Below are 56,637 nucleotides of genomic sequence, written 5' to 3' on the forward strand. Positions count from 1 at the left end.
CGCCAAATAGCCGCAGGCGAGACGCAGACCCAGTACAGCGCCAGCGATGAGCGCGAGCTGATCATCGAAGGCTTGCTGACCTTCCTCGACCCGCCCAAGGAAAGCGCCGGCCCGGCCATCGCCGCACTGCGCGACAACGGCGTGACGGTCAAGGTACTCACCGGCGACAACCCCACCGTTACCGCCAAGATCTGCCGGGAAGTGGGCCTGGAGGCAGGCGAGCCGCTGCTGGGCCGCGACATCGAGCACATGGACGATGAGGTGCTCGCGCGCCAGGTGGAAGAGCGCACGGTGTTCGCCAAGCTCACGCCACTGCAGAAGTCCCGTGTGCTCAAGGCCCTTCAAGCCAACGGCCACACCGTCGGTTTTCTGGGTGACGGGATCAACGACGCCCCTGCCCTGCGCGACGCCGACGTCGGCATCTCGGTGGACAGCGGCACCGACATTGCCAAGGAGTCGGCAGACATCATCCTGCTGGAAAAGAGCCTGATGGTACTGGAGGAAGGGGTGATCAAGGGTCGCGAGACCTTCGGCAACATCATGAAGTACCTGAACATGACCGCCAGCTCCAACTTCGGCAACGTGTTCTCGGTGCTGGTCGCCAGTGCCTTCATCCCCTTCCTGCCGATGCTGGCGATTCACCTGTTGCTGCAGAACCTGATGTACGACTTCTCCCAGCTGGCGCTGCCATGGGACAAGATGGACAAGGAGTACCTGGCCAAGCCACGCAAATGGGATGCCCGGAACATCGGGCGGTTCATGCTATGGATAGGGCCAACCTCATCCATTTTCGACATCACCACCTTCGCGCTGATGTGGTACGTGTTCGCCGCCAACAGCGTGGAAATGGCCAGCCTGTTCCAGTCGGGCTGGTTCATCGAAGGGCTGCTGTCCCAGACCCTGGTGGTGCACATGCTGCGCACCCGCAAGATCCCGTTCATCCAGAGCACTGCAGCCTTGCCGGTAATGCTGGCGACGGGGCTGGTGATGGCGCTGGGAATCTACGTGCCCTTCTCGCCGCTGGGCAGCATGGTCGGCCTGGTTCCGCTGCCGTGGGAATACTTCCCTTGGCTGGTGGGCACACTGCTCAGCTACTGCGTGGTCGCCCAGACCATGAAGACCTTGTACATCCGCCGCTTCAAGCAGTGGTTCTGAAGAACGTGGCTCAGGGAGAACGCCTATGCGCGTACTGATTTGCGCCGGCCGCCATTACGCCGACAGCCGGGTGTGCCGGCAGGTTCTGGAAGCTTTCCAGCGCCTGCACCCGGTGCAGGTGGTCATCCACGGTGGCAGTCAGTTCCTCGGTGCACATATCGAGGACTGGGCCCGGGAAAACGCAGCCCACATCGTGCGCTACCCACCCAACTGGCAGCACCACGGCAAACAGGCCGAACGCCTGCGCAACCGCTTCATGCTGGCCGATAGCCGACCGGACATCGTGCTCGCGCTGCCCGGCGGGGCAGACACCGAAGAACTGCTCGAGCAGGCCCGAAGCCAGGGCCTGCAGACACTCTCGGCAGGCAACCCGTAAACCGGTGACCCCCTCCCGCGCCAGCTCGCACCCAGCCGAGCTGGCGCGAACGCAATCTCCAGGTCAACCCGCAGATCACGGTTCAGTTGCTGAACAGGGAGGGAAATTCAACAGACGAAAAAAAACCCGCTTTCTCATGGAAAGCGGGTTTTTCGAAATGGTGGGTCGTGTAGGATTCGAACCTACGACCAATTGGTTAAAAGACAATTGGGATCTAGGCCGAAATTTCCATCTAGGGAGGGGTTTTAAGCACCATTCCAGCGCCTAGGCACGCAGCCTCTAATGAAATCCACATTAGAGGCATGGCAATGACACATCCGAAGAAAGCAAGACGAGCAGGTAAGGTTTCCACCAAAGGCGGCACCGGTAAATCCACCGGGTCCACCAATCTGGGAGCATTCACTGCAGACGCTGGGCTGCGCACCCTCCTCATCGATCTGGACCCCGTCCAGCCTTCCGCATCATCCTATTTCCCCCTGGAGTACACCGCCCCGGGCGGCATTTTCGAGCTGCTGTCGTACAACGAGACCGACCCGGCCAAGATCATCTCCCGCACGTCGATCAAGAATCTCGACGTCATCATCTCGAACGACGCCAACAACCAGCTCAACAACCTCATACTGCAGGCGCCTGATGGCAGACTGCGACTAGCCAACCTGATGTCGGCTTTCGATGCCGATTACGACCTCATCCTCTTTGACACCCAGGGCGCCCGCTCTGCGATGCTGGAGATGGTCGTTCTTGCATCCGACATCGTCCTCTCCCCCCTCCCCCCGAACATGTTGGCCGCGCGCGAATTCAGCCGTGGGACCATCCATATGATGGATGGCCTGCGCAGTTACGCACGCCTCGGCCTCACCATTCCCCACATCAACATCATCATCAACGGCCTGGATGAAACTGCTGACGCGCGCGAGATCCACCGCACCGTCCGTGAAATTTTCGACGGGAACCCTGACTACACCGTCCTGCAATCGATCATTCCAGATGCCGTCATCTTCAAGAAAGCCGCGAGCCAAGGCGTGCCGGCGCATCGGCTTGAATATCGTCAACCGTCGAACCGTAAGTCGCCGTCGGCGCTGAACGTCATCCGCAGCCTGGCTATCGAGGCGTTCCCAGAATGGAAAGACCGCTTCGAGGCAATGACCGAAGAGCGTGTTGCCGAGATCGCCAAGGAGGCCCGCCGCGATGAGTAAGCACGCGATTACCGAGGCTGCCGGGATCACGGCCGATGAAGTCCTCAGGATTGGGAAACTCTACAGCTCCAATGAGTTACGCGGCATCCAGAAAAAGCTGACATCCGCGTCTGGAGACCTGCACAAGCTAGCCAACGGTTGGAAGATGGGTGCCGGATTGCTCGGTTCGCTCGGTGACCTTCTGAGCATTGAACAGCGCGAGCTACTGCGTAGTGCCGCACAACTCGTTGATTCGATCGGTCACAACGTGACCCATGCGAAGGAAAAGCGCGTTCGTTCCGAGAAAGAATCGAAACGCCGGCAAGATGCGCGTGATGCTCAGTCGAAACAACTGGTAGCCCGTACGTTCCCCTTGCCTACCGAGACTCACGAAGAACTGCTGGAGACGATCAAAGCCGCACTCATTCTGAATCGTGCACGGCAGTTAAACACCTCCTACAACCCTTCTGAATTCAACGTTTACATCAGAAACGAGCTGAAGACACCTGCTCGGCTCCATGGGCATTCAGTGGAGCAACACCGAGCCGGGAATGTCAGATCACTCCGCTACTTCATGATCAGCGACCTGACCAGCCACCTTGCTTATGACGATGGTTCATCGGTTGAAGAACGCCTGCGGCTCCTGCAGGAGAAAGTGGCCGAAGCTGTAGGCCTGGCTGCCTTGACAGCAGACGAACGCGAGACCCTTCGCCTCTGGCAAGAGGCCTTGGTGCCTGCAGCGGACAGGCAGGAGGGCCAAGCATGAGCTTTGCCCACATATCTCAATTCGCGGGCTCGCTTTGCCTGTATCTCATGAACTGCTCTGTGGCACTGGCCACTGCCTATGGCTTGGGCTCGATCTTCAAAGCCCCCCATGTCGAGCTCGCGTTGCAGGGAGCGGTCTACTCAGCCTATGCGCTCTGTGTCTTCGGCGTGCTGAACACCCTGGCCTTGGTCGCATCCGCGCTGCGCAGCCGACCTCGCCGCGCAGGGGAGGGTTCATGATGGACAAGCAGAAGATCCTCGACAAGGTCACCAAGCTGATGTCCTTGGCCAATAGCCCGGGGGCAAACACGAACGAGGCCGCAACCGCATTGCGCCAGGCCCGCTCGCTGATGGCCAAGTACAACATCGAGTCCGACGAACTTCGAGCCAGCCAGGTTCTAGAAACAAGCGTCCCCACTGGCACTCGCCGCTCCCCGGCTGATTGGCTGCACTCCCTGGCCGCAACGTGCGCAGCCGCTTTCGACTGCAGCCACCTCTCCTACTACCACCCATTGAAAGGGTACTGCTTCAAGTTCCTGGGCAAGGGTATCGGCCCGGATCTGGCTGCTTATGCCTACAGCAGCCTCGTCCTGCAACTGCAGAAAGCACGTCGCGAGCATGTCTCGCAGCAGAAACGGTGCCAGCTGAAGACCAAACGACGTCGCGGCCAACTCTTTGCTGAGGGCTGGATCGGGGCAGTGGCCTACAAAGTTCGAGAATTCGCTGGTGACCTAGCCCCAGATATCCAGGCTGATATCACTGCCTACTTGACCTTACATCACCCTGAGTTGAAGCGCTTCGACATCACGCCAAGCGAAGCCAAGGGCCACGATCGTAGCTCGCTGTACGCAGGAATTAAGCAGGGTCAGCGTGCTCAGCTCCACCGGGGAGTAGGCCGCAGTGAACAGCCAGGAATTGCCCAGGGAGGTGCCAGATGACCGATCTGATCCTTTCCCCTCCTCATTCAGTCGAGGCTGAACAAGGCGTTCTGGGCGGGCTGATGCTGGACAACGAAGCCTGGGATCTGGTCGGTGATCTACTGCAGGCCGACGACTTTTTTCTATCCCAACACAGGCTGATCTTCACTGCCATCCAGGAGCTGTCAGAAAAAAACAGCCCATTCGATATAGTGACGATTTTTGAGGCGATGGCCATCCCTGAGGAGGTTGGAGGCCTCTCCTACCTGGCAGAGCTGGCCAAGAACACTCCGTCTGTAGCGAATATCCGGTCGTATGCTGAGATAGTGCGCAACCGCGCCCATCTCCGCCGCATCATGTCCCTGTGTTTTCAGGGGACTCGGGACGCTGCTGAACTCGCCGCTGACGCGGCTGAGGTCCAGGACACGCTAGAGCAGAAGCTGTTTAAACTGGGCGAAGGTCGTGTGGTTAGCGAATTCACCGACATGAATGAGGCATTGCTCTCTGTCGTCGACAAGATCGACGCCAATTTCAATGGCCATGTGACGGTGACCGGTGTGCCGACCGGGATAACCGACCTTGACGAGATGACCCGTGGTTTGCAGCCAGCCGATCTGATCATCGTAGGCGCGCGCCCCTCCATGGGCAAAACCTCGTTCTGCTTGAGCACCGTCGATGCTGCGCTGACCAATTCGCCTGACGAGATCGTGCTGGTTTTCAGCATGGAGATGCCTACCGAGGCCCTGATTTATCGAATGCTGGCCATTCTGGGCCACATCGATCTGAGCAGGCTACTTTCGGGTCAGCTGCAGGATGAGGACTGGCCCAAACTATCAGCCGCCGTCCATCGCATGAACGCCTATGGCAACCGACTGGTCATCGATGACAGCGCGAACCTGACCCCTGCCGCTATGCGAGCCAAGGTTCGACGTGCTAGCCGGCGTTTCGGGAAGCCTTGCTTGATCATGGCGGACTACCTGCAGCTCATGCGGAGTCCTGGTCAAGAAAACAGGGTCAACGAAATCAGCGAAATATCCCGATCACTTAAGGGGATCGCCAAGGAATTCAACTGCCCCTTCATGGCCCTCTCCCAGCTCAATCGGGAACTCGAGCGCCGTCCCAATAAGCGCCCCGTGAATGCTGATCTACGGGACAGCGGGGCTCTCGAGCAGGACGCGGACCTCATCCTCTTTGTCTATCGGGACGAGGTGTACAACGAGGACACCGAACTCAAAGGCGTTGCCGAACTGATCATTGGGAAACACCGCAATGGCCCCGTCGGCTATGTCCGTGCAGCCTTCATCGCCAACCAAACCCGATTCGCAAACCTCACTGCCGATCATTGGCAAGGAGCTGCCGCATGACGTCCATGCAACCCCATCCGATTACGCATGCCTGCCATAGCTGTGGCCGGCACTTCGCGCTGCATCAAGTACGGCAGGTGCATCCCGCCGAGCACACCCCTGAAGGTGAGGCAGAGGTCCTGGTATGCCCGGTCTGCGGCAGCTACGACCTCGATCCTCTTTCGGAGGTGCCCAATGCAAGTTGAGCAAATCTACCCTTCGATCCCTGCGATCGCAAACACCGACCAATCGGCCTTAGCCTTTGCGCACCACTCTGGCGTAAACGCGGTTTGGCTGGATGCTCTCGGCCAGGTTATCTCACGGCTCACCCAGTTCGGTGAAACCACGCTGCCTGTTGAGCTGAATGAGGCTATGCAAGAGCTTGCCCGGCTGCAGTACATCGAGCTGGAAAGCGATGATGCTGGAACGCTGACAGCGACCCTTCTTGGCCAACCAGCCCTGCTGACCAACTATTTCTGGTCCGTATGGGTACCAAGACATCTCCTGAGCTGCGGTCTGAAGGTGGCAGTAACCCCCTATCTGACCAGCTCCGAGGACGAGGCTCATCATTGCACCGTGGTCTTCCGCATCCCTGGATCGCGCGAAACTGCACGTGAGTTCCTCACCGACCTTGCCACCCAATACCCCGGCTGCACCCCGGAAATCGTGGCCATCCAAGCCGGTGATGCACTTTGCCAGAAGGAGGCCAGCTCCAATGCGTAACCTCCTTCGCGGCGCGCACGACAGTGTTCGCCGGCTTGCGGAGTTCGCCCTCTCCGAAGGCTGGACTCTCTCCCGCTCCAACAGCGGGCACCTGAAATTCAGCAAGTCGGGCTTTACACCGATTTTCACGTCCTGCACGCCCAGCGACCGCCGTTCCGAGCGTAACACTCGGGCGCTGCTCCGCCGTGCCGAGGCCCAAAACATCACCTCCCGGGGGATTCAATAATGCCGATCCGACACGCAATCGTTCACCAGCTCGATAAGCAGCCCGACGGCAACCCGGCCGTCCTTCACGCACGTGACACAGAGCTCCCGGCCACGGATGCCGTCGAGAGCCTCCAGGCCGACCTGAACGACAGCTATAACGCCAAGCAAGGCAAAGCGTGGGGCTTCTTCCATGGGGAGTCGGGTGCGTACCCATTCAGCGGTTGGCTGAAACAGTACCTGGAGGAGCAGCAAGACTTCACCAGCTTCAGCCGTGTGTCTGTCGAGCACCTGCAGAAACTGATCGAAGAGGTCAACCTGTCCACTGGCGGCCATGTGCTCTTCAGCCACTACCAACAAGGTCTGACTGAATACCTGATGATCGCCGTCCTCCAGCAGGTCGAAACCGTCGGCCTGGACGGTGATCTTAATGTTGTGGTCTCTCGCTACCTGGACACCAGCAACTTCTCCTGCGCGGCCCGGATCAACCTGAGCGAGTGGCGCAACAACCCAAACTCGAAGCAGTACATTTCCTTCGTTAAAGGCAAGAACGGCAGGAAGAGTTCGGACTACTTCCGCGACTTTATCGGGTGCCAGGAAGGCGTCGACGGGCCAGGTGAAACCCGCACGCTTCTCAAGGCATTCACCGAGTACGTCGAGAAAGAAGATCTCCCAGAAGAAAGCGCCCGGGAGAAAACCCACGCGCTACTCGACTATGCCACCACCCAAACGAAGCTGGGGCAGCCCCTCTCTCTTCAAGAGCTGTCTCAGACTCTCGATGAAGACCGCCCTCAGGCGTTTTACGACCACATCCGCAATAGCGACTACGGCCTATCCCCGGAAATCCCGGCCGATAAGCGCACGCTCAACCAGTTCCGCCGTTTCACCGGCCGCGCCGAAGGTCTGTCGATCAGCTTTGAGGCGCACCTGCTCGGTTCCAACGTCACCTACGACGCCGACACCGGCTCGCTGACGATCAAGAACCTGCCCACTCAGCTCACCGACCAACTCAAGCGCCGCCAGTAAGGAGAACACCATGAACGCAACCAATTCCCGCACCGCTGACAAATTTGTGGTCCGCCTGCCTGATGGCATGCGTGAACGTGTCGCTCAAGTCGCCCGCGACAATCATCGCTCCATGAACAGCGAGATCATCGAGCGCCTCGAGCAATCGCTGCTCAATGACCAACACAATACTGCTCAGGTCCAGGCCGGCTCACCAGACGACAATCTCAAGTCAGAGCTGGCTCGCGCTTACAAGATCATCGATCGACTGCTGCAAAACGCCGTTCCTACACAGGACGACATCCAGGAGGTGTTGCACCTGGTCCGCAAGCAAACTCCACTGGCTCTGTCCCACGTTGCTGCGGTAGGAGCTTGATATGGCCGCTACAGACCTCAAATCCAAGCTCCTGGCTCCAGGCTTCAGCCCTACAGGTTCCGCCGCCGCCATGAGTGACCCTATCGCTGATACCCCACTCGTGCTGAGCATCGACGAGGTCCTCCCTTGGGAGGACAACCCTCGTACCACCCGTAACCCTCGGTACGATGAACTCAAGGAGTCGATACGCAACCGCGGCCTCGACACTCCCCCGCCTGTAACTCGTCGGCCAGGGGAAGAGAAGTACCGTATCCGCAACGGTGGCAATACTCGCATTTCGATCTTGAAGGAGCTGTTCCAAGAGACCAACGACCCGCTGTACCAGCGCCTCCACGTGCTGTTCCGCCCTTGGGACCAAGCCCGCGGCGAAATCATCATGCTCACCGGCCACTTGGCTGAGGATCTCAAGGGTGAACTCAAGTTCATCGAGCGCGCCGTGGGTGTGGGGAACGCAAAAGCGCTGTATGAATCCGAGAGTGGGGAGGTGATTGGGATTCGAGAGCTCTCTCGCCGTCTGACGAAGGACGGATACCCAATCTCCCCTTCTCATATCAGCAGGATGCTAGACACGGTTCAGCACCTGCTCCCTGCCGTACCTGCTCTCCTCTACAACGGTCTCGGCAAGCCACAGATCGAGAAAATACTGTCGTTAAGGAAGTCGGCGCTGGCCTGCTGGGAAAAGCACTACAGCAATGAAGGCGTCGACTTCGAAATGTTGTTCCAGGACGTTCTTGCTCAGTTCGAAGGCGAGGCAGAAGAGTTCCTGTTCCAGCGCTTTCAAGACGAGCTCATCGGCACGATGAAAAAATCGCTGCTGTTGGGCTATGAGGACATTCTGCTGGAAATCACTCAACAGCAGGACAAGCTTCGTCGCTCGACGCCGGTGGTTGAATTGCCGATCACCAGTTCGACTTCTACTCTACCTGCGCCTGCGCCAGGCACTGGGGCAGGCTCTACCCTTCCGCCATCGCAACAACCATCTGAGGATACTGGTCTTTCGCAGCGGCCTCTGCAGACACCACCACAGCCAGCAGCTCCAGCGCCGGGAGCTTCGCTCACACCAGAGGAGCAGCAGGAGCGAGTTGCAGGGCACATTGCGTCCCCAGCGAACCTCAGCCAGCGGGTGATCGAGACTAAAGCGAAGGTTGCCGCCCTCAGTGGGGAAACCCTACCCGATTTCAACGCGAACTGTCTGGTCGCCATTCCCGTACAGGCCGGCGGACTGCACCCCATCACAGACCTTTGGTACATCGAGCGGCAGATTGACCAGGCTGCAGAATTGCGCAACCAGGTAGCCCAGCTGGCAGTTGAGATTCTCGAGTCCGTCAACGGCCCAGGCGATATCCAGGCAATCGATGGCGGGATCGGTTTCAAATACAAACAGCCCGACACCGATGTCGAAATCACTGCAACAGCTCAACATACCGTGACGCTGCTTCAGTCATTGAGCGGGGCCATGGCTATCGCTCTGAAGATGCTGAACGAGCAACCAGATCCTACCAGCGCATTAGCTGAGTTTGAATTTGCAGCCGGCTTAGGCCAACTGCTGTTGGGCCAGCCCTTGAGTGCTGAACAGTCTCCAGGAGACGACGGCCGTTTGAGCGACGGCGCGCTGGTCAAACTGTTCCGCATCATTCGACTGGCTCGCCGGTTGATCGACTTGGAAATCGAAGAGTTCAAACGGTCCTCGGAAGCCCAGGGCAACTGAACACTCGATGAGATGAATGGGAGGGAGTCTCAATGTCCAAGTCAACACTTAACGAAGCAGTTCTGTCGCAGCTTCTTGACCTGATGCGCAATGGCCAACTCCAGCGCTGTGTGGAGATGGGAGTTGAACCCGAGGTGCTGGGCCAGATCCAGCATCCCACAGTTCTCAGCTTGCTCCGCAACACACCGGTCAGTTGGGTCAACGTGTCTATCAACAGCTCGATGATCCTCAAGCTTCTGACCGGGGCTGCTCGCTCAGAAGAGGAAACCCGCCTTATTGAGCGGGCAATTCGCTTGGGTGCCACTACCAGCTTGCTCAACAAGTTCTTCGGGCTCACTCCTCAAGAGATCGCCCTTCAGCGTACCGTCATTGGGGTTCGAGCCCCGCGCGGACGCTGGCCCGAGCTTTCCGAGGATCAAGATCATCATATTTGGCACCGCTGGACCAAGTTGATGGATGAAAACCGAGTCGAGCTCGAGGACAGCCTGGCCATGCTCGACGTTGCCATGCTGGTTGCAGAAGAACTGAGCACAGATGGCTTAACGCTTGCGCAGATCTGGTCTCGTATCACTCAGTGGATCGAACAAGGTCTGTATCCCAGCAGCAAGGAAAAGTCCCGAGTAACTGAGCGTCGACAACTCACTCTGCTGGACGAGGGTGGCATACGCCGTGTCGAAGAATGCTGCCCCGCCTCTGCCCACTTTGGAGAAGGCGAACATAGAAAATGAAGCTCGCACGGTTCCCGATTTCCACGCTCCTAGATTCGGCCTCGGGGCAACTCGAGGCCCATGTACAGAAGAAGAGAGCTGAGGACACCGCCCCTACTGCTGCACCTGCTACCCCCTACTCCGGGATCATATTCAGCGGTAATCCGCATGAAACTGTCCCGCGTAAGCTCCTGCTCGACAATCGGCTCACCCCCTTGGAACGCAATTGCTGGCAAGTATTCCGATTACTTGTCAACGAAGATGGCATCACTGCCTTCCCCACCTATGACCAGCTACGGCCATACCTGGGCATGAACCCAGGGAAACATGCCTCTCGAGAAACCGTGGCAAAGGCCCTGACCGTGCTCCGTCTAACTCGTTGGTTGAGCTTGGGTAGGACCGTCCGCAATGAGATCAACGGACAGGTTCAGGGGAATGTCTATCTGCTCCACGACGAGCCAATAACACCGGCAGAGGCCCTGGAGTTCGACAAGGACTACATGACTTTGCTGATGCAATCCATGGAGCATCAGAACAAAGCGATCAAGGACATCGCAGCGATCACCTGGCGCGAATTCACCAGCGATCCCGATGTCGGCCGACGCCTCCCCTCGCGCATTGACACGATTAGCGATCGGCTGAATGCCCAGACCTGGGCTGTAGAGACCAAGCATAACGCGCTGCCCGCACCTGAGTTCGGAATCCGAACTCAGCAAGATTTAGCCCCGGAAGGACTGAGTTCGGAGTCCGAACTCAGTGCGAACTCAGCGAAACAGGGGGATCTTCCCCTCAGTTCGGAATCCGAACTCAGCCTAAAACCACTGAGTACACCCTCAGTTCGGAATCCGAACTCTGACAGTACGTATACAAATACAGACAAGTCTGTATCTAAAAGCTTTGTACAACCGCGCGAGAGTGCAGGTGTGAATTGGTTGCTTGCCCTGGATCTTCTCAAGCCAGAGGACCGTGTGAAGGCAAGAGAGATCATGGGGCCTGTACCGGAGCATGTCCGAGAGGCGGTGATCAACCAGTGGAAACATCGATGCACAACTGGGAGCGTGGCCAAGCCACTTGCATACCTGACGACCCTTGCTGGCAAGGCCATCCGGGGCGACTTCAACGCCGAGTGGAACCCTTCAGCGCCCGCCGCAACTCCGACGCCAACACCTCCACCGGCCCGGACGGTTGCACGCCCTGCCCAGTCCCCCGCTCAGAAGCCGGCACCGACAGCGACCGCGATGCAGACAGCGAACTCCGCCCTGACTTCGCTCCAAGCCCTGCTTGACCCACGTCGCCGCGAGGAGTCCATCGATGAGTGAGTGGATGGGGCTTGAGATCACCCTTGGGCTTGGCTCCATCGTTTTGGGCATGCTGGCCGGTCGCCTCAGTACTTGGGTTGCCTGCTGGCTGCCTGCTCTCCTCGAGCAACAATGGCAGCGGGATGCTCGTGAACTACTCGGGCTGGATCTCGATAAGCCTTGCGAGCTTCAAACGACCGGATCTCCGGTGCGTGGAACTTGGGCCGCGCAAATCGGCTGCGCTGTCTTGTCGTTCGTGGTGACGGTGCATTATGGGCCAACCATGCAGGCATTCTTTGCCCTGGTGTTCACTTGGTGTCTTCTGGCTTTAAGCTTGATCGACAGTGAGCACCATATGCTGCCGGATGCGCTGGTAATACCCATCCTCTGGATCGGTCTCGCACTCAACTCCTTTGGAGTTTTCACGACACTGCACGAGGCACTTTGGGGCTGTGCCATGGGCTATCTGAGCCTTTGGGCAGTTTTCCACCTGGTCAAATACATTACCGGCATAGAAAGCCTGGGCGCTGGCGACTTCAAGATGCTGGCCCTAATTGGGGCGTGGACTGGCTGGCAAGCACTTCCCTGGACAGTAGTTTGTACCTTAGTACTTGCAGCCCTGGCATGTGGATACCTCAAGCTGCAAAAAGCTCTGTCCAGCACCTCAAAAATTCCTTTGGGTCCGTTCCTGGCGATGGCTGGCTGGGCAGGCATGCTGCTGCCACATCAATGGTAGGGCGTGTTGCCACTGGCAACACCATCCACCGATGCCGCCCATCTGAGCGGTGTTCCCGCGGGAAAACGGCCCGCCACTTCATCGGCCCGAACAACTTTTCCACTGTTGCCACTGGCAACACTACGCACAGCCAACCAGACACACGGTCTTCACCCGGGGGCGACGGTGACCGGCTGTTGCCACTGGCAACACAAAGCAGCGCCAACTGCCAGGCGGTCTTCACCGGCGCCGACGGTTTACCCACTGTTGCCACTGGCAACACTATGCACAGCCCAACCAACACACGGTCTTCACCCGGGGGCGACGGTGACCGGCTGTTGCCACTGGCAACACCAAGCAGCGCCGACTGCCAGGCGGTCTTCACCGGCGCCGACGGTTTACCCACTGTTGCCACTGGCAACACTATGCACAGCCCAACCAACACACGGTCTTCACCCGGGGGCGACGGTGACCGGCTGTTGCCACTGGCAACACCAAGCAGCGCCGACTGCCAGGCGGTCTTCACCGGCGCCGACGGTTTACCCACTGTTGCCACTGGCAACACTATGCACAGCCCAACCAACACACGGTCTTCACCCGGGGGCGACGGTGACCGGCTGTTGCCACTGGCAACACCAAGCAGCGCCGACTGCCAGGCGGTCTTCGCCGGCGCCGACGGTTTACCCACTGTTGCCACTGGCAACACTACGCACAGCCCAACCAACACACGGTCTTCACCCGGTGGGCGACGGTGACCGGCTGTTGCCACTGGCAACACCTCACGGTGGGAGGCCACATCACCAAGGCACCGTTGAACCAATGACAAATCCAGCACCCCGGGTTCTTCATTTATTACTGCGCCACAAACGGCCCGACAGCAGCATGGACATCGTTCACCCACCTTATATAAGGAAACCATGTCCATGGCTGACAACTATCAGCTCAACATCGGCTCCCTCAGGAGCCAGGTCCAGCTGACTCTCCACACCCATCATGCTGCTCGAATCTGGCTGGGTCGCCAGAAGACCGATGACAAACACAGCATCCTCGGGCTGGCCGGCTTCTGCCTCAAGATCAACCAGATCGACCGCGCCGCCGCACAGGATGATCCGTACTCCGACTGGTGGATGATCAGGATCGAGGAGAAGATCCAGGAAGTAGATGATGCCCTCAAGGCCATCGACAGCCGCCTTGATGGAGTGATGGCCCAACTCCCCAAAGCACTCGAGATCGGCGAGAACCTCTCCATCCAGCCGCTGAAGCTGCCGCTCTTCATCTCCAACCCGCTGGGCTTCAAGGGCGTCCATCTGCTGACTCAGTACGACGAAGTCGTCCGTCGCATCCTGCTGGCTCAGCACGTCGCCATGATCGGTCGCCGCGATGGCGAGATCTGGATCGATGAAGGTGCTCACCTGCTTCGCAGTCTTTTTGGGCTGGCCCAGCTCCATCGATTCTCCGGCGCATCGCGTGACGACTTCGCTGCCAACAATGCTCGGGCTGAAAATGCGCGCGAAATGTACAAGCGCTACGGCGATATCCCCCAGGACATCCTGGAAGGCACACGCCGCTCGAACTTTGCCCCGCCCATCCGCCGTGGCTCCGCAGGCCCGGTCGAGGATGTGGATGACGAATTCGAAGGCGAGGCATGACGCTCATGCGATCGGACACCCGACCAACGGAGGCACTGCAACACGGTGCCTTCAAACCGCTGCAACAGGGTGCCTATCAGGGGCTACAACAGAGTGCCTCACTAAAAGGCCTTTTAAAGCCCTTTAAAGGTAAGGGGGAGCTGGTTCAGTTGGCGGAGCATTGCGCATCGCTGGAGGCGGGGCTGCGCACCCTTACCCAGGAAGTGCTGGCCCAGGTTCGCCAACATCCATTCGCTCTGCTGCCCGTCAGGCTCATCGAGCAAAACACAGCAGCTGGCACAACCTTTCTTCGCTGGCAAAGCGTGCAAGAGCGGCGCATGGGTGTCGGCGTATGGGCTCAGATGGTCCACGCCCCCAAAACACCAATCCACTTGCTGCAGGACCTGTTTGCCCTGGAGCAACACCGAATCACCCTGAACATGCAGATCAGCCTCATCCACTCCATCGGCAAACAGGCCGCCGAGTGCGCAGAAAAGATGGGGCAGGCCGAGGCCGAATATCAGGCTCGACTGCAGCAGGTCATGAACCCACCTCAACACTGAACGGAGATAGACCATGGGTACACCAGTAGTTTGGGAAGGCAACGTCGGTAACGCAGCTGAGCATCGTTCGTTCGCCAACGGCAACAAAGATCCGCGGCACATGCTGCGACTCAATGTGATGTTCGACAACTCGATCCCTGATGGCCAGGGTGGCTACAAGGATCGTGGGGGGTTCTGGTGCAACGTTGAGTGGTGGCATCAGGATGCCGAGCGCTTTGCTGAACTGTTCCAGAAAGGTATGCGGGTCCTGGTCATTGGCCGGGCGATCATGGACACCTGGAAAGACAAGCAAACGGGTGAAGACGTTTCGGCGCTGAAGGTCGAGGCAAGCCGCATCGCGATCCTCCCGCATCGTATCGAACAGATCACCCTGGCATCGAACGGCAATGGTCAGCGTCCGGCCAATCACCAGCAAGGTCAGGGGCGCAGTCAGACCAGCGGCGGCCACGCTCAAAACGTTCCTCAGCCGAGCCCCGACGACATGCGCCACTACAGCGAAGGCTTTGACGACGACATCCCCCTGTAGCCCCCCCTTAATTTGGCGCGCCACATCGCGAAGCTCCTGGTGACAAGGACGTCACTTCGAGTTTCCCCTCCCTTCGATGGGGCATCTCCACGGCATTCTAGCCACAGCCTGGCAGGCGATTTTTCAGGCGCCTCTCGTGAAGTCACTGGGGGCAAGGACGGATCGTCGCCACCTCATTCCGCTTCGAGGTATCGCCCCATGCACCACGACTACCCGGAATATCCATCCGTCAAAGCGACTGTAGACGCCTCGCGCTACATGGATGCCGTTCGAGCTCTCAATGGCGTCCGCCAGATCTTTTGCGACGGCGAATCCATCATGCTGCCGGAGGCCGAAGTGGAGGCCATCGAAATGCTTCGCCTCCGGTTCAATGCCACCTTTGAGTATGGGCAGGCCCAGGAGTATGAGTTTGCGACCAAGGCCCGGGATGCAGGAGTGAAAGCTGAGCTCCTTCGACTTGGGCAGGCAGTTTGCGACATCACAGGTCAACACACTGAGGTGATGGTTCGTGCCGCACTGGAGGACCCCAGTGCGACGCTGCTGGCATGGTCGGCACTCTACCGCTCAAGCATGATTCCCCACTAGCGGTGGTACACGGGCATTGGCGTGACAGCTATTTTCAGGCGCGCCACTCGTGAAGGTTCCGGAGACAAGGACGAATCGTCGCAGCCCCTTCCTCTGGACCTGCCGTCTGATGCCTCGCATTTCTGGCGACAAGGACCTTCTGTTGCGGCCGCAGCTCGTGAAGCTCCTACGACGAGGACGCGAACTCGTAGCCGAAGGGGCGCTGCAAGCAGCGCTTGCCCAGGTCAGGGGCACATTTGAAATGCCAGCGTTGGCAAATTACCTTTTCCTGAAGGCATCTCCGCTCTACGGCTGCTAACTTGTATCGAAGTGAGCCCCAGGGTCGTAAAAAACGCCCTTGTCGGGGAATTGCTGGTGGCCAGGTCGTTTGAAGCGTGACACGCCCGGCGTGAACAGTGGCGCTGATGAGGAACAATCGATGCAGAACGAAGATGCCCAGGAGCGAAAAGCGGACAGGCGCCAGTTCAATAACCCCCATCCTGCGGTGGAGGCCGCTGGGGTTGAAGCCGCCGAGAAAGGGCTGCCCATATATGCCTGCCCCTACAAGCACCCTGCCATGCTTGCCTCCTGGCTGAAAGGGTACAAGCGCGCCCAGCAGCTCACTCTCAATTTTTGACCCTTCCTCCGTGGGCCTGAGCCCTACCGAATTCCCTCCCTTCCAGTTGACCATTTCGCGTTGTGCCGTCCCCGGTCGGCGGCAAGAGTTCTCCCTGATTTATCTGTGCAGGGGCACCCTATGAAACTCATGATCATCGAGGCACCGGGCAAGCTGAAGAAGCTTGGGCCCATGATGAAGAAGATCCGCCCTGGCGAGCACTGGGTGGTGGTGGCATCTGGTGGCCACATCCGTGATCTCCCCCAGTCGGGTCAGGACGACACGATGATCACAACCGGCGTCTTGAAGACCCTTCGTCCGGTCTACGAGATCCTGCCCAAGAGTGCCCGCAACGTCGGCACCATTCGCAAAGCGCTCAAGGACGCCACGGAGGTGTACATCGCCACCGACCCGGATCGGGAGGGGGAAAGTATCGCCTGGCACATACAGCAGGCGCTGGGGATCCGCGAGTACAAGCGAGTCACGTTCAATGAGATCACCCAAGCCAGAGTACGAGAGGGCCTGGCCAATGCACGGAGAATCGATGGGCAACTCGTTGCCTCACAAGAGTGCCGGCGAGTGCTGGACCGCCTGGTGGGCTACCTGGTCACGCAGGAGCTTCGCAGAGTCCTGGGCCAACCTACCTCCGCTGGTCGAGTTCAATCACCTGCCCTCTACCTGGTGGTGTTGCGCGAGCGAGAAATCAGGAACTTCAAGGTGGTCCACCACTTCGGGGTAGAGCTGACCTTCAAGGACGAAACCACCGGTATAGACTGGACTGCCGTATGGCAACCGATCCCCGACTTCGCGAGCAAAGAAAACCCCTATATTCGGGATGGCACACTCGCGGCAAGGGTTGCCGCAACACGCGCGGTCATTGTCGAGTCATGTGAAGACGGCAAGAAGCGGCGCCCGCCACCCCCACCGTTCATTTCATCCACCCTGCAGCAGGCGGCCAGCGTAGCGCTGAAATGGGACCCGGACAAAACCATGCAGGTAGCGCAGCGCCTGTACGAGCAGGGCGTGATCACCTATCACCGGACGGATAACCCCAACTTGGCCGATGAAGCCATGCCAGATATCCAGGCAGTGGCTCGCAGGCAAGGCCTCGACGTTGTTGACGAGCGCCGGACGTTCAAGGCTGCGGATAGCGCCCAGGAAGGTCACCCCGCAATTGCGCCAACCGCGTGGGAGGATGAAGTCGCAGGCGAGTCTGCTGAAGAGCAAGCGCTGTACAAGCTCATCCGGATCAGGGCGCTGGCCAGCCAGCTCGCAGACGCCATCTACGACGTGCGCATGGCCAAACTGCTGGCCAGGGGGCCGGATCAGAGGCCTCTGCGCTTCGCCGCGACTGGCAGCGCTGTCGCCTATCTCGGCTGGATGAAGCTTTTGCAGAAGGACGAGACGGATGAAGAGTCGACCGACATCCCCAAGAATCCGGTGCCTGTGCTCGAACCCAAACAGATCCTCAGCGTGCTTCAGGGTGAGGTGCTCAACCAGAAGACGAAGGCGCCGGCACGCTTCACCAAGGCAAGCCTGATCAAGGAGCTGGAGCGACTGGGGATCGGACGCCCCAGCACGTTTGCATCGATCATCAAGAACATCACCGGCAAAGGCCTGGTGGTTGAGGAGAAGCGCAAATTGGTCCCTGGCCCGTTGGGGGTGAGCACCATCGACCAGTTGGAGGGCCGCTTCAGCTTCGTCGAGCTGGCGTTCACCAGCACGCTGGAGAAGGACCTGGACCGAATCGCACGGGGGGAGGAGCAGTATGGCTCGGTGGTCGCCAAGTTCTTTCAGCATCTCCAGACGGAGCTCGCAGCCCTCCGCCAGGCGCCCTCGGTGACTATGGTAACGCGTGTATCCGGATCCGGCTCTAGCAACGGGGAAGGCCATGTCTGTGGCAAGTGTGGAATGCCACTCGCACGCAGACAGAAACGCGGTGAAGGCGGGTATGATTTCTGGGGGTGTACGGGGTACAAAGCCAGTGGCTGCAAGGTCAGCTACCCCACAGTGAAAGGCAAGCCAGACATGACTAAGCCTAAGGGCCTTTAACCCCAGCCGGAGAAGACGGAATGTCTGTATACCAACGATTCTATGTTAAGACTGCTAAACCCCAGGAGGTTGAGCAGATGTTAATCGAGGCTCTAGGCGGGCCTGGGCAGTTTTATAAGGATGACAACGGAAGGTATTTGCGCCCAATCAAGGTCACGCTCGTGGATAACAGCTCAATCCAGCCCGAGCGCACCCATTGTGGAACACCCATCGATTCGAACGTTGAGACTGGCTGGTATTGGCTGGAATCCATAATGGACGTTGATAGCATCGAAGCGTCATGGGCGGCTTGGTTCTTTCTCATGTCGCCCCACGTTGAGACCGTCGCCGAGGACAACGAAATCTCGGGAGACGAGGTTGATGCGAAGGCAAATGTCATTGACCTGCATAGCCCTCCCTTCGGACAGACTTCCCCACTCTTCGGTCCTCTGGCAGGTGAAAATCCCCTCCCTGAATCGCCGGGACATCGGGAGGAACCACGACAGGCTCCTTGCTCCAGCCCACAAGGGCTGTTCAGCAGCTTGCTGCAATATGCCCGACGTTTTAGATGACTTAAAGGCCATCAGGCGTTAATTTCCGAGCGTTCGGATAATCATTCCCGCTGTAATCACGGTGAATTGATTGACAACCTGCTCGCTCCTCCAGGAGCGGGCACATGATTGCAACCACCATAGATCAAACCCCCATCATTACAGTTGATATTCCCTCCCGCCCGGTAGGGGGTGGAGACTGATGAAGCGCCCACGCCTGCTGAATAGCCAACCAGTGCTGCTCGAAGCAGCCGTGTTCGACGGCTACGACCTGGGCATTCTCATGTCCTACATCGAAGGCGCGAACAAGGTCATGCTCGCCCGTAGCGGGTTCTTCATCCGCCGCGGCGACCACCCGCTCTGCCGCTATTGGCGCGTGCCCAAGGCCAAGCTCATCGACGAGCTGGACCTCGTGTACCACCAGTTGATCGAGCTGGCCGGTGGCAAGATCACAGAGTCATGGCAGGCATTCCGCCAGAAGATCGAGGCCGCGCTGAGTGCTCCTCAACGTGACGCCTTCTCCTGGGGGATTTTGCTGCGCATCGCGCCGCTGGCCGACGGCGGTGTCCTGCTATCAGGTGACTACCACCCCGGCGTGGTCGCCGTCGCACGCCGGATGCGCGGCGTATTCCTAGGCCGATCAAGCTCCTGGCGCATCAATGCGACCGCAGAGATCCTGCGGAGCAACTTGATCCTGGAACTGGGCCTGATCGAGGAGCAGTTTGAGATTCTGGACGTTGTGCAGGAGCTCCTCGGCGATGGCTCTGTCGTGCCGGCGGCTGAGATTCCCCGCATCAGCCTGGGCGGAGCCCCGCAGGAACCCTCGGCAACCGCTAGTGGCGAGGAGACCTCCAACGACATCTACCTCGCTGCCGTCTCGCCGATCGAGCGCACTGATTTCTCTGATGACGCGATCGCCCAGGCCTTGGTCGGCTACTCCCTGCTGGATCACCAACCTGCAGGAATCGCTCACCTTCTCCAGCGCACCAGCGCACTGCTGGCTGACGATATGGGCCTCGGCAAGACACGCCAGGCCATCATCGCGGCGCATATCAGTGCAGCCGGTCGCCCGATCCTGGTGGTGACCCTTTCCTCGTTGCTGATCAACTGGCAGCGTGAAATCCTGGCGGTCTACCCCGACGCGACAGTCGCTGTGCAGAAGCAAGACCCGCTGGTCCAATGGATGCTGATCAACTACGAGCGCCTCGGCGACTACGTACTGTTGGCTGAGCATTACCACGTTCTAGTGGTCGACGAGGCGCACCAGTTGAAGGAGCCGACTGCCGAGCGTACACGCCATGGCTTCGATATCGCAGCCAAGGTGTCGAATCGCTATCTGCTGACAGGCACGCCTGTCCTCAATCGCGAGACGGAGCTGCACACCCTGCTACGTCTATCGGGGCACCCGGTCGGCCAGTTGCCCCTCAGCGATTTCTGCGAACGCTTCGCCGGCAGCCCAGAGTTCCGGCAAAACCTCCGGGCAGAACTGGGCGACTGGATGCTTCGCAGGCGCAAAGACGTTCTGCCCGGGCTCAAGGGTAAGCACCGGCAGTTGCTGCCCGTGGCGATGGGGGTGGAGGAGCGGAAGAAGTACGACAGCATTCGCCTCGAGGACAGGCCCATCTTTGCCAGGCTCGGCGCGCTTCGCCACTACCTGGAACAGGTGAAGGTCAGAGTCGCTATGGACCTGCTGGGCGAGCTGGACCCCGAAGACAAGGTCATCCTGTTCTGCGAGTTCAAACCCACCGTCGCGCGCCTCAAGGAGCTGTGCGACGCAGCCGGTATCGGGAACGTCACCCTGGTCGGCAGTGACTCACTCACCAAGCGCCAGAAGGCGATCGACAAGTTCCAGGGCGACCCCGACTGCAGGGCTTTCATCTGCACCACCCAAGCCGCCGGTACCGGCAACAACCTCACGGCCGCCAACTACGTCTTCTTCCTGGGCCTGCCCTGGACACCCGGACAACAGGATCAGGCCGAGGACCGGGCGTACCGGAATGGTCAGCTCAGGACGGTGATCGTGAAGATCCCCCTCGTGGAGAACAGCATCGATCAGCAGCTCTGGCAGATGCTCTTAGCGAAACGCCAAGTCAGCTTGGAGCTCATTGAGCCGGAAGAGCAGCAGGACGCCTTGGCCAAGGCTATGCTCGCCGCGACCATCAGCCAGTAGATCCGCGTGGGAGGTCGACCAGCAAGCGTGCGATCTCCCAGGCCCATCCAAACTCAACGTAGATTGGTGAACCATATTTGTCGCCGGTCTTCCGACAAACCCAGCATTCGCCATCAAAACGCACTCCCCTGATGATCTCGGTAACATCATAAACATCATCAGGTACGAGCACCCCTTCCCCGCCCAGAATTCCTTGGGCGATCGAATGGTTACCGCCGTTGACCCAAGCTATGTTCAACGGCTGCATCAGGGTCACACGATGGTTTGGGTCCTGCACGAACGCGCCGAGCTCACGCCCCTCCCCGATCATGCCGAGGCTGTTGAGTATGCTGCTTTCCGACCACAAAGTTGGGATTACCATGTCACTGGCCAACCGGATGCTTGAGCTCTGATCAACTGGCCGACTGCAATTTTTCAGCAGATATGCGGCCCAAGTGCCGTTATCGGCGTAACCATCCCACAGCCCCCCAAGTGAGTTCATCCAGTGCAGCGACTGAGGGCCCGCATGCCGAGGTCGAAGCAGTGCGCCTCGTAAGTGGATGGCCTGAACGGGCCTGAGCACAATTTTTATGAGGTCTTCCAGGCCGCGTCGATTGTGTTCAGCGCTGAGACTGTTCGCCCAGTCCATCAGGTGTTCGAAAGCGGCAATTCGACTGTCGAGCATTATCACCTCCGTTGATCTTTTCCAGTTCGAGGTCAGGCCAACCTCGGCGCCCCAAGCGGTAACTTACTTGCGTTCCATCAAGCGCGCCGGAAATTCTAACTCTGTGTGATATTGATTTCCTGCTGCATGAGAATCTGCTGGCTGTCACCGTGCCCTCAATGACTACAGGGGGCCTCATGATCAGGCAGTTGACCACTCTCTCGCTCGCCGCACTCGTTGCTGGTTGTGCGATTCAGAAGGCTGAGCAGCCGCCGAAGCCGGCGTTCAATAGCAGCCGCAATCCCGAATGGCTGTCTCCGGACATCTACCCGAACGGGGCGACCCCGGAAAAAGAGCCGGTTGTTCGGTATGGCCGCTACACCTTGGTGAGCACCCAGCCCGACGCGAGCCAGCGGGACCTGATGGCACAGATCATCGACGTGACCATCCCGTCCAGCATGAACCCGAGTGTTCGGGACGCCATGCTCTACGTGGTCGACCGGTCAGGCTACGCCCTCTGCCCGCCCAGCTCGCAGCACGTCGACATTCTGTACACCCGCCCCCTGCCCGCGGCTCAGTACAAGCTCGGTCCGATGACGCTGCGTAACACCCTGCAGGTTCTCGCAGGCCCGGCCTGGCAGGTGAAAGTGGATGAAGTGAACCGTCAGGTGTGCTTCGTGCTTCGCCCTGGCTACCAATTGCCAACCCCGTCGGCGCCGACGGGCCAGCTCTACGCCCATAAAGCGCGTGCACCTGCCACCAGTTCCGCCACCCCGGCCACGACGTCAGGCGTTGTTGTCGCCGCTGTACCTGCTCCCACCCCAATCACCACGACTACCACCACTGTCGCAGTTCAAGCACCAGTGGCCCCCGTGCTCCCCCCAGTGGCACCCGCCAAGGATGGCTCTATCCCGGCTGCGATGGTAACCACCGCGGCTAAACCTTTGACACCTGCGTCCCCAGTACCGAAGGCGCCCAACCAACTTGCGGCATCCAAGCCAGCGGCTGCGGTGACCACAACAGCAGGGGCGACCCCGGCCATCGAGGTCAAGCCCGCCCCACCACCCCGGCCGCTGCCCCAGGTATGGACGGCCGAAGTTGGATCAACCTTGCGCGATAGCGTTGAGGAATGGGCCAAAAAAGCCCGGTGGCGCGTGATCTGGGCCCAGGAGGACCTCAACTATCCGATCGAGGCGCCGCTGCACTTCGAGGGCTCGTTCCAGGAAGCCGTCAAGCAGCTGTTCCCGCTCTACGACAATGCCCCGCGATCCTTCGTAGTCGATGGTAGCGAAGGCTCCCAGAGCGTCTTGTACGTCGCTGAGAGGAAGAAGAAATGATCAAGTCTCGTTGGGCCCACTGGGCACTGACTCCAATTGCCCTGGCCCTGCTGAGCAGTTGCGCCGTGCAACGGGTCAATGAGTCGTTCGACCGAGCAGAGTTCCAGGGCCGCACGGCTAGCCAGTACAACAAGTTCCTGCAGAACCAGCAGCCACAGCAGAACCGCGACACGGTCGTATTCAGCAATAAGCCGTGGGTCTCTACGGAGCCGCTGGTGACCAGGCGCGGGCTTCCGTTCAGCCTAGACCGTGACATTGCCTATCGGCCTGCAGGCCCAGTATCGATCACCGACGTCGCTCAGTTGATCACCAAGGAAACCGGTCTGCAGGTCATTGTAGCGCCTGACGCATTGAACCCCGGGATCCTCTCCTCGAAGTCCGCAGGCACTACCGCACGCGGCGCCACTCCGGCTGCACCTGATCCAGACAGCCTAGCTGGCCTTCTGCCAAATGGCTTAGCAGGCGCAATGCCTGGCAGTGCAAGCTCATTCGACCTGGGTCTCAGCAGCGGAGGGCTGATTTCCGGGCTGAACTACAACGGCAGAACCTCCGGGCTGCTGAACCAGGCCACATCACGCCTCGGGCTCTCCTGGCACTTCGATCCGGAGGTTCAGGCCGCGCGCATTACCTACTTCGACACCCGCACCTTCGACGTGTGGACATTCGGTGACGAGCTGGAGATCGAGAGCACTGTCAAGTCTGGTCTGCTCACCTCAACCGGCAACGGCGACTCGGGATCTTCGACCTCTTCAGGCGGAGCCACGGGTGAATCCGGCAGCAACCAGAGCACCAAATCGACCTATAAGACCTCACTGATGAGCGACATCGAGAGCAACGTCAAGTCGATGCTCAGCATGCAGCCGCCAGGGCGTCTGTATCTCTCTCGCTCCACTGGGACACTCACCGTTAGTGACCGCCCGGAGGTGCTGAATCGAATCTCGGCCTACCTGAAAGAGACCAACCGCAGCATCACTCGACAGGTGCTGTTCAACGTCAAGGTCTACGAGGTGAACTTCAGCGATAGCGACCAGACGGCGGTCAACTGGAGCGCCGTCTACAAATCCATCTCTGGAAAATGGGGCTTCGGCCTGAGTAACACCGTCGCCGGCATCAGCTCCGAGGCGATCTCGGCCAGCGGCAGCATTCTCGATACGTCCAGCTCTCCGTGGGCCGGCTCCAAGGCCGTCGTCCAAGCCTTGTCAGAACAAGGGCGCGTCTCCGAAGTGCGTTCACCATCGGTGACCACGCTGAACCTGCAGCCGGCACCGATCCAGATCGGCAACGTCCAAAGCTATGTCGCCTCCAGTTCGACCACCACCACAGCATCAGTCGGTTCCAGCACCGCACTGACGCCGGCGACCATCACCAGTGGCTTCAACATGATGTTACTGCCCAAGCTCCTGGACAAAGAAAACATGCTGCTGATGATCACCCTCAGCATCAGCAGCAAGCCGATCTTCAAGGATTTCGAGAGTAACGACTCCAAGGTCCAGACCACGGACTACGACACCAAGAACGTCGCGCCAAAGGTCCGTCTGCGCAGCGGCGAGACGTTGATTCTCACCGGATTCGACGAGAACGGGGACGACGCGCGTAAATCAGGCGTTGGCAGTCCCAGCTTCTTTGGCCTGGGCGGAGGGCGAACCCGATCGACGTCCCAAAGTGCCCTGGTGGTGCTGGTGACGCCAATTGTCCTCCCGGACAACTTGTAAGTGGCGGCGCTCATGAACACCGACACTTCCAAACCGTCGAGCCGGGTGCAGACCATCCAGCATCGAGGGCGCGTCTTCGTCACTGGCATGCTTTGGACGCCCCTGGGCAACATGACCAGTTACATGAAGGAAGCCCGTCAGTATGGCCATGAGCACGGCCTGGACATCGTGGCTATCCGAAGAACGTCGCTGATGATCCAGGCGGGCTTTGTCTCGCGCTCCTCTGACGTTCACAAAGGCATGTACTCGTTGGCTGCGACCTTGGCTGGCCAGCTCGGTGATTCGTGGATTGCTGCCTGGGCCGTCGACGCCGATCAAGATCGCTATGCCATCGTCGCTGTCCATGAGGGCAGGATCATCCCGGGTTGCGACCTGATTGCCACGGCATCAGAGGTCCGTAAACGGGTGTTGCAGCAACGCAGCCGCGGCATCCAGTTCGAGCGAGAGTTCTTGCCGACCGAGTTTGCCATGGGTGGCGAGCTCATCGACATCGATGAGCTACTCCAACCATCTCGGCTCAAGCGTGAGTATCGGCTACGTCCCCTCGTGTTTGGGATGTCCAAGTCTGAACTGGCCCAGCTGTTCCTGGTGGTCCTCTTGATCGGTGGCGGCCTGCTGGCCTGGTCACAATGGAAATCCCACCAGGCAGAGATTGCGCGCCAGGCTGCCATCGAGGCGGAGAAGAAACGCCTCGAGGAGCTGGCCGAGCTACAGCGGCAAACAGGTACAGAGCAACCTCTCCAGGCGCTGGAACATCCCTGGGCGAAACAACCCTCGGTCACTGACTTCGTAGCGGCATGCAGCCATGTGATGTACCAGTTGCCCTTGAACATTCAGGGCTGGCCCATCAACAAGGCCGAGTGCAACGGTTCTCAAATCGTGGCGACCTACGACCGTGCTGGTAACAGCACTGCTCACAATTTCACGACGGCCGTCAGAGAGCTTTTTTCCATACACCCGGAATTCACCGACCAGGCAAAGTCCGGGATCCTGAGGTTCGACATTGCCATTGACGCTGCGGGTGACGACGCATTGGTCGAGGCCAAGGACGCTCTCGAGAGTTTGACCAGTTGGTTCCACAGTTTCTCTCAGGAGCCACAGTTGCAATCCATGCCGGTGGTTATTCCCCAGGAGCCAGTTCTGCCGGGCCAGCCGGCTCCACCGCCCCCGCCACCACCTCAGTGGAAGCAATACCAGCTTTCCTACACCACCGGCGTTCTGCCTTACGACTCCTTCAATGGCGCGCCGACCCAGGGACTGCGCCTTCAGGAGATCAAGACCGAATACAAGGCTGACCACCTGATCTGGTCGGTCACAGGAGTCCTGTATGCGAAATAACCTCAGCCTTTTGTTACTGGCCTGCTGGCTGCCGATCACCAATGCCCTTGCTGCCGTCCCCGACCTCTCGGGCATCAACGTCGGCGAGCTCGGCAAGGTGCAGAGCGAAACCATCCTGTTTAAGGCTAAGGCCGAGCGCAGCAAGGCCGAACTCGAAGCAAACGGCACACTTCCTAGCGCCACTCAGCCAGTAGCGCAGTTCCCTGCTCCTGGATTCACTCCCACCATGACCCCAACCTCCCCTGCACCACGCCAGTCGTCCTTGCCGGTGGTGAAAGAAATCAGCGGCTCAGGACAGAAACTGCGAGCAAGCCTGATCTACAGCGACGGCAGCGAGGTCGATGCCAAGCCGGGAAACGAGGTACCCAACGGGTTCCGAGTCCAACAGATCACGCTCGATGGGGTGGTGCTGAGCAAGGAGGGCAAGCGGTTCCCCTTGGGGTTCGGAAACCGGGTGGTATCCCAACCACAACAGAGCCTGCCTGGCCTCATGCCCGGCCAACCCTGAGGAGCATTGACCATGACCGAGCTATCCGCAGAGCCCGTCGACCTTGAGCTTGTCGACTTGGCATTGGCACCCTTGCCAGTGGCGGTGCTGACTGCACCGGGAGGCCCTCATCCAATCAAAGACGACCTGCGACAGGTCCTTGCGCTGACCGCCGATGGGAAGTTGTACATCTCCCCTCAGCATGTCCGCGACCCTTACGTCATGTCCTTCATGGACCAGTTGGACCACAAGGGGATCAACTTCGAGGTCATCTCCGCATCGATCACGGAGATCAAAGCGCTGTACCAGGCCTCAGCGTCGACGGGCATGAAGGCACTGGTCGAGACTCAGCGCCAAGCCCAGGTGGTGGAGTTCATGGGGGATGCCCACCGTCGCGGCGCGAGTGATATTCACATTGTCGTTTCGCACGACGTCACTCGGATCAAATACAGGCTCTTCGGCGTCCTGCAGGAGGTCCGTCAGGAAAAAAGCGACGTAGGCCGTGAGTTCTGCGCTGCGCTCTACAACAGTATGTGCGACGTCTCGGGCGATTACTACCAGCCCCACATCGCTCAGGATGCGCGGGTTAGCCGCAAATTCGTCGACCAGTTGGGCCTGTATGGTGCTCGGGTCGCAACTCGGCCACTGGTGGATGGTCCGCTGATGGTGATGCGTTTGCTGTACGACGACACGTCCAAGCAAAGCTTCGAGGAACTAGGCTTTCTGCCTCAGCAGACCGAGCACTTCAGAAGACTGCGACGTCTTCCCTATGGGCTAAACCTGATCACTGGACCAACCGGCTCCGGTAAATCGAAGACCCTGCAGGTCAACCTCAATGAGTTGTACGACGAGACCGACGGCGCCCGGCACATTCTCACGCTCGAGCATCCTCCGGAGTATCCGCTAAAAGCTAACCAGTCCCCCATCTACGCAGGCGAGACTTGGGGTGACGGTATTACTAACGCGGTACGGCTTGACCCCGATGTCCTGATGTACGGCGAGCTGCGCGATTTAGCGTCGGCACAGGCCGCATATACCGGTGCCATGACCGGTCACCAGAGCTGGTCGACCCTACACACCAACAATGCGATCGCCTCCATCCAACGACTGATTGATATGGGTGTAGCTGACTACCTGGTTACCGACCCACTGCTCACCACCGGAATCGTGAACCAGTCTTTGGTGCCGGTTCTCTGCCCCGCTTGCCGAGTTCCGCTGAGCAACCACAAACATGGAATCAGCAGCGATCTTTTCGCCCGACTGGAGCAGTTGCAGATTGTCGACCAGGTCAATCTTGTCGGTGATGGCTGCAGCCAGTGCAGAAACCTCGGCGTTGTCGACCGCACTGTCATCGCCGAAACGTTGCTGACCAGCGTCAAGCTCATGGAAACGTTCACCAAGCGAGGCGCGAGCGCTGCCCGCAGATACTGGGTGAAGGAGATGGGCGGGATCACCAAGATCACCCACGCGATCATGAAGATCTCCGCAGGAATCGTGGATCCACGCGATGCAGAGCTCTTTGCGGGGCCGCTCGATTTCGACAGGCAATTGATGGAGGAATCCGATGCTTGAGGCCCTTCGAGACTTCTGGGCAGGCTTGCGAGAGGCAGCTCAGGGATGGGTAGTCACCTTCTACGCCAAGCAGTTTGGGAAGAACGAGCGAATCCAGTTCTACGAGAGCCTGATGGGTGTGATCGAGGACGGGATTGCGATCGAGGAAGCGCTGGAGACCGTTGCGAAGGCATTTAGCAGCGACGGTCAAACCATGCACCCTGTGTCGGTCATTTGTGGCCAGGTGGCAATGCTAGTGCGTGGTGGTAAATCTCTCGCGGATGCCTGCAGGAGCCACTTGCCGTATGACGAGGCTTCCCTGGTAGAGACTGGTGAGAAGACCGGCAACCTGGTCGGAGCGTTCCGGGATTGCGTACGGCTCATCGAGGCCCGTCAACGCATTGCTCGCTTGGTCATCTCCGTCGTAGCGCTTCCCTCGATCACCTGGAGCCTGATGGGGGCACTGCTGTATGTCATCGCCACCTGGATGGTGCCGTCGATGACTCAGCGCCAAGACCCTGAGCTGTGGACCGGCATTCCCAGTCTACTGTATGCCCTTTCCAATCTGGTCACGCACTATGGTCTGCTGATTGTAGCGGTCGTGTTGACCTTGATCGTCGTCTCCTTCGTCACACTTCCATACTTTTGCGGCTTGCAGGTTCGACCCAACAGCCCGGTATGGAAAACACAGCTTAGCCTGCTACTGCAGACTACCAGGATGCGCCTCGAGAGTATTCCACCCTGGTCGATCTACAAGGTCCTGCATGGCTCGATCTTCCTGCTGAACATGTCGGTAATGCTCCGCGCCGGCGTGGGCCAGCTGAGCGCACTCAGCATCCTCAGCCGCAGCGCTTCACCCTGGCTGCGAGAAAGGATCGACGCCATCAACTACGGCGTCAGCTCGGGTAAAGACTTTGGCACTGCGCTCAAGCTGGCCGGGCACCAGTTCCCTGACCAGATGGCCATCCACTTCCTGCAGGTCTTGGCCACCCGACAAAGCTTTGCCACGTCGATGGAGCGGTTTGCCAATCGTTGGCTCGAGCAAATGCTCAAGCGCGTGGAAACGATCTCAAAGTCCCTTACAGCCATATCCGCCGTAATCATGGGCCTGCTCATGATTTTCGTGATGGTCGGCATCTTCCAGCTCGCCATCGGCCTGATGGACTCAATTCAACACTAAGCACACAGCCCAGAGGCAACCAATGACACTCTCTACCCCTAAAAACCAACGTGGCTTCCTGTCCATCGACGCCGTGATGTGGATCATGCTCGTCACGGTCGCTTTGGGCTTCATCGCCTTCATCGGCTACAAGATGCTCGGCAGCTCTGATGCCGCTGTAGAACAAAGCAACGTCACCACCATCATCACCAACGTCAAGAAGCTCAAGGGGTCGTCTGGATACGGCACCTCCGGGACCAACCTGGTCCCTTCGCTGATCGCCATTGACGGTACCGGTTCAATGGGCGTTTCGGGCACCACCCTGACGAATCAGTGGAATGGCGCCGTCACGCTTGTGAGCAATGGCATGACCTTCACTCTCTCCGAGAGCAACGTCCCCAAAGCGGCATGCATCACACTGACCACCAAAATCGCCAAGGACAAGCAGACCACCACCGCCATCAACGGTGGCTCGGCAACCAGCGGCGAGGTACTTCCCGCCGCCGCTACAACAGGCTGTTCCAACGACATGAACTCGATCTCCTGGACCACTTACTGAAGGCCGACAGAGTGAGCTTGATTGCAGATGCTGATTTCGTGGACCTCTACCTCGGCCACGACTTTGCCGATGTGAAGGGGCTGGCCGGCCAGCCCCGCAAGGCCCCCGTTCCTACGGAATGGTTGACCGAGATTCAGGAGCTTCGCGCACAGTGTCTGCATCAGTACGAGACGACACGCGAGCCTGAGTTCGCCCTCGTGCTCGAGGAGCGAGTGCTCTTGCGGGTGACGTACAACCTGGATGTCTTCACCAAGCCATTTTTTGTACTGAACCGCTCAAGAGCAACCATCATCCCCCTCGAGGATCTTGGACTACCGGATCATATTTACGAGTGCCTGCTCGCAGAGGAAACCAGAGGCCTGGTGTATTTCGCAGGAGAGATGGGGACGGGGAAGACCAGCAGCGCAGCCTCGGCGGTCAAGGCTCGCCTGACGTCCCTCGGAGGCCTTGGCCTGACGGTAGAGGATCCGCCAGAAACTCTCCTGCAGGGAGAGCATGGCCCGGGACGTTGCATCCAGTTGCCAGTCTCCCGCATCCAGGGCGGTTACTCAGAAACGCTGATCCGTGCCCTTCGCACGCGTGCAGACCTCATCCTGGTCGGAGAAGTGCGGGACACAGCTACTGCAGTTGAGGTCATCAAGGCATCCATCAACGGCCACCTCATTTTTTCGACTGGACATGCAGGCAGCATAGGGGGGGCCATCAAGCGTCTGTCTGTGCTCGCCGAGCCAGTGATGCCCAATGCCATGGAGGTGCTCTCCCAGGGGCTGACGGCGGTAATTCACCAAACCCTCCTGCGCCCCGACCACGGACAGCCGAGGCTGAAACTCCAAACCCTGTTGCTCACCCTGGATGACGCACCGTCTATTCGCGAAAAGATCCGCAGCGGGCACCTCCAGATGATCGAGCAAGACATCGTCACACAATCGAACAGGAGTCTCTGGCATGGCCAGTAAACGCGGGCAAGCTGGCTTCTTTACCATCGATGCGCTGTTCGGCCTGATCGTGCTGAGCATCATGCTCTCTCTCGCGGGCTGGTGGATGCTCCGTATGGGGAATCACCAGGACTACAGGATCGCCGCCGAACAGCAGCGGACCGTGGCAGATGCCTTTGCCAAGTACCTGAAAGACAACTACGCCGTGGTGCTCTCCAACGCTGGCCCGACTACGCCCGTCCAGGTCACCGTGGACATGATGCAGAACACCAAATATCTGCCGGCGGGCTTCAGCTCAACCAATAGCTTCGGCCAGACCATCGTTGGTCTGGCCAGGCGCCTGAATGCCAACCAACTGGAGGCCATTGTGGTGACGACCGGTGGCCAGGCAATCCCTGAGCTGGGCATTCGCTCAATAGCTGAGCACCTGGGCGGGCCGGGCGGCTTCATTTCGGCGCTCAAGCCCGGGGTAATCCAGGGTATCCGTGGGGGCTGGGAGCTCGCATTAAGCAACTACGGCATCAATCCAGGGCAGGGCCATACCGCGAGCGCTCTGTTCCTCATGGATGGTGACCTCGCCAACGACTACCTCTACCGAAACGCTGTGCCAGGCCACCCAGAGTACAACCGGATGAACACAGCGATCGATATGGGCGGTAACGACATCAACAATGCCCGTGCTGTCACCGCGACAAACGACATCACCAGTAAGGACGGCTGGTTCAGAAGTCAGAACGATACCGGCTGGGTGAACGAGAAGTGGGGAGGCGGCATCTATCAGTCCGATGCTGACTGGGTCAGGGTCCTGAACGACAAGGGCCTGTTGACTGGAGGGAAGATCCGCGGTGCCACGCTGCAGGCGGACGGACGAGTGACAGTTGGGGAGTACCTGGACATCGAGAGCACCGCAGTCGAAGGACAGGCCTGCCCGAAGATCGGTATCCAGTCGAAAAACAACCTGGGCGCGCCGCTGACCTGCCAGTGCCTCACACCTTCTTGCCAATCCGGTGTGTGGACTGCTAGCAAAGGTAGTCTTGATGGCCCTTACCGCGTGTCTGGATCCTCCCTAGGGGCTTGGACCATGTGTACGCTTAACTACGGCAGCGGGAATTCAAAATCCTTAATCTTCAGCAATGGGAATTGGTTTTACTCCGGGAGTGGAACGCAAGTAGTTTACTGTTACAAATAGGATTGGCAGCGCAGTTTTGCAGATGAAGCTATTTCAGAATTTGGCAAGCCATATGGTAGCTGTCGAGGCTTTTGTCATTAATCAAACCAATTAGAACCGCTCCCTCCGGACAGTATGCAGCACTTGAATTCGACGAGTCGTGATAGGACACGTAACCGCCGACTACCTTTTCTCCGAGCTTTACTGCCGAGGCGGTCGTCCACACCCCGGACTGGCAATCACATCGGCGTCACGCATGAATACAAATAGTTGTTATCAGCCTGGAATACCAAAACTCGATTGTATCCAACAGGGCATGCAAGTCGGGGGTCCAGCCCCTTGCAGGGCAGTATGTTTATATACCCTTTGGAGTGGTCATTTGATGAGAAGCCACAAACATCACCAACTTTTGCCGCCCCTGATTGCCACACCCCGGATTGGCAATAGGATCTCCCTGAGATGCCCAGCCTACCTGGCCAGGGCAATCTCTAGGCATCACCTAATCACCGCAAAAAAGTGTGATTCCCTTTTTGCGCAGCTCGGCCAACACCATGCCGAATGCATGATTGTGCTTTTTCGAAGAGTCTGGTTGTAATTCCAAAAGTCCAACCCGAGATCACGAGATCAAAGGTCAGAATTCTCGGGTTGTTGACTATAATCGTCAGCGGACTATAGTCCACAACGCTCATACCCCAGGATTTCTTCATGTACATCTACTGGATCGCTATGACCCTACTGATCGTTGCAGGAGGCATCTTCAGCCAGGTGCAGCACACCGACGAGGTCACTTCCGACCAGGCTGCAGTCGATGCCCTGAGCCGAAGTATGCTGATCTATCGCTCAGCCGCAGCAGAGTATGCCCGGGCCAATCCTGGGTTCACTGGAGCACCGTCTGACGCATTGTTGAATCTTCCGCCCTGGTACACCAAGCAGAGCGGGATCGCCACTTACGTCGTTGGTGGTGTGTCCTACACTTACATCACCGGAACGGTTCCTGCCGGGCTCCCTTCCGCACTGACCGAACGGACTGAGTCGACATCCGTTGGTGTGAAGAGGTCTGGGCAGCTGTTCTCGCCTAAGGGTGGGAACATGGCGATAGCTGTTCCAGCGCCAGTCCCCGAGGGGGCGGTCGTTGCGGTCTATTGACCGTTGACGCCTTGGGAAAATGCCTACGAGCCTTGCATCTCGGCCATGGTACAACCCATAATGACATCAGTTTTGGTTCAACCCCGCTGGCTACTGACGGTCATCAGTAGCGCCCAGGTGTTGTGGTTCGCCTCGACACCAAACCGTAAGCACGCTATAGCTCCGGGAAGGGCGTGCGGATCTGGTTGAAAGCTCTCCCTGTGTCTCCCTGCTCTCTCTAGTCGCGCAGCCGTCTAACTCGTGATGATTGAGTTCACAGGCACATAGAGTTTCAAGAGGTTCGGTGCTTCTTTGCTCCAAGGGCCACATTGGTAATGTGGCCCCTCCTCTTTTCTTTCCTTTGGGTAGCCTGATGGACTTGTCGAAGGTCCATCAGGCTACCCAAAGGGTACTCTCCCCCCTGCCGGTGGCCCGCCGGCGATAAGCCGGGCTCCTTTTGTGCGCGGATGCGTGCCTCACGTTTGCTGGCCAAAGCCACGAGAATGGCCAGGTGATGAGAATCGAGACGATCAATGCCCAGGGATCGACGATTCCGACACAGGTGGCTCCTTCAACTTTTTTTCAAGTCACGGCTGGGTCACCTTTCAAGGTATGATCCAGCCGGCCTTCTCCCTCCCCTCTCGCCCTTTCCATCCCCTCCCGCTTGACACAACCCCTCCCCACTCCGATTATTAAGCCGTGATCTGCTGACGTCGTCAGCAACATGCCCCATGCAGCTCGGATCCGTAATGCTGCAGCACGTCAATCGTGTGGTCCTCCCCAAGGTCGTTTAGCTTCTGGTAGCACGACCGATCGACATCCGTCGATAGAAGCTCCTTCCGCAAACACAGCGGGGAATTCACTTCCCCGCCAGGGACAGTGTTTCTCCGCATTTCTAAACCGCAGGAGAAACACCATGACCGCAATGTCCGCACCATCGACCGGCTTCCGTTTTGGCTACGCGCTCGGCACCCTCACTCGAGAGTTCCTGCGCTCTATGAAACGGACAGTTCCACGTGTCCAAGCCCAGGCCCAGGTTCAGCCTGCTGCTCATTTTGCGAGCATAACGCCCACCCGAAACGACTGGGATGAGCTTTGCCGCATTCCTACGATCGCACGCCGCGGCGTTGATCTGAACCAGTGGTTCGATGCCAACACCAAACCGGTACCACCGACCAAGCGCCGTAACCGTCCACGCAAGCCGGATCAGCGCAAAACACCAGAGCTCCGTATGGGCTCTCTGGACGATCTCATAGCTCCAGTAGCAACGATCTAACCCTTCTCGCACCCCACCCTGCGCCAGGCACCCTACCTGGCAAGGTGAGGGCCTGGCGATCTAAGGAAAGCCATGGCATCTAAAAAACGCGTCGCCATAGCGGACGACCTTCGCAAGATAGGCACCACAGCGGTCGCCGTCGCCCTCGTGGGTATATTTCTGAGCAATGATCGGTTGCTTACTACTTACGCCCTAGCTGTAGGTGCTGTAATCTGGCTAGCAGGTATTTACCTCACACCGGAGGACTGACATGAGCCAGACCACATTCGGTATTATTTTGCTGACTTCCCTGCTCATACTCTGCTTGGGTATGGCGGTTTGGGCAGATTGGCCCAATGTCAAACGTAAATGCCAGAAGCTTCTGCGAGTGCATTGAACGTCGATTCCCCTTCAAACCCTCCTCTTGGAGGTTTTTTTGTTCAAGGGCTTGACAAAGTATTCCGCCGTTTCCATCCTTGGACCTGTGAGCTGCTGACGTCGTCAGCACCCCAAGCCCGAGTAGTCATGATCTGAAAGACTGCCACGCCCCTTCAGGCGTTGATCAACCCAAAATCGCCAAGCTTCCGGAAGCGCGATTGGTCAATCTCTCGATTGATGGAAGCCCACCCTACTTGCTACATCCCAACCCACGCGGGGAATACTTTCCCCCACGGGCGAAGTGTTTCTCCGCTTTCACCTTTGAAACTGGAGAATCACCATGAGCAACCAATCCAACGAAGCCAAATTCTTCGACCTGCATACCACTGGCATCGGCTACCTCAACCGTATCCGTGAAGTCAGTCCCCGCAAGGGCAAACCCTTCACCTGTGTCACCGTTGCAGCTTTGCACGGTGCAACTGATAAAGCCGAGTACTCCTACATCGACTGCAACATTGTCGGTGCCGAGGCAGAATCGCTGGTTAAACGCTGCCAGCAAGCCGTTGAAGCTAAAAAGAAGGTGCTCGTTTCCTTCCGAATCGGCGACATCTGGGCTGATGCTTTCACTTATGATAAAGGCGAGAAGAAGGGTCAGGCCGGCGCAAGCCTCAAAGGCCGTCTGCTCTTCATCGGCTGGATCAAAGTCGACGGCAAGCTGGTGTACGAAGCGAAGACGAAAAACTCTACCCCGCTCTCTGACCATCAGGCACAACCTGATGCTTATCAAGCGTTGAATCAGGAACAACCTGACCGACCCGTGAGTCAGGGGCAGAGAGTCGCCGACCATTTCGGTGAACAGCTCCAACCTGACTCCGGTATGGATCTTTCCCAGGAAGCCAACCAAGCTGCATGACCCCTACCAAGGCGCTGACTTCAGCGCCTTCACAATCTGCCAAGGAGGCAGTCATGAAAATTCTCTTACTGACTCACTGACTGCATACACCCCAACCAACATGGCACAACCATGCACTTAAAAAAACTGTTGAAGTTCATCTATCACACTGTACTTCATCGCTGGTACAGCCTCATCAATGACGGTGGTTCCGCTTTAGCGCACTCAGTGTCAGCAGACTGCCATTTAATGCATCTGGCCGAAAAGCCCTCTTTCATCACTGACAACATGGTACGTGTATTAGGACATCTCGACGCTTACGCTGAATGGCAAAACTTTCACGCGTCGAACGATAAACAAATGATCTGTAAGATCACTGCATAATTTCGACCTGGCCGTGGGTGAACTCCCCGCCAGGCCACCGAGTTCCTGATTGGTTCACTGTCGTTGACAGTGCCTCCCGGAGCCAGGGTTTAAGGCTCCAGCGCGTTGCGCCAACCCACCCAAGATCGCCTAGCACTCGGCAGCGCGATCACATCACCTAGTGATGGAGTGCCTTCTACATTACCTAGCCGCGAGGATCTCATCCTCGCGGACTGAGGCCTCGCTCATTCTGGAGACCTCTGATGTCCATACCCTCCGCCTCGACCGAGGCATACCTCACCCTTCCGGTTGTCTTGGACAACGCTGCGTGGATGCGTGCGGTCTTTCTCAAAAATCCTGAGCGGGTAGCCGAAATGAGCCAACGCCTCGCCACCGTCGTACAAACGGCGTGGCAAGAACTCAAGCAGCAACCCCTGGCCAAGGCTTTCACCTTCGGCGTGTACACAAAACGCCACACTGGCCGCCAACGTGACTGGGTTGCCCTCGCTTTGCGAGTCGTCACCCCCGAGAACGAGCCTGCCTACATTCAGATCCAGCTGCAGCCCGCTGCAGACCCCGCCTGACACAGCCAGTTAATCACCCAGAGGGGTCGCCCTCTGGGGTGGCTTCCTCTCAACCAGGAGCACGCCACATGGCACAATCACCCAACCCCTTTAACATTGCTACCAGCGATCACTCTCTGGCCCATCCTTGCTGCAGCCCAGCATTCGAAATCGCCTCTGCACACTTGCCCGAGGACGACTGGGCGGACCTACAAGCACTTGCTGAAAGTGCTGATACATCGTTGCTTCAATTCGAGTGCTTCACCCTGCCTGACAGTGACGCCATTGGCTTCAAGATCTTCAGCACGCCCTGGACAGACCAACATCTGGGACAGTGCTAGGGCTACGACCTGTCGACACTTCAAGCTCTGCAAGCTGCCGAGGGCTTCAGCGAGGAGACCATTCGAGTGCTCACCCTTGCCGCTCAGGCTGCAGTGAGGTTCTTGGTCATCGATCCCAACAGCAATGTTCTCAACGGTCTGCCCCTGTTCGACTGCTGACCACCTTCCACCCTCGCGGGGAACGCCCGCCGGGAGTTCCCCATGTTTTACGGGGAGCGCACATGATCTCCATCACTGGCCAGTTGGCCATACGCACCATCTCCGGCAGGCTTGGGCTCTTCAACGTCGGCCGCCTCAGCACCTCGATCGGTGAATTCACGATCAAGGATGCCCTCCTGGACCAGTACCAAGAGGGCAAGTACAACGGTGACTTCGCGATCAAGCAGATTCGCCCCTCGTATTACTCCCATGGCGGCCGACTCGTTGTTGAGATCAGGGCAGAACTCGAAGGCATGACCCTAGAGGATGTCACAGGCCTCAGCCGCGAGGACGAGGAGCACCTGCCGACCAATGTCCCTGACCCTCTGGAGGAAGATGGGCCGGCGCCCCCGCAGGCACCGCCCTTACGCACTCCAGTTAACCCCACCCCACCGCCCCAAACCGATGCTCTGGCCTCGAATGAGCCATTCGGGATGGATCAGCCGGCATCATCAACGGCTGCTGACCCAGACGCCGAGCTATTCGGTACGGTCTGGCCATTGAGCGAAACCGTAAGGCTCGACACCACCGTAGACCGACAACGGCTGCGCGCCCAATGCACGCGACTGGACCAGCTCGGTTTCACCATGGACTTCAAAACTCAAACCTGGACCAGGGCCTCACCTTAGAGCGACCAATCAAGTCACGGCAGTAGTCAACCTGAACCACACACCCTGAGGAGCCTCCTCGGGGGCTCCATTTTTCCACCTGGAGCATGACCATGAACGCCATGTTCAGCAACTTGAGCAAACAAACCCTCGCCAACATTGAGGACCAGCTGTCCAACAACGAAGTGTCGACTGACGAGGAGCTCGTCGACTTCTTCATCGAAGAGTTGGAACTCACACTGGACCAGGCTGAGGCCGCTATACGTCTCCGTGAGCAGTACCGTATCCAAATATTCCTTGAGGGTCACGGACCGCTTCACCAACAAGTCAGCGTGGCTTTCGATCCAGACACCATGACCTTCAACTAAACATCAGACCACCCCGGGGGGCGTTTCCGCCCTCTGGGACGGACGCCTCCACAATGGAGGCCATCATGCACCCATCCCCCCTGTTCCAGATCGAGGAATGCCCAGACCTGTACGTCGACGCCTGCGTGTGCGACGAGCAGCGCAACCTGGTGTTCATTTCGGCCTGGGGTCGTGACACCGCCCTGCAGGAGTTTCTGGCCAGGCTCACGCTTGGCCGGGAAGACAACGGCCTCGAGCAGTTTCACATTCTCGTCGACGGGCGGAGTATCCCCGTCTTCCCCAACCAGGACCAGCTGGAAAAGCGCACCACACAGCAATTCCGCGGGACTTTGTTCGGCAGCATGTTGCACCTCTGGCTGTTCGATCGACGCGCCTCGGTGCCCGACCAAGCCAATCACTTCGCCTTCGCCCTCTTGGAGCGAAATGAAACCCCACACCATCGACTCTGGCCGCTGGTGATCGAGACCTGCCCGCTTCCCCTTCTCTCCCACTGGCGCGAGCCCGTGATGGAAGTCCTCACCCAGCACCAGATGCTGATCGCCCTCCCTGGAGCGGTCGGCAATGTCTGCGCCTGGCGACTCGCCATGAAGCTCGAGGTACTCGAGCCTGCTGTCGGAGAGCTGATTCGCCAGGGCGTACTCACCACTGAAGCTCAGGCGCCTGCCTGAGCTCATTCACCAACTCAAAGGACTCCCTATGGCCCTCATGTTTCCGCGCCTGGCGCACAACTTTGCCCGCAACGGCTACTACCCCAGCGATGAAATCACTCTTGAACGCACCCTGCAGGCACTCACTCCCGCCACTTCGGGCAGGATGAGGATCTGCGACCCTTGTGCCGGTGAGGGTGTTGCCCTTGCTGAAGCGGCTCACTTCCTGGGCCGCGATCAGGTCCAAGCGTTCGCGGTCGAGTACGATCGCGAACGCGCGGATCACGCGCGAGGTCTGCTCGACCGGGTGCTACACAGTGACCTCTTCGACACCTTGATCAGCCGTCAGTCGTTCGGCTTGCTCTGGCTCAACCCACCCTACGGTGACCTGGTCGCAGATCACTCCGGTGCATCACAGTACCAAGGCAGCGGCCGCCGGCGCTTGGAGAAAGCCTTTTATCAACGCTGCCTCCCGCTTCTGCAGTACGGCGGTGTTATGGTGCTCATCGTTCCTCACTACGTGCTGGACGACGAGTTGACAGGATGGCTGAGCAACCACTTCGCCGAACTGCGCGTGTACGGTGCTGCAGACCCCACCTTCAAACAGGTGGTGATCTTCGGCATTCGCGTACGCCGGCAAGACCTGGCTCGGGCCACCACCAACCAGGTGAGGTCCCGCCTGCAGGCGATCGGCGCTGGGCAGCAACCGGCCGAGGAGATCCCTGCCACCTGGCCATGGGAGCCGTATCTCGTTCCGTCAGTTTCCAGCGAGCTGGAGCACTTCTACCGCATTACCCTGGAGCCGGAGCAATTCGCCACCGAGATTCTGCGGCTGCGAGGCCTCTGGCCCGACTTCAACTTGCATTTCGGTCAGGCCGGCCTTCAACCCCGAGCCCCTGTCCGCGAGCTTTCTCGCTGGCACCTCGCTCTGGCCCTGGCCGCCGGCGCAATCTCGGGTGTTGTACGTTCGAAGTCGGGCCGGACCTTGGTCGTGAAGGGTGACACCTACAAGGACAAGGTGCGCAAGACCGAATTCACCGAGGATGAGAAAGGCAACGTCTCAGAAGTCAGGATCCTCACCGACCGGTTTATTCCGATCATCCGCGCTTGGGAGATGACGCCCTCCTCGGAGAACCACGGCCACGTGATGATCATCAGCTCCTCGCCGGCGAGCATCGACGAAGCGCCTGCAGCTGATGAGCCAGTTGCAACGTCACTGTTCAACCCGGGGCAGATCAGGATGAGCCCCGCTGTCAGCCATCTGGTCGAAACCGGGCAGCTCAATCCTACTCCTGCCCTGAAACGCCATCTAGCTGGCGACTGGGGCGAGCTATGCGATGACGATCGAGCCTCCAATCAGCTTGCGCTTACCCACGGAGACCGTTTGTTCTCAGGCTACGACATCGACGCGGGCGACGAGTCCAGGCTCTGGATCATCACCGAAGCCGACCGCAGCTCCACCACCCTGCTGCTTCCCAGCGACTACTGACCCACGCCGCAACGGCGACAACCCCACACCGACCCACAGGGTATGCCCATACCCGCTGGGGTTTGTGCATGCCCTGCCTTCCCTGCAGGAGATGCACATGAACGCACTGACCCAAGCAGCCGCCTCGGCCAACTCCCCACTGAATATCAACCTGACGGATTTCATCGACGAATTCGGCGATGAGCTACTGGAGTCGCTCAACCGCTCCAACCCTCCGGTTTATACCGGCAGCATTAACGAACAGCGCCAGGCCGTGATGGCAAGTCTCAAGCGCACGCCATTCGTGGCGCAAGCTGAGGTTGTCCAAGCCATCACGGCGCTTCTGCTCGATCGCAACGAGCAAGCTGCGATCATCAACGCCGAGATGGGTACCGGGAAGACGATGATGGCCATCGCAGTCGCTGCCGTGCTCCACGCGGCAGGCTACCGTCGAACCCTCGTCATCTCACCACCCCACCTGGTCTACAAGTGGCGGCGCGAGATCCTGGAGACCACGCCAGGCGCCCGCGTCTGGGTGCTCAACGGCCCGGACACCTTGATCAAGCTGCTTAAACTGCGTGACCAGGCGGGGGAAACCTATGACGGCCGGCCGGAGTTCTTCATCCTCGGCCGCGTCAGGATGCGGATGGGTTTCCACTGGCGACTCGCCTGCTGGAAGCGGCGCACTGCAGGTGGCCAGCGGCTGGCGGCATGTCCAGATTGTGGCCGGGGCCTCGAGGACCTGGAAGGCAACCTGGTCACCGTGGATGAATTCGAGCGCGGTGATCGCCGTCGCAACTGCACTGCCTGCAACGCTGCCCTCTGGACGCTTATGCGCCCAGGCAAAGCCGATGGTGGAGACCGACGATCGACAATCCTGAAGTCGATGTGCCGGATACCAACGATCGGCCCGGTCCGGGCGGAACGGCTGCTGAACGACTTCGGCGAGGACTTCCTGGCCTCAATGCTGGTCGACAACGTCTCAGAGTTCATCAACTTGATGGACGCGAAAGGCAACTTCGTCTTCAGCGATCGCCAGGCCAAGCGCATGGAACGGGCGATGGCCAACATCGAGTTCGGGTTCGGCGAAGGCGGCTATCAGCCGACAGAGTTCATCAAGCGCTACCTACCCGATGGCTTCTTCGACCTGCTGGTGGTCGACGAGGGGCATGAGTACAAGAACAGCGGTTCGGCCCAGGGCCAGGCCATGGGGGTGTTGGCCGCGAAGGCGCGTAAAACCGTGCTTCTCACCGGGACCCTGATGGGTGGTTACGCCGACGACCTGTTCTACCTTCTGTTCCGCATACTCACCCTGCGCATGATCGAGGACGGCTACCGACCCAACGCACGCGGCAGTATGGCTCCTGCAGCCATGTCGTTCATGCGCGATCACGGCGTGCTCAAGGACATCTACACCGAGCGCGATGGCGATTCGCACAAGACCGCCAAGGGCAAGAAGCTGTCAGTACGCACCGTGAAAGCCCCAGGCTTCGGCCCTAAAGGCATCCACCGGTTCGTGCTGCCATTCACCGTGTTCCTGAAGCTCAAGGATATCGGTGGCAATGTGCTGCCCAACTACCGGGAGGAGTTCATCGACGTGCCCATGGCGCCGGAGCAGGCCTCGGCCTACCTGCGCTTGGCGGCCACGTTGACAGCTGAACTCCGCCAGGCTCTGGCCCGGAGAGACACCACCCTTCTGGGAGTGGTGCTCAATGTGCTGTTGGCCTGGCCGGATTGCTGCTTCCGATCGGAGATGGTCAAACATCCTCGCACCCGAGACACGCTAGCCTTTGTGCCGGCGCTCTTCGGCGACGATGAACTGATGCCCAAGGAGCAGGCGCTGCTGAACCTGTGCCTCGAGGAGAAAGCGAACGGCCGCAAGGTCCTTGCATACACCGTCTACAGCGGGACGCGCGACACCACGTCCAGGTTGAAGAAGGTCCTCGAGCAAGCCGGTCTGCGCGTTGCGGTACTGAGGTCCACGGTTGAAACGGCTCGGCGCGAGGACTGGATCCTCGACCAGGTCGACCGCGGTGTCGATGTGCTACTCACCAACCCGGATCTGGTCAAGACCGGGCTGGACCTGCTGGACTTCCCGACCATCGCGTTCCTGCAGACGGGGTACAACGTGTACACCTTGCAGCAGGCAGCGCGTCGGTCGTGGCGGATCGGGCAAAAGCACCCAGTGCGCGTGGTCTTCTTCGGCTATGCCGGCAGCTCGCAGATAACCTGTCTGCAGCTGATGGCCAAGAAGATCGCAGTGGCTCAGAGCACTTCGGGAGATGTCCCAGAGTCAGGACTCGACTCATTGAACCAGGATGGGGATTCGGTGGAAATGGCTTTGGCCAGACAACTAATTGCAGCGTAAATTCGGCCACCCATTCGGGTGGCCTCTTCATTGATGGACTTCTGGTTTTGTTCGGATGACTATACTGCGCTTCAAAATTGTCTTTTGGCACTGTTATTGAGGAACTGTAGTCCCTCTGACCATCAATCAGATTCTGCTAAACGAATAAGTGAGCCAAACCCGCAATCCCAAAGATAAAGCCTACGAGCAGCGTCACTCTGAAACGCTTCTGGTAGGGGCGATAATGGGAGCTTTCAATCTGCTTGAACTCTGCTGCTCCGATCTCAACCTCCCTCCTAGCGTGCAAGGCGATTTGCAAACTACGCTTAGATAGTTCTGGATTCCGCTTCGCTTCAACGTAACGTGAATAGTTCCAGTACGAACACCAAAGTGCTCCAGCGCACAGCGTCCATATTACGGACTGGATGATGAAGACTCCCATAAATTTTCCTGCTTGATCCTAGGGTGCGAAAAGCATCCCTCTCTACTGGCTAAGCCCCGGTTTTCAGGCCAGGGCTTAGGTTGCAGCTGAGCAATTTTTTTGCCTACCCGACTCAGTCGACAGTGCGGGTGCGCCACTGCGCCTCTCTGCTCTTTGCAACATTTCCTATACGCCCCACCACGCAGTGATACCTCCGGCCTCAACAAACAGAGCCGCCACCTCTTCCCCACAGATAGGGCAGTCAATATCCTCACGTTCTTTACCGCCTGGATACTCACGGCTAAGGGTGTTTTTTTCAAACACCGTCTGGCATTTAGGGCATTGGTACATTGGCGACAACTCCATTTCCGCTTTGCCACGGGCGCGAAAGCCGCACCCCTCTACGGCCTCGGCCCCACGTTTTGACGGCGGGGCTTTGACGTACCTAGGCGATATCCTCGGTTTTCATTGTGGCTCAGCGTCTCATGGGTTCTAGAACGCAAGGCCATCATCGGGCCGGCCGGTGCGTGCCACCATTCTCAAACCACACGCAACTATTCTGTCCGTTTCGATAACCATCCTAGCGGGTAGTATTGCCGGTACTGACGTCCAGATAGACCTTGTTGCTGTTGGTCATGCCGCCACAGTAAGTGAAGTAGGCATTGGGCCCTTGTCTGGTGGACTTCATCCATCCACCCATCTCTAGGAAGTCACCCTCTGTGCAGGTGCGGGCATCGATCAATTTCCGGGCCGCGGTGGCGAACTCGGCCTGGTGCAGGCGGAAATCGTCAGAATCTTTGACCAGTTCTGCGTCCCCGCTGGCGCCTTCTGACGGATCTGCTGGGCGTTCCGAGCTGAGCTGTTTGGATAACACCCACTCAGCCAAGTCCCCATCTACGATGCCGTTGGCCTGTGTGCAGGCTTTGTTTCCCCGTTTTACGTATTGGCTGTTGCCGAATGAATTGCACGACGCCGAGTAGGGCTTGCTGATGCGACTCCATGTTCCGTTGACCTCGTACACGGTGACACCCTCTCGGAACATCAACTGGCCGACAGCCCCACACTTTTCAGAAGGGCAGGTTCTTCGTTCCAAGCGATCTGAGGTAACCCAGAGTTTGGACTCAGCCGAAACAGAGGTCGCGCCGGCGGCCAGAGCAACCACTACAGCCAGCGCCTGGATTGGAGTTCGAATACTTCCTTTGCTCAGCGACTTGATTATAAGGTTGTCGGTCACGCCTTTACTCATCGGTTCGGATCCTCACAGGGGGATGGTCGGGGGCGCTAACACGCCCCGGTACCGCGAAAGCCCGCGCTGGGCGGGCTGTCGATCTACAACGTTTTCCTCAGTCCTCCGTAGGCCAGCTACAGTCTTGATCCTCAATCAGCATGAAACCAAACCCACTGACCAGTTGACGGACAACGCGCCCGGCGATCACCTTCCCGTCCGGTAACTGAAGCCGGGCCGAGGTCGGCCCTTTGGCGAGATCCAACCGAAGGTCTGAACCAATGCTGACCTCAACCTCTTGACCCAACCCAGGATTGTTGACCTTTAGCTCGACTCCAGGCCGGTCGGCAATGCGGGTCAGGCCTGGCACTTCGCCGTAGCGCAGCATCAGATCAACGGGCCCTTGATACGAAAACAAATTCATACAGTCAGTCCTTTGATGAATTGGACGCCAGTGCGGCATCCTTCTACTGCCGCTGCCCAGCATGAGCTGGGCTTGGGCGTACCTGGGCGACTTCCCAGATTCCTGCTTACTAGGCTCACTCAGCAGCGCGTGTACGCAACTGCGCCTCGGCCTGCTCATAGAGGGCCTCGGTCAGGGCCTCCTCCGCCTCCGCCTTGAGGGGTGTGCAATGCGTCCGTAGATCGCTCACGCCGGTGAAAGCCTGCTTTAACTCCACCGACCAATTATCAGGATTGAGCGCATGTACCGCCTTGCGGTATGCATTGAAATGCTCCAAGTCTCGACCACTCAGGGTCAGCTGAATCGTTAGCGATTCTGTCAGCGGAGTCGGCGCGGGCGTCGGGATGGGCTCTTTGCCAGGGCGGTGCATGTGTTGGGTTCCTTTTTCTTACTCAATCATGAGAGCCGAAAGTGGCCCTACTCCTACGGCATCGGCCCAGCATTGCTTGGCTTGAGCGTACCTTGGCGTTTTCCTATCCTGACGGGATCATGCGGCAAGGATGCGGCGAAGCATTCTTTCGGTCTCAGCATCATCGCTAGATTGACACCTTCCCGGAACTGATACCTGGAGCTGTTCGAGCCGAGAGAAGACACTGACCAGCCGCCTCGTAGCGTCACCTTAAAAAATTAAATTCACGCTGGCCTCTTGAAATCTACAGAAACGACGTCACTTCAGCATCATAAGGCCACTACGATGGAGCGTTCCATGGCGGCACATAGCGGTAGCATAAAAATTCTCAGCCTAAATGGTGGGGGGGCTAGAGGTCTGTTTACCATCAATGTGCTCGCTGAGATTGAGCGAATCATTGAACAACAGCCCGGGCAGTCGAACGTAAAAGCAGGTGAGTACTTCGACCTGATTACTGGCACCTCAATTGGTGGAATTCTGGCGTTAGGGCTCGCAGCCGGAAAAAGTGCAAGGGAGCTAGAGGCGGTCTTCCGTGTCCAGGCCCCCCTAATCTTTCCGCGTATCAGCTCTTGGCGGAAAAAATGGAAGGCTGCTTTTAGTGCTCGATACAGCAGCGAACCACTTTATGACGCCGTCGTAAGCATGATTGGAGCCGAAGCCACATTTGGTGACTTGACACGTCGTGTCATGATTCCCGCTGTGAACCTCTCGACCGGCAAACCCCAATTTTTCAAAACTCCTCACAATCCGGCGTTCAATCGTGACAGCCGCCTCAAGCTGATAGATGCAGCAATGGCTACATCGGCTGCACCTACCTATTTTGCGCCTCATCATTGCGTGGACTTGGATGCGTACTTCGCCGATGGAGGCTTGGTTGCAAACAATCCAAGCTTCATCGGACTACATGAAGTTTTCCGGGACATGACCAGCGACTTTCCGGATGCAACAGTTGCCGATGTCAGGATATTGAATATCGGCACTCTGGGTGAGGAGTATACGGTCAGTCCAGCCGCGCTGGAGTCAAAACGCAACAACGGCTATCTCGGGTTGTGGGGCATTGGTGAGCGGTTGGTGCTGACTACCATGACCGCGAATCAGCAGCTTCATAAAGCAATGTTGGAGCGGGAGCTCAGAACCCATAACGCATCAGAAAATTACGTCTATCTGGACGATATCGTTCCTAACGAGGCAGCATCCGACATCACTCTGGATAACGCCAGTGAAAGTACCTTGCGTAACCTCGCTAGCCGGGGAAAACAGCTGGCTACGAACGAGTTCACCAAGAACCTTTTATTGCAAGCTTTCTTCAAACAACAGGCAGCGCCCTTTACTGTATCTGGCCCCGTTCAGCAGGAGCAAAAGCTATGAGCTGGAATTTCCACCGCTATTACAACGACAGCACTGACGGGCTCATTGGTAAGTTGAGATTAGCAGAGCCTCGTGTCGCGAAGCTTAAAGGGTTGCGTGACCTAGTCCGAAACCGCACAAAAGATGTTTTCAACGAAGCGAAAGAGGTCGTCAAAACATTCAGCGCGAGCACCTCTCTCGAAAGTATTACAGCTCGAGTGGCGAACACTCGACTGAAATATCTTAGCCCTCAAGCTCAGGCTGAAGCGGCAAAGCTTCTCAGAGACATGGATGATGAAGCACGGAAAGCCTTCCTGGCTCTTACACCGCGCTTCTGGACGCAGGGGAGTTTTCAGTACGATACACTAAATTACCCATACGCCACTCCGCCTCAGGAAATGGATATAGATGATGGCACGTACCTCCCAATGACCATCTTTGAAGATCGCCCCATCATTGGGCACCAACTGCTCCTGCTTCTTGTGGACTCATCCCTGAAGTCGTTGGTGCATGAAAACGAAGGCTGGCAATTTGAGGCCAAGCGAACCTGTGCTCGAATCAAAATTCCCGCAGAGCACACACACATTGATGTCCCTATGTATGCAATTCCAAAAGACCAATTTTTGCTCAAGGAAGCAGCCCTGGCGAAAAGTCGGAGTACGGTCTTTGATTCGATAAATGGGTCGCTTTCATTAGAGAGTGCCGACTATGAACTAGATGAGGACTGCGTTAACCTGGCGTTGCGCGAAGGCGATCAAAAGTGGATGAAGAGCGATCCAAAAATTGTCGAAGACTGGTTCAACGATAGCTGTCGGCGTATTGGTCCTCACCTGCGCAATATTTGCCGCTTTATGAAGGCGTGGCGAGATGTTCAATGGGAAAAGGGTGGTGGCCCTTCGTCCATTTCACTAATGGCCGCTACCGTCAGTATTCTCGATCGTATTGCACATGATAAAAATGATCTTGGGGCAACGATGCGAATGCTCGCAAAGTACCTCCCTGACGAGTTCTCAAATGGGGTGGAAAGCCCAGACCACACTGACGAAAAGCCGCTGTTTCCGCCGCGAATCGAGCACGGAGAGCGTGAGTTGGAGATCATGGCGAGACTCTCTGAGCTATACGGTATTTTGATTGATGCTCAGCAGAGCTCATCTAAAGAGCTCGCTCTCAAATCCATTAATCGTGCGTTTGGCCAGCGGGTACTAAAAAGCGACCTTATAGTAAGTGAAAAGTCTGCCCCTGCGTTTGCCAATCAGCCTACACGTGGCTCCCAAGCTACGACCATCAGCACCACCATGGCGAGCGGTTAACACTGGATGCTTAGTGAACTTCATCAGGTATTGCTGGGATGCGGGTATCAATACACCAAAGCCCAGCACATCCCTGAAGGCACGCCTCTGCGTCTCCTCAACCCCGCCAAAGGCTTTTACGTCAAATCTTATGGAACTATGGGGGGCGAATTCAGCATTGCTTTGAGTCTCCCTATAGATCCCTATATCACTTTACCTAATGCGTACATTCTCAAAAAGCCTGACCGGTACAAGAGTCGATTGCTGCCACATGTCAATCTTGGGTGGTACCTGTGCTATGCCCGAGAGATGGAAGCTGACTGGGATGCGAATAATCTGCGGGAGCTCTATCTGCAGGTCGATTACCAAATCCAAACAACGCTAGATGCCGCAGTCAACTCAGCGGATCAAGGTTCACCCGATGACCGGGAATTGGAGGGCGAGTTCTCATCCTATTGGCTGCCCAGAAAGAAGCTATATCTTCTCTCAGATGCATCAGAAAAATTAGAAATGCAATGCTATGTGACTCTCAATGAGAATGGATTAGCAAGCCCAGAAAAGGCCTCAGGTGAGGAGTGGGTTGCCTATGAGAAAGAGGACGAAAGCGAATTCAATGAGTGGTTACGGCAGAGACGCCTTACGAAGCAAGACGGAAGGACGATTCTCACAAGCTATTTCAAAATCAACCCTTCCCGCCTAGCTGGTGTGAAATGGCCGCCAGAAAATCTCGGGGAGCTCCTGCAGTGGCTTACCGAGGTAGATTTGAGTGCTCGTAGCCGCTTGCTGGATCACTTTGTGAATAATCCGGTGAAACGACATGTGCTTCTTTTCGATGTTCGTCACCAGGACTTAGTAGGGCTCTTTATTGAACTCGATATCGCTGCGACGGGATTGAATGCCTATCCCCAGAAAAACAACCGGAAGAAGTACACGGGGCGGGTAGTCAAATCGAAGACGCTGATCACATGTCTTTCCGCAAAGCGCTCAGTTCATAAATTCTTTCGACTTGGGGTAACCAGAGCAGACAGAAAGACGATTTTGGGCCGCAACCGCCGTCGATCAGCGACCGGCGACTTGAGTACTAAACGCATTGCGCTCCTAGGCTGTGGAACCATAGGTGGGTATCTATGTGGGTTGCTGCTTCGCTCTGGCGCAGGTTGCGGAAACGCTCGATTTGATCTCTACGACGACGACTCATTCGGCCCTCAAAACTTTGGACGCCATCCACTCTCAACCGTGAACTTTGGGCAGAACAAAGCAGAAGCTTTAGCTGCAACGCTCAAATCCTCTACACATTTGAATTGTAAGGTAGAGGGAAAACCCTCTCACTTTTCAATTACCCCTGAGCTGCTGAAACAGTATGACATCGTCATTGATGCAACTGGCCGGCCTCCAGTCGCTAAACGCTTGGCTCACGTAGTTCGCACAATACCAAACGACAAGCGCCCCAAAATTGTTCACGGATTCAATGACGGTAACGGTCGCTCATCGAAAGTGATGATTGACGACGGTAGTTGCTGCTATGGGTGCATGGTTACCGACCCCGCCTTTTACAATAATGGCTTGGACCTACGGTTCAGCAAAATCAATACGGACAAGGAACGCTTCGTCAGTTGCGGGAATACCTTCACACCCTATGACGCAGCGGTCAGCGTTATCTCTGCGGCGATGATGCAGGAAGCTGTACTTTCAATTTTGGAGCCAAACCTTAGTTGGACGTACAGCGAGCACATGCTAGACGGCAGTCGTTCCAAGCAAACTCGACTCTTACCTCGACAACGCAACTGTCCCATTTGCCATGATTGACATTGAACTTACATTTACAGATAAACATGGTGGGTTGCTTGTGATCATGCCCACTCCTCTAAAGAAAATGCTGGCCTACCGCCAATTAGGTCGGTTTAGCACCGAAGCTGCCGGTGTACTCATCGGAGAGCGTCGAGGACCTCACTTGGTGGTGCATGAGATATCCGAGCCTGGACCTGGCGATATCAGGCGCCGATGCTTTGTGGACAGAAGAGGGGCGCATCATCAGATTGCTGTAGATGAAGCCTTCATTAGCTCGTCAGGGATGCTTCAATATCTTGGAGAATGGCATACCCACCCGGAGGACTCCCCCTCTCCTTCATCTACAGATTTAGGCTCATGGCAGCGGCATCTGATTGGCGGCCATGAAAAAATGGTCTTATTGATAATAGGTCGTAAGGAAATCTGGGCAGCCAAAAAGGACGCTCGAATAATTACTCCTCTTTATGTGGCTTAACAAAGGCTCTTCACTTTAAGTTTTCGAAAAGGCGCAGCAATTGCAAAGAAAAAAGATCATTGTTCGGACGATACTAAGTGGCGGACCGCTCATGGCCGCTCTCTGCCGATAATGGTTACAAAGCGCACTGGTCAAATCCAATGCAATCGGTGATCAGAGCGGATGCAAACGAGAATTCAAGCGGAGGTAATTTAGCAAAGAGCTCTAATTAACTCACTTAAATTTCGTACTTTTCTCAATAAACCTGTAAACCTCAGCATTCTTTCGTGACCACTATCAGCGATTGAGTCGAGCTGCCAGGGATTTGTTATCGAGCACCGTCTGCTCCAATTCTCGTACACGCTCCCACAACTGAAGATTCTGTGTAAGAACTCGGTTACTTTGCTTCTGACTCATTGCAAGTTCAGTGGGCGAGGCGTTGGGCTGGCGAGTCACCTTCCTCAGCATTGGCGCAGTGGCGCTGGCCACCATGCTGTGCTAGATGAGTTCGTTGCCGCTCCTGCCGAGTCAGAACTCGGGGTCCTTGCATAGCCTGCCCGTGTTGTTCAAGCGGCCGGCGCTGGTGTAGGCTCTCAAAATAGATGACTCAGGTTTGTTACTGAACTGGCTTTCGCTGGGCGATTCGGCGATGGAAGAAGATTTGTACGAGGTCAACTCAATGTGCCAGTTTGCTCAGCTGACGCTCAGCGCTCAGGGGCCTCGAAGACACGACGATCATGATTTTCCGGCAATTGCTGGAGAAGCATCAACTGGCGGCAGGCATCCTAGAAACCATCAATGCCTACCTGCACTTGCTGCACCAGGGCATTGAGGCAAAGTCTAACCAAGTGTTGTAGAGTATCTAGACACTTATTGCAAACTCAACCTAGCATAGCCAGCCGGCCTAAAATGCAAAAAAATAGACTTGAGAAGCCATTTAACAATTTTACAAAGGAGCAGTCGTAGTGGCAACAAAAAAAGGAATAAGAAAGAGCTCGTCAACCATTGATCCTACAATTTACTTTGCGAGCCACAAATCTAATCCGGCCATTAAGATTCTGCGCAAACTTTCCGAATTGAATGCTGCAAGTCGTCCAGATCTCATATTTAGCCTTTCGGCTAATCGACTGCTGCCTAAAACATTACTGCCGATTTATAACGAAAGCAATTACTACAACGCCTACTCGATCACCAGACATGTCAGCAAAGAGAATAGCGTTTTCTGGATTCTTGGCCTATTCAAAAACTCATCAAAAATACTGAAAAAATTTGTACGTTTAAGAGAGCAGTTTAACAGTCATCTTCTGGCAAGTGATATTGAAAGCTCTAAAGCTGTCCTGGACTCTTTAGATTCCGTTTCTCTTAGTTGGTGGTCGATGGAAAATCGAGCACACTTAATTAAAGAAATAGACAAGCAGGACACCAAAGAATACCTAAAAGACTTGGAGCGTTTTTTTCCAGGCTCAGACGTCAAGAACAAGCTTAATGACTTGATCCTTCTTTCAGAAAGTAGTTCTGTCGGTTTTTTCATTGAAAGTATTACTGAAAGACTATCGGAGTTCCGAAACTCAGGAGACGGCGTAGCTAGTGATTGGGCGTCCAGTGTATCAACAATGATGCTTCCAATCATGTACGATGTTGAACGAGAGCTGGACCCATCAATCTTATACCAATATAGAAATGAATCTATATTTGATCAGTATGTGCTTTTCAAAAATATAATCATTGAAATGCATGCAAAAGGGAAGGTGCTACCAGATAGAATTTTCAAAATCGCGCACCAACTTGTTTATGATATCGGTGATAAGGAGCTAGTTCATCTAATGAATAAGCTGCCAAATTGCCAAGAGAGCGACCTGGTCAACTCAGTAGTCACAGAGTACACAAAAGGTGAATACAACACGGCTATTGGCCAAATTTCAAATGCTCTCAGCCTTCGATCCCCGGAAGTCTTTGGCCTGCTAGAAATTTATGCTAGAGCCAAAAAATATACCGCTACCGAATTTGGCTCAACCCTTTTTGATCAAATTGCAAGTGCCCTTGCGGATATAGTATCTGTTGATTCTACTAGTAGAGAAAAAATCGAATACTTAACGAGGCTGCTCGTTAAATTTAGAAATGAGTCGTGGTGTAAGTCGTTAAGCTTTCACTTACTTTCAATTCTATCCGAGATACACGGATCTGCAAAAATTGAGCTTAGTCGAAGAATAATTGGTGGTTTAAGAGAGATCAATACCCCTAAAGCTAGCAACCAGAATTTCACACTAACCTTAAATAACAATATTGCATTGCAAGAAGTCCCATATCATCGAGCAGTGAAATATGATCTTAAGAAACAGTTATCTATGGAATTGGAACGCAGTCAGTTTCCGATGCTATCCGACTATCTTCAGCAACAATCAAAACTGTATATCACTAACAAAGAGTGGAGTAAATTAATTGATTTCTCTATTCGCGAGTACCTATCTAACAAAATTGCATTTTTCTACATACCTATCAGCCGACTCTGCAGTGAGATTGTAACCCTTTCTCCAAAAGGTATAAATGCCTCTACTATCGCATCAATCGTAGTCCTGGATATTTATGGCCGAGAATTCAATAGTGCATACGACGACTACAAAACTGAACTTTTTGAAGAGTGGTTAGAAGGGCATAACACGCACCGTCCATCAAAAATATTTGATAGCGTTGAGCTGAGTGATGTAGATGAGTACTTTCTTACGAACATATGCACGCCCAACCAACTAGACAACATAGCCCTGTATAGCAGCAATCTTGAAGTAATCCATGAGAGGGTCACAATTCTTAACATACTGATCTCTAAAAGTAATCGCTCAAACACAAATCTTGTGAAAGAGAAGATCCGGATTATTGAAAACTTATTTGCAGATCAGTTTAGAACAAAAATCGAAACAGGCAAATTATTTGTCGATGTGCAAGCATTAGAAACACACCGCAAAAATATATATACCTCAATGTTTGAACAGGTAAAATCGATTGAGGGCGGAGTTATTTTGGATGAACTGGAGGATGATATAGCTACCAGTGCGTCCAAAGACATATTTAACCTAGAGAAAAAGACCGAAGGTGGCATTCAGCTGGTAGCGCCGACAAGCGAAAAAACAGATGCATTAGCGAAAATTTTTATACAGATCTCAAAAGACTTTTCGTCTAATGAGAACTATGGACTTGATAAGTATCTTAGTGCGGAAATTCGGCATGTAGTTTTTGAAGAACAGCTTAGGTCGTGTTTTGAAAAAACCAAACTCATAACCATGATGGAAGGAGGAGTTTACTCGTCCAATTTATTTTGGCACGCACGCTACAGCTATGTTCAATCAAATATACTAGACAAATTGGATGATGCCTTCAGGGATTTTTCGTCTGAGGTCGACAGTACCCTTAAGCAAATTAATAATAGGTTTAGAGTTGGTGCAGACTTTAAAAAATCAGGGGATTACATTTTTGACTATTCTCCTTATTATTCTTACTTGGTTGAAGTTTCCAGGATAGTTGATAGCAGCGGTGCGTATGATGATTTCTTCGCTAGTTTAATAGGCTTTATGTGGGAGCTGACAAACGAAAGCGCTCGGGAGGCCCAAGCATTAATTAACGACACCCTCAAGGTAAAGATTTTAAGTGAAATTGACACCTTGGAGCAGAAAATAATTCTGGCCAAAGGTAATGTCCCCATGAACGAATTAATGCAAGAGATTAGAGAGGCACGATCTCTATTTAGTAAGGCTATTGAAGTAGTTCTCAATTGGTTTAGATTCGTTGGAGCTGAGGATAGCACTAATTTTGAGCCTCTAGAAGTTGTGGTAGAGGCCGCCGTACGATCGGTAGACTCATTCTATAAACATAAAAATGTAAGCTTATCCTTAAATCAGGCGGGGTCTCGATTAGAACTAAGCTATAGGGAGGCTAGAGCTTTATTTGTTGCGCTTTTCACAGCTCTTGAAAATGCATTCCGCTATAACTTTGAGTCAAGACAGATCAGTGTATCTTTGGTTAAAAATAACAAAGCAGATATCATCGAAGTGCTAAATCACACCGAACCATCTCGCTTCATAAATCCAGAAGAATTTATTCAGGAGCAAAGAAGAAAGTGGAACGATCGAAACTCAAATCTAAGCAGGAAAGAAGGTGGCTCCGGACTATATAAAATTCACAATCTGCTATTAAACTCATCGAGTGGTTTTGAGTTTGATATTGCTTATGATCAGGGTGTTTTTTCAGCCATCATTAGGTTAAATCATGAACATTTTATTAGTGGAAGATAATCACTTTAAGCGCGACAAGGTAGTTGAATTCATCCTTCAATTTCCTGGCGTACGCGTTTCTGAAGCGGCCTCGTATAATAGGGGCCTAGCTGTAGCATCACAAGAAAAATTCGACCTGATCATTCTCGATATGAGTATGCCTACGTTTGATAGAACGGAAGCTGAAAGCGGCGGGAGATTTAGAGTTCTAGGCGGCAAGGAAATAGCGTCACGACTGAAAAAGCAAAATAAACTCTCTCCTTTTGTTGTTCTCACTGGCTACTCCAACTTTAGCGAGGGCAGTGACAAACTAAGTCTAGAGCAGATAAATGACTTACTAGCTATGTTTGAAGAAGACTATAAAGGCACTATATTTTTCGACTCTGCAAGCTCTGTTTGGAAAGACGAGTTGACTGCCACAATTGAGAGCTTATCGAATGATTAAAATTCTTATTGTTGACGACAACATTAAACGAACAGATCTGATATTGAGCGAAGTAAAAAGTCATGGTCTTTTAGACCGTGTGTCTATCACTGTATGCAACTCCGCGGACGCCGCAAGGCTTGAGTTGCTTTCGCTGTTTGATTTAATGTTTCTTGACGTCCTTCTTCCTAAGAAAAGCGATGGTATTCCTCAAGCAACTCATAGTCTAAACCTCCTTGAAGACATCTATAATCCAGCAAAAAAGTACTTGAAACCAAACTTAACTGTTGGTTTGACCGCAGAACTTCAGGATATAGGGGAGTACAAAGAGAAATTTGAAGAAAGATTTGCGATTGTAATTCCTGCATCCATGAACAGCACAGACTGGCTAAAAAAAATAGTCTACTCTATTGAAGGTGTTCTTGGTCACGAGCAAAAAGTAATTAGCCACAATATAGATAAGCTTTTGGTAACCGTTCATGGGATCCGTACCTATGGAAAATGGCAGAAATCACTTCAAGAATCGATCCACAAGTATTCTAGAGACTTCGAGCCAGTGGAGATGAAATACGGCTTCTTTGACCTGATCTCATTTTCCGTTCCTTATTTGAGGGATCGCAAAGCAGATAAAATAGCGACAAGACTTGTTAGCATCTTGAATGGCAACAAGGACAAGAATATATATATAGTCGCACATAGCTACGGGACCTATATATTGTCTCGTGCGCTATCTAGAAAGGAATTTTCTGGAAAAATAAAATTAACAATTTTATGTGGCAGTCCAATCCGTCATGGAGATAACATAGACCACATAGTTAATTCTTCTGAATTAACTATTAATGAATGCGGTGTGTCTGACTATGTACTTATGATGGCCCGCGCCTTGGTGATCGGCATGGGAGATGCGGGGAGAATTGGGTTCTCCAGAGAAAACAGCCGAAAGTTCATAAATAGATTTCATGCCGGAGGCCACTCACTTTATTTTGTTGAATCGGAGAAGCCAACCTTTTACGAAAAACACTGGATTCCCTTATTTACTACAGACTCACCCCCTACATATATCGACAATCGCACTGGCTTTATAGGCGAGGACTTTGTCGACCTTACAATTAAATTGTTCGGATTTGTAAAGCCTATTATTTACTTGGCGCCTATTTATTTTGGGGTTAACTATCTGATCGGATGAAGCCCCTGGGTCACGGTGGGTAGCAGTCACGAGGACAACATGACCGGTGCAACTGAGCAGATATGATCTGATCCGGTCAAAATTAAGATCCCTGTAAACCACTCTTTCGAGTTGTTAACCACTGTGGTTTACAGTTTAAAAAGTGGTTTATATGACGTCATAAATTTCAATTTTTGTCTTGGCTCCTGAGGCTCGTTCCGAAACGCCCAGCTGCCTTGAGATAGTAAGAAACAATACGTTCTGAGGTCAGCTACACTACCCATGAACCATGTCCAAGGCCTTGATCGCTACTTGGAATAAGGCTTGGATCATTCCCCCACTCACGAAGGCGCTGTCACCAAAATGACTCAAAAAACGCCAGTGCTATACCCAGATCATCCCATGTACACCGACGCTGTGGACGCAATGAGGCGGTACCACGAGGCACAGGCTTCTGGCAGGCCCGCGGAAGAACTCGAGCGGTTGCGTCAAATTGCAGAGTCGCAATTCCGAGCGGTGAACGAGTTCCAACTTAGATCTATATGTCACCCAGGCCAGGTTCATTGATAAACGCGAATCACTGTCAGTGCGCTGCAATCACCAGCCTTCACACCTACGCTTTAGACTTTGCTGCTATCCGTTAAAATCTACAAAGCAGCCGATTCTCTCGTGTCCAAGTTCGACCAGATGGGCGACTGCGGCACTGATCCCTTCGCGGTTATCTGCCCCGACATAGTGATCCTGATGCTTCGAGCTGCGGCGCTGTAGCAGTACGAACGGCGGTCCCTCGCAGAGCAATTTGCGTACCTCCGGCTCTTCACAGAATTGCGAC

The 56,637-nt window shown here is 56.0% G+C and carries 55 protein-coding genes and 2 pseudogenes (2 of these 57 cut by a window edge); 52 read left to right on the forward strand and 5 right to left on the reverse strand.

Annotation, left to right across the window (positions count from 1 at the left end):
- The 24 genes from mgtA to ACPRTJ_RS03295 all read left to right on the forward strand — a co-directional run.
- Positions 1–1,155, forward strand: partial view of a magnesium-translocating P-type ATPase gene (mgtA, locus tag ACPRTJ_RS03180; RefSeq protein ID WP_426428031.1) — the final stretch only. 1,557 nt of this gene lie to the left of the window's left edge; only the last 1,155 of its 2,712 coding nucleotides appear in the window; its start codon lies beyond the left edge, outside the window; its stop codon occupies positions 1,153–1,155.
- 25 nt (positions 1,156–1,180) lie between these two features.
- Complete coding sequence (locus ACPRTJ_RS03185) at positions 1,181–1,531, forward strand: DUF2493 domain-containing protein (RefSeq protein WP_043864234.1); 351 nt, start codon at positions 1,181–1,183, stop codon at positions 1,529–1,531.
- A 308-nt stretch (positions 1,532–1,839) separates the two neighbouring features.
- The gene (locus ACPRTJ_RS03190; protein WP_426428033.1) at positions 1,840–2,727 is read left to right on the forward strand and encodes a ParA family protein; all 888 of its coding nucleotides are present in this window, start codon (positions 1,840–1,842) and stop codon (positions 2,725–2,727) included.
- Positions 2,720–3,472, forward strand: a complete 753-nt coding sequence (locus ACPRTJ_RS03195) for a hypothetical protein (protein ID WP_426428035.1) — start codon at positions 2,720–2,722, stop codon at positions 3,470–3,472. Before ACPRTJ_RS03190 ends, ACPRTJ_RS03195 begins: the two co-directional genes overlap by 8 nt.
- Positions 3,469–3,711, forward strand: coding sequence for a hypothetical protein (locus ACPRTJ_RS03200; RefSeq protein WP_426428037.1), 243 nt, complete (start codon positions 3,469–3,471; stop codon positions 3,709–3,711). Before ACPRTJ_RS03195 ends, ACPRTJ_RS03200 begins: the two co-directional genes overlap by 4 nt.
- Positions 3,711–4,409, forward strand: coding sequence for a DUF2786 domain-containing protein (locus tag ACPRTJ_RS03205; protein WP_103518246.1), 699 nt, complete (start codon positions 3,711–3,713; stop codon positions 4,407–4,409). Before ACPRTJ_RS03200 ends, ACPRTJ_RS03205 begins: the two co-directional genes overlap by 1 nt.
- Positions 4,406–5,752, forward strand: a complete 1,347-nt coding sequence (gene dnaB / locus ACPRTJ_RS03210) for a replicative DNA helicase (RefSeq protein ID WP_426428039.1) — start codon at positions 4,406–4,408, stop codon at positions 5,750–5,752. The genes ACPRTJ_RS03205 and dnaB overlap by 4 nt, the downstream gene beginning before the upstream one ends.
- Positions 5,749–5,937 carry a hypothetical protein gene (locus ACPRTJ_RS03215; protein ID WP_330077077.1) on the forward strand — a complete coding sequence of 63 codons (189 nt, stop codon included), beginning with the start codon at positions 5,749–5,751 and terminating at the stop codon, positions 5,935–5,937. The genes dnaB and ACPRTJ_RS03215 overlap by 4 nt, the downstream gene beginning before the upstream one ends.
- A complete protein-coding gene (locus tag ACPRTJ_RS03220; RefSeq protein WP_426428042.1) occupies positions 5,927–6,454 on the forward strand; it encodes a hypothetical protein in 528 nt (175 codons plus the stop codon). The genes ACPRTJ_RS03215 and ACPRTJ_RS03220 overlap by 11 nt, the downstream gene beginning before the upstream one ends.
- On the forward strand, positions 6,447–6,680 hold the full coding sequence (locus ACPRTJ_RS03225; RefSeq protein ID WP_103469987.1) for a hypothetical protein: 234 nt from the start codon (positions 6,447–6,449) through the stop codon (positions 6,678–6,680). Before ACPRTJ_RS03220 ends, ACPRTJ_RS03225 begins: the two co-directional genes overlap by 8 nt.
- Entirely contained in the window at positions 6,680–7,684 is a 1,005-nt protein-coding gene (gene yejK, locus ACPRTJ_RS03230; protein ID WP_426428044.1) for a nucleoid-associated protein YejK, read from the forward strand. The genes ACPRTJ_RS03225 and yejK overlap by 1 nt, the downstream gene beginning before the upstream one ends.
- A gap of 10 nt (positions 7,685–7,694) precedes the next feature.
- Positions 7,695–8,039 carry an Arc family DNA-binding protein gene (locus ACPRTJ_RS03235; protein ID WP_426428046.1) on the forward strand — a complete coding sequence of 115 codons (345 nt, stop codon included), beginning with the start codon at positions 7,695–7,697 and terminating at the stop codon, positions 8,037–8,039.
- 1 nt (position 8,040) lies between these two features.
- Positions 8,041–9,747, forward strand: coding sequence for a ParB family protein (locus tag ACPRTJ_RS03240; RefSeq protein WP_426428048.1), 1,707 nt, complete (start codon positions 8,041–8,043; stop codon positions 9,745–9,747).
- A 32-nt stretch (positions 9,748–9,779) separates the two neighbouring features.
- Entirely contained in the window at positions 9,780–10,475 is a 696-nt protein-coding gene (locus tag ACPRTJ_RS03245) for a DUF2857 domain-containing protein (protein WP_426428050.1), read from the forward strand.
- Positions 10,472–11,773, forward strand: coding sequence for an STY4528 family pathogenicity island replication protein (locus ACPRTJ_RS03250; RefSeq protein WP_426428052.1), 1,302 nt, complete (start codon positions 10,472–10,474; stop codon positions 11,771–11,773). The genes ACPRTJ_RS03245 and ACPRTJ_RS03250 overlap by 4 nt, the downstream gene beginning before the upstream one ends.
- The gene (locus ACPRTJ_RS03255) at positions 11,766–12,488 is read left to right on the forward strand and encodes a prepilin peptidase (protein WP_426428054.1); all 723 of its coding nucleotides are present in this window, start codon (positions 11,766–11,768) and stop codon (positions 12,486–12,488) included. The genes ACPRTJ_RS03250 and ACPRTJ_RS03255 overlap by 8 nt, the downstream gene beginning before the upstream one ends.
- A 902-nt stretch (positions 12,489–13,390) precedes the next feature.
- Positions 13,391–14,116 carry a PFL_4669 family integrating conjugative element protein gene (locus tag ACPRTJ_RS03260; protein ID WP_023660701.1) on the forward strand — a complete coding sequence of 242 codons (726 nt, stop codon included), beginning with the start codon at positions 13,391–13,393 and terminating at the stop codon, positions 14,114–14,116.
- On the forward strand, positions 14,113–14,658 hold the full coding sequence (locus tag ACPRTJ_RS03265) for a DUF3158 family protein (protein WP_426428056.1): 546 nt from the start codon (positions 14,113–14,115) through the stop codon (positions 14,656–14,658). The genes ACPRTJ_RS03260 and ACPRTJ_RS03265 overlap by 4 nt, the downstream gene beginning before the upstream one ends.
- 13 nt (positions 14,659–14,671) lie before the next feature.
- The gene (locus ACPRTJ_RS03270) at positions 14,672–15,184 is read left to right on the forward strand and encodes a single-stranded DNA-binding protein (protein WP_028700191.1); all 513 of its coding nucleotides are present in this window, start codon (positions 14,672–14,674) and stop codon (positions 15,182–15,184) included.
- 198 nt (positions 15,185–15,382) lie between these two features.
- A complete protein-coding gene (locus tag ACPRTJ_RS03275; RefSeq protein WP_426428058.1) occupies positions 15,383–15,769 on the forward strand; it encodes a hypothetical protein in 387 nt (128 codons plus the stop codon).
- Between the two features lie 418 nt (positions 15,770–16,187).
- The gene (locus tag ACPRTJ_RS03280; RefSeq protein WP_023660706.1) at positions 16,188–16,385 is read left to right on the forward strand and encodes a CrpP family ICE-associated protein; all 198 of its coding nucleotides are present in this window, start codon (positions 16,188–16,190) and stop codon (positions 16,383–16,385) included.
- A 120-nt stretch (positions 16,386–16,505) separates the two neighbouring features.
- Complete coding sequence (locus ACPRTJ_RS03285) at positions 16,506–18,416, forward strand: DNA topoisomerase (RefSeq protein WP_426428061.1); 1,911 nt, start codon at positions 16,506–16,508, stop codon at positions 18,414–18,416.
- A 20-nt stretch (positions 18,417–18,436) separates the two neighbouring features.
- The gene (locus ACPRTJ_RS03290; RefSeq protein ID WP_426428063.1) at positions 18,437–18,967 is read left to right on the forward strand and encodes a hypothetical protein; all 531 of its coding nucleotides are present in this window, start codon (positions 18,437–18,439) and stop codon (positions 18,965–18,967) included.
- A gap of 181 nt (positions 18,968–19,148) precedes the next feature.
- Positions 19,149–21,116 carry a DEAD/DEAH box helicase gene (locus ACPRTJ_RS03295; RefSeq protein WP_426428065.1) on the forward strand — a complete coding sequence of 656 codons (1,968 nt, stop codon included), beginning with the start codon at positions 19,149–19,151 and terminating at the stop codon, positions 21,114–21,116.
- Here the strand turns inward: ACPRTJ_RS03295 and ACPRTJ_RS03300 are convergent.
- Positions 21,106–21,780 (reverse strand): DUF6710 family protein, encoded by a 675-nt coding sequence (locus ACPRTJ_RS03300; protein WP_426428067.1) that lies wholly within the window; start codon positions 21,778–21,780, stop codon positions 21,106–21,108. The genes ACPRTJ_RS03295 and ACPRTJ_RS03300 overlap by 11 nt on opposite strands.
- Positions 21,781–21,956: 176 nt before the next feature.
- Here ACPRTJ_RS03300 and ACPRTJ_RS03305 point away from each other — a divergent pair, with 176 nt between their 5' ends.
- From ACPRTJ_RS03305 to ACPRTJ_RS03390, 18 genes are all read left to right on the forward strand, one after another.
- A complete protein-coding gene (locus ACPRTJ_RS03305) occupies positions 21,957–23,096 on the forward strand; it encodes a TcpQ domain-containing protein (RefSeq protein WP_426428069.1) in 1,140 nt (379 codons plus the stop codon).
- Positions 23,093–24,808, forward strand: coding sequence for a PilN family type IVB pilus formation outer membrane protein (locus ACPRTJ_RS03310; RefSeq protein WP_426428071.1), 1,716 nt, complete (start codon positions 23,093–23,095; stop codon positions 24,806–24,808). Before ACPRTJ_RS03305 ends, ACPRTJ_RS03310 begins: the two co-directional genes overlap by 4 nt.
- 12 nt (positions 24,809–24,820) lie before the next feature.
- Complete coding sequence (pilO2, locus tag ACPRTJ_RS03315; RefSeq protein WP_426428073.1) at positions 24,821–26,146, forward strand: type 4b pilus protein PilO2; 1,326 nt, start codon at positions 24,821–24,823, stop codon at positions 26,144–26,146.
- The gene (gene pilP / locus ACPRTJ_RS03320) at positions 26,136–26,654 is read left to right on the forward strand and encodes a type IV pilus biogenesis protein PilP (RefSeq protein ID WP_318862423.1); all 519 of its coding nucleotides are present in this window, start codon (positions 26,136–26,138) and stop codon (positions 26,652–26,654) included. Before pilO2 ends, pilP begins: the two co-directional genes overlap by 11 nt.
- 12 nt (positions 26,655–26,666) lie before the next feature.
- Positions 26,667–28,205, forward strand: coding sequence for a GspE/PulE family protein (locus ACPRTJ_RS03325; protein ID WP_050705256.1), 1,539 nt, complete (start codon positions 26,667–26,669; stop codon positions 28,203–28,205).
- Positions 28,198–29,364 carry a type II secretion system F family protein gene (locus ACPRTJ_RS03330; RefSeq protein ID WP_426428075.1) on the forward strand — a complete coding sequence of 389 codons (1,167 nt, stop codon included), beginning with the start codon at positions 28,198–28,200 and terminating at the stop codon, positions 29,362–29,364. Before ACPRTJ_RS03325 ends, ACPRTJ_RS03330 begins: the two co-directional genes overlap by 8 nt.
- 22 nt (positions 29,365–29,386) lie before the next feature.
- Positions 29,387–29,902, forward strand: a complete 516-nt coding sequence (locus tag ACPRTJ_RS03335; protein ID WP_052896448.1) for a type 4 pilus major pilin — start codon at positions 29,387–29,389, stop codon at positions 29,900–29,902.
- A gap of 11 nt (positions 29,903–29,913) precedes the next feature.
- The gene (locus tag ACPRTJ_RS03340; RefSeq protein WP_050705255.1) at positions 29,914–30,858 is read left to right on the forward strand and encodes an ATPase, T2SS/T4P/T4SS family; all 945 of its coding nucleotides are present in this window, start codon (positions 29,914–29,916) and stop codon (positions 30,856–30,858) included.
- Positions 30,848–32,026, forward strand: coding sequence for a shufflon system plasmid conjugative transfer pilus tip adhesin PilV (gene pilV / locus ACPRTJ_RS03345; RefSeq protein ID WP_426428077.1), 1,179 nt, complete (start codon positions 30,848–30,850; stop codon positions 32,024–32,026). Before ACPRTJ_RS03340 ends, pilV begins: the two co-directional genes overlap by 11 nt.
- 684 nt (positions 32,027–32,710) lie before the next feature.
- Positions 32,711–33,151 (forward strand): type IV pilus biogenesis protein PilM, encoded by a 441-nt coding sequence (gene pilM / locus ACPRTJ_RS03350; RefSeq protein WP_426428079.1) that lies wholly within the window; start codon positions 32,711–32,713, stop codon positions 33,149–33,151.
- Positions 33,152–34,046: 895 nt separating this feature from the next.
- On the forward strand, positions 34,047–34,406 hold the full coding sequence (locus ACPRTJ_RS03355) for a hypothetical protein (RefSeq protein WP_426428081.1): 360 nt from the start codon (positions 34,047–34,049) through the stop codon (positions 34,404–34,406).
- A gap of 697 nt (positions 34,407–35,103) precedes the next feature.
- Positions 35,104–35,676: an STY4534 family ICE replication protein gene (locus ACPRTJ_RS03360; protein WP_426428083.1), complete on the forward strand. Its 573-nt coding sequence runs from the start codon at positions 35,104–35,106 to the stop codon at positions 35,674–35,676.
- A 605-nt stretch (positions 35,677–36,281) separates the two neighbouring features.
- Positions 36,282–36,602: a hypothetical protein gene (locus ACPRTJ_RS03365; RefSeq protein ID WP_426428085.1), complete on the forward strand. Its 321-nt coding sequence runs from the start codon at positions 36,282–36,284 to the stop codon at positions 36,600–36,602.
- 541 nt (positions 36,603–37,143) lie between these two features.
- Entirely contained in the window at positions 37,144–37,749 is a 606-nt protein-coding gene (locus ACPRTJ_RS03370) for a DUF3275 family protein (RefSeq protein WP_426428087.1), read from the forward strand.
- Between the two features lie 92 nt (positions 37,750–37,841).
- Complete coding sequence (locus tag ACPRTJ_RS03375; protein ID WP_426428089.1) at positions 37,842–38,096, forward strand: hypothetical protein; 255 nt, start codon at positions 37,842–37,844, stop codon at positions 38,094–38,096.
- A gap of 65 nt (positions 38,097–38,161) precedes the next feature.
- Complete coding sequence (locus ACPRTJ_RS03380) at positions 38,162–38,764, forward strand: hypothetical protein (protein WP_426428091.1); 603 nt, start codon at positions 38,162–38,164, stop codon at positions 38,762–38,764.
- 28 nt (positions 38,765–38,792) lie between these two features.
- The gene (locus ACPRTJ_RS03385) at positions 38,793–40,232 is read left to right on the forward strand and encodes a DUF6094 domain-containing protein (protein WP_426428092.1); all 1,440 of its coding nucleotides are present in this window, start codon (positions 38,793–38,795) and stop codon (positions 40,230–40,232) included.
- Positions 40,233–40,329: 97 nt separating this feature from the next.
- Entirely contained in the window at positions 40,330–42,579 is a 2,250-nt protein-coding gene (locus ACPRTJ_RS03390) for an SNF2-related protein (protein ID WP_426428094.1), read from the forward strand.
- 980 nt (positions 42,580–43,559) lie between these two features.
- Here the strand turns inward: ACPRTJ_RS03390 and ACPRTJ_RS03395 are convergent.
- From ACPRTJ_RS03395 to ACPRTJ_RS03405, 3 genes are all read right to left on the reverse strand, one after another.
- On the reverse strand, positions 43,560–44,225 hold the full coding sequence (locus ACPRTJ_RS03395; RefSeq protein WP_426428096.1) for a hypothetical protein: 666 nt from the start codon (positions 44,223–44,225) through the stop codon (positions 43,560–43,562).
- A gap of 97 nt (positions 44,226–44,322) precedes the next feature.
- Positions 44,323–44,628: a hypothetical protein gene (locus ACPRTJ_RS03400; protein ID WP_426428097.1), complete on the reverse strand. Its 306-nt coding sequence runs from the start codon at positions 44,626–44,628 to the stop codon at positions 44,323–44,325.
- Between the two features lie 115 nt (positions 44,629–44,743).
- Complete coding sequence (locus tag ACPRTJ_RS03405; protein WP_426428099.1) at positions 44,744–45,037, reverse strand: hypothetical protein; 294 nt, start codon at positions 45,035–45,037, stop codon at positions 44,744–44,746.
- 336 nt (positions 45,038–45,373) lie between these two features.
- Here ACPRTJ_RS03405 and ACPRTJ_RS03410 point away from each other — a divergent pair, with 336 nt between their 5' ends.
- From ACPRTJ_RS03410 to ACPRTJ_RS03455, 10 genes and pseudogenes are all read left to right on the forward strand, one after another.
- Positions 45,374–46,444 carry a CBASS cGAMP-activated phospholipase gene (locus ACPRTJ_RS03410; RefSeq protein ID WP_426428101.1) on the forward strand — a complete coding sequence of 357 codons (1,071 nt, stop codon included), beginning with the start codon at positions 45,374–45,376 and terminating at the stop codon, positions 46,442–46,444.
- Positions 46,441–47,733 (forward strand): CBASS cGAMP synthase, encoded by a 1,293-nt coding sequence (locus tag ACPRTJ_RS03415; protein WP_426428103.1) that lies wholly within the window; start codon positions 46,441–46,443, stop codon positions 47,731–47,733. Before ACPRTJ_RS03410 ends, ACPRTJ_RS03415 begins: the two co-directional genes overlap by 4 nt.
- A 6-nt stretch (positions 47,734–47,739) precedes the next feature.
- Positions 47,740–49,518, forward strand: a complete 1,779-nt coding sequence (locus tag ACPRTJ_RS03420; protein WP_426428105.1) for an E2/UBC family protein — start codon at positions 47,740–47,742, stop codon at positions 49,516–49,518.
- A complete protein-coding gene (locus ACPRTJ_RS03425) occupies positions 49,511–49,975 on the forward strand; it encodes a Mov34/MPN/PAD-1 family protein (protein WP_426428106.1) in 465 nt (154 codons plus the stop codon). Before ACPRTJ_RS03420 ends, ACPRTJ_RS03425 begins: the two co-directional genes overlap by 8 nt.
- Positions 49,976–50,381: 406 nt before the next feature.
- A pseudogene (locus ACPRTJ_RS03430) lies at positions 50,382–50,540 on the forward strand (sugar transporter); the annotation flags it as partial.
- 27 nt (positions 50,541–50,567) lie between these two features.
- Positions 50,568–50,763 (forward strand): annotated as a pseudogene (locus ACPRTJ_RS03435) (IS5/IS1182 family transposase); the annotation flags it as partial.
- 156 nt (positions 50,764–50,919) lie between these two features.
- The gene (locus ACPRTJ_RS03440; protein WP_426428108.1) at positions 50,920–54,237 is read left to right on the forward strand and encodes a hypothetical protein; all 3,318 of its coding nucleotides are present in this window, start codon (positions 50,920–50,922) and stop codon (positions 54,235–54,237) included.
- A complete protein-coding gene (locus tag ACPRTJ_RS03445) occupies positions 54,212–54,661 on the forward strand; it encodes a response regulator (RefSeq protein ID WP_426428110.1) in 450 nt (149 codons plus the stop codon). Before ACPRTJ_RS03440 ends, ACPRTJ_RS03445 begins: the two co-directional genes overlap by 26 nt.
- A complete protein-coding gene (locus ACPRTJ_RS03450) occupies positions 54,654–55,826 on the forward strand; it encodes a hypothetical protein (RefSeq protein ID WP_426428112.1) in 1,173 nt (390 codons plus the stop codon). The genes ACPRTJ_RS03445 and ACPRTJ_RS03450 overlap by 8 nt, the downstream gene beginning before the upstream one ends.
- 342 nt (positions 55,827–56,168) lie before the next feature.
- Positions 56,169–56,372 carry a hypothetical protein gene (locus ACPRTJ_RS03455; RefSeq protein ID WP_426429063.1) on the forward strand — a complete coding sequence of 68 codons (204 nt, stop codon included), beginning with the start codon at positions 56,169–56,171 and terminating at the stop codon, positions 56,370–56,372.
- A 66-nt stretch (positions 56,373–56,438) separates the two neighbouring features.
- Here ACPRTJ_RS03455 and ACPRTJ_RS03460 read toward each other — a convergent pair whose 3' ends face one another.
- A protein-coding gene (locus ACPRTJ_RS03460; RefSeq protein WP_426429170.1) for a hypothetical protein crosses the window boundary here: on the reverse strand, positions 56,439–56,637 show its 3' portion. Its footprint extends 170 nt past the window's final position; the window shows 199 of its 369 coding nt (coding positions 171–369); its start codon lies beyond the right edge, outside the window; its stop codon occupies positions 56,439–56,441.

The sequence above is a fragment of the Pseudomonas palmensis genome, assembly GCF_049942755.1.
In the GTDB taxonomy this organism is placed as follows: domain Bacteria; phylum Pseudomonadota; class Gammaproteobacteria; order Pseudomonadales; family Pseudomonadaceae; genus Aquipseudomonas; species Aquipseudomonas palmensis.

Excerpts from the sequence above, each read along its gene's own strand:
- ACPRTJ_RS03185 (WP_043864234.1), top strand. The coding sequence starts at position 1,181 with ATGCGCGTACTGATTTGCGCCGGCCGCCATTACGCCGACAGCCGGGTG.
- ACPRTJ_RS03190 (WP_426428033.1), top strand. The coding sequence starts at position 1,840 with ATGACACATCCGAAGAAAGCAAGACGAGCAGGTAAGGTTTCCACCAAA.
- ACPRTJ_RS03195 (WP_426428035.1), top strand. The coding sequence starts at position 2,720 with ATGAGTAAGCACGCGATTACCGAGGCTGCCGGGATCACGGCCGATGAA.
- ACPRTJ_RS03200 (WP_426428037.1), top strand. The coding sequence starts at position 3,469 with ATGAGCTTTGCCCACATATCTCAATTCGCGGGCTCGCTTTGCCTGTAT.
- ACPRTJ_RS03205 (WP_103518246.1), top strand. The coding sequence starts at position 3,711 with ATGGACAAGCAGAAGATCCTCGACAAGGTCACCAAGCTGATGTCCTTG.
- dnaB (WP_426428039.1), top strand. The coding sequence starts at position 4,406 with ATGACCGATCTGATCCTTTCCCCTCCTCATTCAGTCGAGGCTGAACAA.
- ACPRTJ_RS03215 (WP_330077077.1), top strand. The coding sequence starts at position 5,749 with ATGACGTCCATGCAACCCCATCCGATTACGCATGCCTGCCATAGCTGT.
- ACPRTJ_RS03220 (WP_426428042.1), top strand. The coding sequence starts at position 5,927 with ATGCAAGTTGAGCAAATCTACCCTTCGATCCCTGCGATCGCAAACACC.
- ACPRTJ_RS03225 (WP_103469987.1), top strand. The coding sequence starts at position 6,447 with ATGCGTAACCTCCTTCGCGGCGCGCACGACAGTGTTCGCCGGCTTGCG.
- yejK (WP_426428044.1), top strand. The coding sequence starts at position 6,680 with ATGCCGATCCGACACGCAATCGTTCACCAGCTCGATAAGCAGCCCGAC.
- ACPRTJ_RS03235 (WP_426428046.1), top strand. The coding sequence starts at position 7,695 with ATGAACGCAACCAATTCCCGCACCGCTGACAAATTTGTGGTCCGCCTG.
- ACPRTJ_RS03240 (WP_426428048.1), top strand. The coding sequence starts at position 8,041 with ATGGCCGCTACAGACCTCAAATCCAAGCTCCTGGCTCCAGGCTTCAGC.
- ACPRTJ_RS03245 (WP_426428050.1), top strand. The coding sequence starts at position 9,780 with ATGTCCAAGTCAACACTTAACGAAGCAGTTCTGTCGCAGCTTCTTGAC.
- ACPRTJ_RS03250 (WP_426428052.1), top strand. The coding sequence starts at position 10,472 with ATGAAGCTCGCACGGTTCCCGATTTCCACGCTCCTAGATTCGGCCTCG.
- ACPRTJ_RS03255 (WP_426428054.1), top strand. The coding sequence starts at position 11,766 with ATGAGTGAGTGGATGGGGCTTGAGATCACCCTTGGGCTTGGCTCCATC.
- ACPRTJ_RS03260 (WP_023660701.1), top strand. The coding sequence starts at position 13,391 with ATGGCTGACAACTATCAGCTCAACATCGGCTCCCTCAGGAGCCAGGTC.
- ACPRTJ_RS03265 (WP_426428056.1), top strand. The coding sequence starts at position 14,113 with ATGACGCTCATGCGATCGGACACCCGACCAACGGAGGCACTGCAACAC.
- ACPRTJ_RS03270 (WP_028700191.1), top strand. The coding sequence starts at position 14,672 with ATGGGTACACCAGTAGTTTGGGAAGGCAACGTCGGTAACGCAGCTGAG.
- ACPRTJ_RS03275 (WP_426428058.1), top strand. The coding sequence starts at position 15,383 with ATGCACCACGACTACCCGGAATATCCATCCGTCAAAGCGACTGTAGAC.
- ACPRTJ_RS03280 (WP_023660706.1), top strand. The coding sequence starts at position 16,188 with ATGCAGAACGAAGATGCCCAGGAGCGAAAAGCGGACAGGCGCCAGTTC.
- ACPRTJ_RS03285 (WP_426428061.1), top strand. The coding sequence starts at position 16,506 with ATGAAACTCATGATCATCGAGGCACCGGGCAAGCTGAAGAAGCTTGGG.
- ACPRTJ_RS03290 (WP_426428063.1), top strand. The coding sequence starts at position 18,437 with ATGTCTGTATACCAACGATTCTATGTTAAGACTGCTAAACCCCAGGAG.
- ACPRTJ_RS03295 (WP_426428065.1), top strand. The coding sequence starts at position 19,149 with ATGAAGCGCCCACGCCTGCTGAATAGCCAACCAGTGCTGCTCGAAGCA.
- ACPRTJ_RS03300 (WP_426428067.1), bottom strand. The coding sequence starts at position 21,780 with ATGCTCGACAGTCGAATTGCCGCTTTCGAACACCTGATGGACTGGGCG.
- ACPRTJ_RS03305 (WP_426428069.1), top strand. The coding sequence starts at position 21,957 with ATGATCAGGCAGTTGACCACTCTCTCGCTCGCCGCACTCGTTGCTGGT.
- ACPRTJ_RS03310 (WP_426428071.1), top strand. The coding sequence starts at position 23,093 with ATGATCAAGTCTCGTTGGGCCCACTGGGCACTGACTCCAATTGCCCTG.
- pilO2 (WP_426428073.1), top strand. The coding sequence starts at position 24,821 with ATGAACACCGACACTTCCAAACCGTCGAGCCGGGTGCAGACCATCCAG.
- pilP (WP_318862423.1), top strand. The coding sequence starts at position 26,136 with ATGCGAAATAACCTCAGCCTTTTGTTACTGGCCTGCTGGCTGCCGATC.
- ACPRTJ_RS03325 (WP_050705256.1), top strand. The coding sequence starts at position 26,667 with ATGACCGAGCTATCCGCAGAGCCCGTCGACCTTGAGCTTGTCGACTTG.
- ACPRTJ_RS03330 (WP_426428075.1), top strand. The coding sequence starts at position 28,198 with ATGCTTGAGGCCCTTCGAGACTTCTGGGCAGGCTTGCGAGAGGCAGCT.
- ACPRTJ_RS03335 (WP_052896448.1), top strand. The coding sequence starts at position 29,387 with ATGACACTCTCTACCCCTAAAAACCAACGTGGCTTCCTGTCCATCGAC.
- pilV (WP_426428077.1), top strand. The coding sequence starts at position 30,848 with ATGGCCAGTAAACGCGGGCAAGCTGGCTTCTTTACCATCGATGCGCTG.
- pilM (WP_426428079.1), top strand. The coding sequence starts at position 32,711 with ATGTACATCTACTGGATCGCTATGACCCTACTGATCGTTGCAGGAGGC.
- ACPRTJ_RS03355 (WP_426428081.1), top strand. The coding sequence starts at position 34,047 with ATGACCGCAATGTCCGCACCATCGACCGGCTTCCGTTTTGGCTACGCG.
- ACPRTJ_RS03360 (WP_426428083.1), top strand. The coding sequence starts at position 35,104 with ATGAGCAACCAATCCAACGAAGCCAAATTCTTCGACCTGCATACCACT.
- ACPRTJ_RS03365 (WP_426428085.1), top strand. The coding sequence starts at position 36,282 with ATGTCCATACCCTCCGCCTCGACCGAGGCATACCTCACCCTTCCGGTT.
- ACPRTJ_RS03370 (WP_426428087.1), top strand. The coding sequence starts at position 37,144 with ATGATCTCCATCACTGGCCAGTTGGCCATACGCACCATCTCCGGCAGG.
- ACPRTJ_RS03375 (WP_426428089.1), top strand. The coding sequence starts at position 37,842 with ATGAACGCCATGTTCAGCAACTTGAGCAAACAAACCCTCGCCAACATT.
- ACPRTJ_RS03380 (WP_426428091.1), top strand. The coding sequence starts at position 38,162 with ATGCACCCATCCCCCCTGTTCCAGATCGAGGAATGCCCAGACCTGTAC.
- ACPRTJ_RS03385 (WP_426428092.1), top strand. The coding sequence starts at position 38,793 with ATGGCCCTCATGTTTCCGCGCCTGGCGCACAACTTTGCCCGCAACGGC.
- ACPRTJ_RS03390 (WP_426428094.1), top strand. The coding sequence starts at position 40,330 with ATGAACGCACTGACCCAAGCAGCCGCCTCGGCCAACTCCCCACTGAAT.
- ACPRTJ_RS03395 (WP_426428096.1), bottom strand. The coding sequence starts at position 44,225 with ATGAGTAAAGGCGTGACCGACAACCTTATAATCAAGTCGCTGAGCAAA.
- ACPRTJ_RS03400 (WP_426428097.1), bottom strand. The coding sequence starts at position 44,628 with ATGAATTTGTTTTCGTATCAAGGGCCCGTTGATCTGATGCTGCGCTAC.
- ACPRTJ_RS03405 (WP_426428099.1), bottom strand. The coding sequence starts at position 45,037 with ATGCACCGCCCTGGCAAAGAGCCCATCCCGACGCCCGCGCCGACTCCG.
- ACPRTJ_RS03410 (WP_426428101.1), top strand. The coding sequence starts at position 45,374 with ATGGCGGCACATAGCGGTAGCATAAAAATTCTCAGCCTAAATGGTGGG.
- ACPRTJ_RS03415 (WP_426428103.1), top strand. The coding sequence starts at position 46,441 with ATGAGCTGGAATTTCCACCGCTATTACAACGACAGCACTGACGGGCTC.
- ACPRTJ_RS03420 (WP_426428105.1), top strand. The coding sequence starts at position 47,740 with ATGCTTAGTGAACTTCATCAGGTATTGCTGGGATGCGGGTATCAATAC.
- ACPRTJ_RS03425 (WP_426428106.1), top strand. The coding sequence starts at position 49,511 with ATGATTGACATTGAACTTACATTTACAGATAAACATGGTGGGTTGCTT.
- ACPRTJ_RS03445 (WP_426428110.1), top strand. The coding sequence starts at position 54,212 with ATGAACATTTTATTAGTGGAAGATAATCACTTTAAGCGCGACAAGGTA.
- ACPRTJ_RS03450 (WP_426428112.1), top strand. The coding sequence starts at position 54,654 with ATGATTAAAATTCTTATTGTTGACGACAACATTAAACGAACAGATCTG.
- ACPRTJ_RS03455 (WP_426429063.1), top strand. The coding sequence starts at position 56,169 with ATGACTCAAAAAACGCCAGTGCTATACCCAGATCATCCCATGTACACC.